This window comes from Caballeronia sp. DA-9 (assembly GCF_051615025.1).
Classification (GTDB): Bacteria; Pseudomonadota; Gammaproteobacteria; order Burkholderiales; family Burkholderiaceae; genus Caballeronia; species Caballeronia sordidicola.
In genome coordinates, this window is record NZ_CP195133.1 from 3,600,938 (window position 1) to 3,658,608 (window position 57,671).

Annotated in this window: 48 protein-coding genes (2 of these 48 running past the window's edge); 10 read left to right on the plus strand and 38 right to left on the minus strand. The window is 59.5% G+C overall.

Features of this window, described 5'->3' with window-relative positions:
* The 5 genes from ACRWA7_RS32860 to ACRWA7_RS32880 form a co-directional block, all read left to right on the plus strand.
* Positions 1-463, plus strand: partial view of an oxamate carbamoyltransferase subunit AllG family protein gene (locus ACRWA7_RS32860; RefSeq protein WP_438394851.1) — the 3' end only. The gene continues 941 nt to the left of window position 1, outside the view; the window shows 463 of its 1,404 coding nt (coding positions 942-1,404); the start codon falls outside the window, past its left edge; it ends in the stop codon at positions 461-463.
* Positions 464-481: 18 nt separating this feature from the next.
* Positions 482-1,441: a carbamate kinase gene (gene arcC, locus ACRWA7_RS32865; protein ID WP_438394852.1), complete on the plus strand. Its 960-nt coding sequence runs from the start codon at positions 482-484 to the stop codon at positions 1,439-1,441.
* 67 nt (positions 1,442-1,508) lie between these two features.
* Entirely contained in the window at positions 1,509-1,898 is a 390-nt protein-coding gene (locus tag ACRWA7_RS32870) for an allophanate hydrolase-related protein (protein WP_438394853.1), read from the plus strand.
* Between the two features lie 30 nt (positions 1,899-1,928).
* Positions 1,929-3,089: a cytosine permease gene (locus ACRWA7_RS32875; RefSeq protein WP_438394854.1), complete on the plus strand. Its 1,161-nt coding sequence runs from the start codon at positions 1,929-1,931 to the stop codon at positions 3,087-3,089.
* 10 nt (positions 3,090-3,099) lie between these two features.
* Positions 3,100-4,170: an IS30 family transposase gene (locus ACRWA7_RS32880; RefSeq protein WP_438393106.1), complete on the plus strand. Its 1,071-nt coding sequence runs from the start codon at positions 3,100-3,102 to the stop codon at positions 4,168-4,170.
* A gap of 193 nt (positions 4,171-4,363) precedes the next feature.
* On the opposite strand, the gene flhA is transcribed toward ACRWA7_RS32880, so the two are convergent.
* From flhA to pxpB, 7 genes are all read right to left on the minus strand, one after another.
* On the minus strand, positions 4,364-6,460 hold the full coding sequence (gene flhA, locus ACRWA7_RS32885) for a flagellar biosynthesis protein FlhA (protein ID WP_060817628.1): 2,097 nt from the start codon (positions 6,458-6,460) through the stop codon (positions 4,364-4,366).
* Positions 6,457-7,683: a flagellar biosynthesis protein FlhB gene (flhB, locus tag ACRWA7_RS32890; RefSeq protein ID WP_060817627.1), complete on the minus strand. Its 1,227-nt coding sequence runs from the start codon at positions 7,681-7,683 to the stop codon at positions 6,457-6,459. The genes flhA and flhB overlap by 4 nt, the downstream gene beginning before the upstream one ends.
* Before the next feature lie 241 nt (positions 7,684-7,924).
* A complete protein-coding gene (locus ACRWA7_RS32895; RefSeq protein ID WP_060817626.1) occupies positions 7,925-8,881 on the minus strand; it encodes a DUF979 domain-containing protein in 957 nt (318 codons plus the stop codon).
* Entirely contained in the window at positions 8,878-9,597 is a 720-nt protein-coding gene (locus tag ACRWA7_RS32900; RefSeq protein ID WP_060817625.1) for a DUF969 domain-containing protein, read from the minus strand. The genes ACRWA7_RS32895 and ACRWA7_RS32900 overlap by 4 nt, the downstream gene beginning before the upstream one ends.
* Before the next feature lie 162 nt (positions 9,598-9,759).
* Positions 9,760-10,512: a 5-oxoprolinase subunit PxpA gene (gene pxpA / locus ACRWA7_RS32905; protein WP_060817624.1), complete on the minus strand. Its 753-nt coding sequence runs from the start codon at positions 10,510-10,512 to the stop codon at positions 9,760-9,762.
* 11 nt (positions 10,513-10,523) lie between these two features.
* A complete protein-coding gene (locus tag ACRWA7_RS32910) occupies positions 10,524-11,564 on the minus strand; it encodes a biotin-dependent carboxyltransferase family protein (protein ID WP_438394856.1) in 1,041 nt (346 codons plus the stop codon).
* Positions 11,561-12,214, minus strand: a complete 654-nt coding sequence (pxpB, locus tag ACRWA7_RS32915) for a 5-oxoprolinase subunit PxpB (protein ID WP_438394857.1) — start codon at positions 12,212-12,214, stop codon at positions 11,561-11,563. Before pxpB ends, ACRWA7_RS32910 begins: the two co-directional genes overlap by 4 nt.
* Before the next feature lie 156 nt (positions 12,215-12,370).
* On the opposite strand from pxpB, the gene ACRWA7_RS32920 reads away from it, so the two are divergent.
* The 3 genes from ACRWA7_RS32920 (at position 12,371) to ACRWA7_RS32930 (ending at position 16,437) form a co-directional block, all read left to right on the plus strand.
* Positions 12,371-12,883, plus strand: coding sequence for a winged helix DNA-binding protein (locus ACRWA7_RS32920; protein ID WP_060817621.1), 513 nt, complete (start codon positions 12,371-12,373; stop codon positions 12,881-12,883).
* A 122-nt stretch (positions 12,884-13,005) separates the two neighbouring features.
* Positions 13,006-14,709, plus strand: a complete 1,704-nt coding sequence (locus tag ACRWA7_RS32925) for a thiamine pyrophosphate-binding protein (RefSeq protein WP_438394858.1) — start codon at positions 13,006-13,008, stop codon at positions 14,707-14,709.
* A 33-nt stretch (positions 14,710-14,742) separates the two neighbouring features.
* Positions 14,743-16,437 carry an AMP-binding protein gene (locus ACRWA7_RS32930; protein ID WP_438396851.1) on the plus strand — a complete coding sequence of 565 codons (1,695 nt, stop codon included), beginning with the start codon at positions 14,743-14,745 and terminating at the stop codon, positions 16,435-16,437.
* Between the two features lie 64 nt (positions 16,438-16,501).
* Here ACRWA7_RS32930 and ACRWA7_RS32935 read toward each other — a convergent pair whose 3' ends face one another.
* Together ACRWA7_RS32935 and putA are read right to left on the minus strand one after the other, a co-directional pair.
* Complete coding sequence (locus ACRWA7_RS32935; RefSeq protein ID WP_060817618.1) at positions 16,502-17,650, minus strand: branched-chain amino acid ABC transporter substrate-binding protein; 1,149 nt, start codon at positions 17,648-17,650, stop codon at positions 16,502-16,504.
* A 101-nt stretch (positions 17,651-17,751) separates the two neighbouring features.
* A complete protein-coding gene (gene putA, locus ACRWA7_RS32940; protein WP_438394860.1) occupies positions 17,752-21,684 on the minus strand; it encodes a trifunctional transcriptional regulator/proline dehydrogenase/L-glutamate gamma-semialdehyde dehydrogenase in 3,933 nt (1,310 codons plus the stop codon).
* Positions 21,685-21,994: 310 nt separating this feature from the next.
* Between putA and ACRWA7_RS32945 the strand changes: the two genes are divergently transcribed.
* The gene (locus ACRWA7_RS32945) at positions 21,995-22,165 is read left to right on the plus strand and encodes a hypothetical protein (protein ID WP_157766590.1); all 171 of its coding nucleotides are present in this window, start codon (positions 21,995-21,997) and stop codon (positions 22,163-22,165) included.
* Positions 22,166-22,210: 45 nt separating this feature from the next.
* On the opposite strand, the gene ACRWA7_RS32950 is transcribed toward ACRWA7_RS32945, so the two are convergent.
* Entirely contained in the window at positions 22,211-24,523 is a 2,313-nt protein-coding gene (locus tag ACRWA7_RS32950; RefSeq protein ID WP_438394861.1) for a primosomal protein N', read from the minus strand.
* Between the two features lie 417 nt (positions 24,524-24,940).
* The gene (gene hemE, locus ACRWA7_RS32955) at positions 24,941-26,029 is read right to left on the minus strand and encodes a uroporphyrinogen decarboxylase (protein ID WP_438394862.1); all 1,089 of its coding nucleotides are present in this window, start codon (positions 26,027-26,029) and stop codon (positions 24,941-24,943) included.
* A 161-nt stretch (positions 26,030-26,190) separates the two neighbouring features.
* On the opposite strand from hemE, the gene ACRWA7_RS32960 reads away from it, so the two are divergent.
* A complete protein-coding gene (locus ACRWA7_RS32960; RefSeq protein ID WP_438394864.1) occupies positions 26,191-27,030 on the plus strand; it encodes a transporter substrate-binding domain-containing protein in 840 nt (279 codons plus the stop codon).
* Positions 27,031-27,098: 68 nt separating this feature from the next.
* Here ACRWA7_RS32960 and ACRWA7_RS32965 read toward each other — a convergent pair whose 3' ends face one another.
* The 27 genes from ACRWA7_RS32965 to ACRWA7_RS33095 all read right to left on the minus strand — a co-directional run.
* On the minus strand, positions 27,099-28,046 hold the full coding sequence (locus tag ACRWA7_RS32965) for an alpha/beta hydrolase (RefSeq protein WP_438394865.1): 948 nt from the start codon (positions 28,044-28,046) through the stop codon (positions 27,099-27,101).
* Positions 28,047-28,569: 523 nt separating this feature from the next.
* Positions 28,570-30,300, minus strand: a complete 1,731-nt coding sequence (locus tag ACRWA7_RS32970) for an AMP-binding protein (RefSeq protein ID WP_438394866.1) — start codon at positions 30,298-30,300, stop codon at positions 28,570-28,572.
* A 232-nt stretch (positions 30,301-30,532) separates the two neighbouring features.
* Positions 30,533-30,958 (minus strand): F0F1 ATP synthase subunit epsilon, encoded by a 426-nt coding sequence (locus ACRWA7_RS32975; RefSeq protein ID WP_056356279.1) that lies wholly within the window; start codon positions 30,956-30,958, stop codon positions 30,533-30,535.
* A gap of 51 nt (positions 30,959-31,009) precedes the next feature.
* Entirely contained in the window at positions 31,010-32,404 is a 1,395-nt protein-coding gene (gene atpD, locus ACRWA7_RS32980; protein WP_060817613.1) for a F0F1 ATP synthase subunit beta, read from the minus strand.
* Positions 32,405-32,472: 68 nt separating this feature from the next.
* Positions 32,473-33,375: a F0F1 ATP synthase subunit gamma gene (gene atpG, locus ACRWA7_RS32985; protein WP_060817612.1), complete on the minus strand. Its 903-nt coding sequence runs from the start codon at positions 33,373-33,375 to the stop codon at positions 32,473-32,475.
* Between the two features lie 100 nt (positions 33,376-33,475).
* Positions 33,476-35,017, minus strand: a complete 1,542-nt coding sequence (atpA, locus tag ACRWA7_RS32990; protein WP_060817611.1) for a F0F1 ATP synthase subunit alpha — start codon at positions 35,015-35,017, stop codon at positions 33,476-33,478.
* A gap of 47 nt (positions 35,018-35,064) precedes the next feature.
* The gene (locus ACRWA7_RS32995; protein WP_047895195.1) at positions 35,065-35,604 is read right to left on the minus strand and encodes a F0F1 ATP synthase subunit delta; all 540 of its coding nucleotides are present in this window, start codon (positions 35,602-35,604) and stop codon (positions 35,065-35,067) included.
* Positions 35,605-35,606: 2 nt separating this feature from the next.
* The gene (locus ACRWA7_RS33000) at positions 35,607-36,077 is read right to left on the minus strand and encodes a F0F1 ATP synthase subunit B (RefSeq protein WP_060817610.1); all 471 of its coding nucleotides are present in this window, start codon (positions 36,075-36,077) and stop codon (positions 35,607-35,609) included.
* Positions 36,078-36,241: 164 nt separating this feature from the next.
* Positions 36,242-36,514 (minus strand): F0F1 ATP synthase subunit C, encoded by a 273-nt coding sequence (gene atpE, locus ACRWA7_RS33005; protein ID WP_047895197.1) that lies wholly within the window; start codon positions 36,512-36,514, stop codon positions 36,242-36,244.
* Between the two features lie 129 nt (positions 36,515-36,643).
* Positions 36,644-37,495 carry a F0F1 ATP synthase subunit A gene (gene atpB / locus ACRWA7_RS33010; RefSeq protein ID WP_060817609.1) on the minus strand — a complete coding sequence of 284 codons (852 nt, stop codon included), beginning with the start codon at positions 37,493-37,495 and terminating at the stop codon, positions 36,644-36,646.
* A gap of 183 nt (positions 37,496-37,678) precedes the next feature.
* Positions 37,679-38,290 (minus strand): ATP synthase subunit I, encoded by a 612-nt coding sequence (locus ACRWA7_RS33015; protein ID WP_438394870.1) that lies wholly within the window; start codon positions 38,288-38,290, stop codon positions 37,679-37,681.
* Between the two features lie 291 nt (positions 38,291-38,581).
* Positions 38,582-39,724: an SLC13 family permease gene (locus ACRWA7_RS33020; RefSeq protein ID WP_438394872.1), complete on the minus strand. Its 1,143-nt coding sequence runs from the start codon at positions 39,722-39,724 to the stop codon at positions 38,582-38,584.
* 4 nt (positions 39,725-39,728) lie between these two features.
* A complete protein-coding gene (locus tag ACRWA7_RS33025; RefSeq protein WP_438394874.1) occupies positions 39,729-40,658 on the minus strand; it encodes a ParB/RepB/Spo0J family partition protein in 930 nt (309 codons plus the stop codon).
* 37 nt (positions 40,659-40,695) lie between these two features.
* Entirely contained in the window at positions 40,696-41,466 is a 771-nt protein-coding gene (locus ACRWA7_RS33030) for a ParA family protein (protein ID WP_060817793.1), read from the minus strand.
* A 62-nt stretch (positions 41,467-41,528) separates the two neighbouring features.
* Complete coding sequence (gene rsmG, locus ACRWA7_RS33035) at positions 41,529-42,209, minus strand: 16S rRNA (guanine(527)-N(7))-methyltransferase RsmG (protein WP_438394875.1); 681 nt, start codon at positions 42,207-42,209, stop codon at positions 41,529-41,531.
* Positions 42,209-44,173: a tRNA uridine-5-carboxymethylaminomethyl(34) synthesis enzyme MnmG gene (gene mnmG / locus ACRWA7_RS33040; protein ID WP_438394876.1), complete on the minus strand. Its 1,965-nt coding sequence runs from the start codon at positions 44,171-44,173 to the stop codon at positions 42,209-42,211. The genes rsmG and mnmG overlap by 1 nt, the downstream gene beginning before the upstream one ends.
* Positions 44,174-44,324: 151 nt before the next feature.
* Complete coding sequence (locus tag ACRWA7_RS33045; RefSeq protein WP_438394878.1) at positions 44,325-45,071, minus strand: ABC transporter ATP-binding protein; 747 nt, start codon at positions 45,069-45,071, stop codon at positions 44,325-44,327.
* The gene (locus tag ACRWA7_RS33050; protein ID WP_438394879.1) at positions 45,071-46,855 is read right to left on the minus strand and encodes a branched-chain amino acid ABC transporter ATP-binding protein/permease; all 1,785 of its coding nucleotides are present in this window, start codon (positions 46,853-46,855) and stop codon (positions 45,071-45,073) included. Before ACRWA7_RS33050 ends, ACRWA7_RS33045 begins: the two co-directional genes overlap by 1 nt.
* A 4-nt stretch (positions 46,856-46,859) precedes the next feature.
* A complete protein-coding gene (locus ACRWA7_RS33055; RefSeq protein ID WP_060817601.1) occupies positions 46,860-47,915 on the minus strand; it encodes a branched-chain amino acid ABC transporter permease in 1,056 nt (351 codons plus the stop codon).
* Between the two features lie 150 nt (positions 47,916-48,065).
* Positions 48,066-49,229 (minus strand): ABC transporter substrate-binding protein, encoded by a 1,164-nt coding sequence (locus tag ACRWA7_RS33060; protein ID WP_438394881.1) that lies wholly within the window; start codon positions 49,227-49,229, stop codon positions 48,066-48,068.
* A gap of 211 nt (positions 49,230-49,440) precedes the next feature.
* On the minus strand, positions 49,441-50,607 hold the full coding sequence (locus ACRWA7_RS33065) for an ABC transporter substrate-binding protein (RefSeq protein WP_438394883.1): 1,167 nt from the start codon (positions 50,605-50,607) through the stop codon (positions 49,441-49,443).
* Between the two features lie 533 nt (positions 50,608-51,140).
* Positions 51,141-52,112, minus strand: a complete 972-nt coding sequence (locus tag ACRWA7_RS33070) for a branched-chain amino acid ABC transporter permease (RefSeq protein ID WP_438394884.1) — start codon at positions 52,110-52,112, stop codon at positions 51,141-51,143.
* The gene (locus tag ACRWA7_RS33075) at positions 52,112-52,996 is read right to left on the minus strand and encodes a branched-chain amino acid ABC transporter permease (protein ID WP_060817597.1); all 885 of its coding nucleotides are present in this window, start codon (positions 52,994-52,996) and stop codon (positions 52,112-52,114) included. Before ACRWA7_RS33075 ends, ACRWA7_RS33070 begins: the two co-directional genes overlap by 1 nt.
* A 115-nt stretch (positions 52,997-53,111) precedes the next feature.
* Positions 53,112-54,335, minus strand: coding sequence for an ABC transporter substrate-binding protein (locus tag ACRWA7_RS33080; protein ID WP_438394887.1), 1,224 nt, complete (start codon positions 54,333-54,335; stop codon positions 53,112-53,114).
* A gap of 60 nt (positions 54,336-54,395) precedes the next feature.
* On the minus strand, positions 54,396-55,157 hold the full coding sequence (locus tag ACRWA7_RS33085) for an ABC transporter ATP-binding protein (RefSeq protein ID WP_060817595.1): 762 nt from the start codon (positions 55,155-55,157) through the stop codon (positions 54,396-54,398).
* A complete protein-coding gene (locus tag ACRWA7_RS33090; protein ID WP_060817594.1) occupies positions 55,154-55,933 on the minus strand; it encodes an ABC transporter ATP-binding protein in 780 nt (259 codons plus the stop codon). The genes ACRWA7_RS33085 and ACRWA7_RS33090 overlap by 4 nt, the downstream gene beginning before the upstream one ends.
* Before the next feature lie 360 nt (positions 55,934-56,293).
* A protein-coding gene (locus ACRWA7_RS33095) for a GMC family oxidoreductase (protein WP_438394888.1) crosses the window boundary here: on the minus strand, positions 56,294-57,671 show its 3' portion. Its footprint extends 302 nt past the window's final position; only the last 1,378 of its 1,680 coding nucleotides appear in the window; its start codon lies off the right edge, out of view; its stop codon occupies positions 56,294-56,296.

Genomic DNA, 57,671 nt, shown 5'->3' on the forward strand with positions numbered 1-57,671 from the left:
CTTCGGCATTCAGATGTCAGGCACCGGCGACCGCTGGTTTCAGGCGCCGGCCAATCCCGTTGAAGGCCTGTTCTTCCCCGGATACGGCGTGGAAGACGCGGCGGCCGATCTTGGCGACAGCGCGATCACCGAGACCGCGGGAGTGGGCGGATTCGCCATGGCGTCGTCGCCGGCTATTGTCAAGTTCGTAGGCGGAACGCCGGCGGACGCCACGAACAACAGCCGTCGCATGCAGGCCATCACCATCGGCGGGAATCCCGCGTTCACGCTGCCAGCGCTGAATTTCGCGCCGACCGCAGCGGGTATCGATGCGCGCAAGGTGGTCGATCGCGGCATCCTGCCGATCATCAACACGGGGATTGCGCACAAGCAGGCGGGCGTGGGGCAGATCGGCGCCGGGATAACCACGGCGCCGATGCCTGGGTTTATCGACGCGATCCGCGCGCTGGCCGAGTACGTTTAAATCATACGGGTACGCATCATGACGAAGCCTCTGGCAATAGTTGCGGTCGGCGGAAATGCGCTGATTCGCGACGACGAACACAATAGTATTCCTGATCAATACGAAGCCGTGATCGAGAGCGCGGGACACATTGCAGAGATGATCGAGGCCGGCTGGGACCTGGTGCTCACACACGGCAACGGGCCACAGGTCGGTTTCATCTTGCGGCGTTCCGAGCTTGCCGCAGACGAAGTCCGTCCGGTTCCGCTGGACTACGCTGTGGGCGATACGCAGGGCGCTATCGGCTATATGTTCCAGAAGGCGTTGAGCAACGAGTTGAGCCGCCGAGGAATCGACCGGCGCGTGGTGACTGTCGTTACGCAAACGCGCGTGAGCCGCGACGATCCGGCGTTCCGCGATCCGGCCAAGCCAATAGGCGCGTTCTTCGATGAAGCCACCGCGCGCAAGCGTCAACAGGAACTCGGCTGGACGCTGATGGAAGACGCCGGGCGTGGCTGGCGCCGCACCGTGGCTTCTCCGCAGCCGCTCGAGATCATGGAGCGCGAGGTGATCGCCAGGTTGCTCAAGGAAGGGTGCATTGTGATTGCGTGCGGCGGCGGGGGCATTCCGGTTGTGGTGGACGAGCATCGGCAGATATCGGGTGTGGAAGCGGTTATCGACAAAGACCTGGCTTCCGCGCTACTTGCCGAGCAGCTTGGCGCGGATCTGCTGTTGATTCCCACGGGCGTGGAGCAAGTTGCGGTCAACTTCGGCAAGCCGGACCAACGCTGGCTCGACACACTAAGCCTCGTGGAAGCGCAAACGCTGATCGACCAAAACCATTTCGCCGCGGGCAGCATGCTGCCGAAAATCGAAGCGATCATGCGCTTTGTCGCGCACAGCCGGGCTAATGGCGGAAACGGCAAAGGCCTGATTACGAGCCCTGAAGCGATTCGTCGCGCGCTCGATCAGAAAACCGGCACATGGATCACTCAATAATTTTTTATTCGCGCATTGAATATTTAGCAATCCAGATTTTTAAACAAAACATAGAGGCATGACGATTATGGAAACCACTTTGCTCGCCGTGAACGGCACGCTCATGCGAGGCCTCGATTTGAATCCGAACATGATCGCCGCGCAGGGCGTCTTCGTTCGGGAAGATCAAACCGATGCGCACTATCGGCTGTGGAGTATCGGCGACCGGCATCCGGGGATGATTCGCGTTGCAGAAGGCGGGACATCGGTCGCGCTTGAAATCTGGGCGTTGCCGCCGGTCTCGCTCGCGGGACTTTTGTTGAGCGAGCCGTTGGGGTTATCCATTGGGAAAGTCACGTTGCGCGATGGCACGCAGGTACTCGGCGTACTTGCTGAACCGTGGCTCGTGGAAAACCAGAAAGAAATCACCCCACACGGAAGCTGGCGCGCCTACACGGGCCATTTTTATTCCGCGTAAAAGCACGAGAACACTGTAAGGACTATTTGTATGCGCGAAACTAGCGAACGTTTGAATACCGCGCCCGGGTATCGCATTGCCATGATTCTGCTTGGCATTGCGATTACGCCGGTTCTGCTTTCGTCGTCGAGTCTTGGGAGTCAACTGTCCAGTTCGGCGTTGGTCAAGGTGGTGATCATTGGCAGCATCATTTTGACCATCTTGTCGATCATCACCATTTGTGTGGGAGAGAAAGCGCGATTGCCGACTTACGGGATCGTGAAGTATCCGTTTGGCGAAAAAGGCGCGATCGCGATCAACGTCCTTCTTGCGATCAGCCTGTTTGGATGGATTGCCGTCACTGCCAATATGTTCGGGCATTCGGTGCATGACCTCTTGGCGCAGCACGGGCTGAATGTGCCGGTTCCCATTCTGGTCGCAATAGGTTGCGTGATCTTCGTGTCCGCGACTGCGTTTGGATTCGAGTTGCTGGGCAAGGTCGCGCTGTTCGCAATCCCTGTTATTGCATTGATGCTTGCATATTGCCTTTATGTCGCGCTGCACGGGCAGGTGGAGATACCCGCGCGTCTCGCAGAGATGAATACTGGTGTGGCTGCGTCGACAGTTGTTGGCACGATTATCGTGCTGGTTGCCACGTTGCCGGATTTTGGCAGCTTCGTGCATGACCGCAAGCACGCGGTGATTGGTGCCGCGCTGACGTTTCTGATTGCTTATCCGTTGTTGTATTGGGCGGGCGCTACGCCGAGCGGAATGACGGGACAGAATTCACTGCTTGGTTCCATGGCCGTGTTTGGCGCGGTTTTGCCGGCCGCGTTGCTCCTGATATTTGCAACCGTGACGGGCAATGCCGGCAATATGTTTCAGGGCACGCTGGTGGTATCGACGCTGTTCACGCGTTTTCCGAAATGGCAGATTACCGTTGCGTTAGGAATTCTCGCCATGATTGTAGGAAGCATGGACATCATGGGATGGTTTATCCCCTTTCTGTTGTTTCTGGGGATTGCTACGCCACCCGTTGCCGGGATTTATATTGCGGATTTTTTGCTTTATCGGCGAGGGGGGTATGACGCGAAGGTGCTCGTGGCCGAATCGCAGGTTAAGGTGCTCACATTCGTTGCCTGGATTATTGGATCACTTGTTGGATTTATGACGGGGCGTTTTCAAGGTACAAGTGCAACACCTTTGAAATAGGATATGTTGCATGGGACAAAGCTATGAACAACTCAGTGCTGAGGAGCGTGGCTCAATATTTGCCATGAAACTTGCCAACGAAAGCACGCGCGCGATCGCGCGTGCGCTCCGACGTTCGCCAAGTACGATCAGCCGCGAACTCAAGCGCAATGGCTGGAAGTCCGATGAAGAGCGCGGCGACAGAGGACGGCCTGCGATCGCGGGCGCTTACTGCGCGATCCGTGCTGGTCGACGCGCGGGACGGCTTCGCCGCAAACCGCGTTACGAGCGCAAACTGCACGTTGACGGCGCGTTGTGGCCCGAAGTGCGGCAGTATCTGCAAAAGTGTCACTCACCCGAGCAGATCTCAGCCGCACTCAAACTTGCCCACCCTGATGAGCCTGCTTTGAACGCTTCGCATGAAACCATTTACCGAGCCATTTACGCCGCGCCCCGAGGCGAGTTGCGCCGGGAACTCGTCAGCCTGTTGCGACAGGGACGTGGCGCACGCAGGCCGCGCACGCGAGGACAGGACCGGCGCGGCAAGCTCTCCGACATGCTCAGTATTCACGTACGCCCTCCCGAAGCCAACGACCGGCTCATCCCGGGTCACTGGGAAGGAGATCTGATCAAAGGCCTGGCTAACCGTTCGGCAGTGGGTACGCTGGTGGATCGCAGCACGTTGTTTGTGATGCTGGTCAAGATCGATGGCAGTACGGCGCAGGCAGCGCTGGAAGCCTACAGTGCCGCGTTCGCGCCGCTCGATCAGGGACTGCGTCAAACCCTGACCTACGACCAGGGCAAAGAAATGGCGTTACACAAAAAGCTGGCTGAGGCGACGGGCATCAAGATCTACTTCTGCGATCCACACAGTCCGTGGCAACGCGGCATCTGTGAAAACATCAATGGGCTGCTTCGCCAGTTTCTACCCAAGGCGACCGATCTATCGGTATTCTCGCAGCGACAACTCGATGCGATCGCGCTGAACATGAACACCCGCCCTCGAAAGACGCTCCAGTGGCGCACGCCTGGTGAGGTCTTTATTGAAAACTGCGCCAAGCACGGCATTGTCATTGACCCCGCTGTTGCACTTGGAGTGTGAAAGCGCCCGGTGAAGGATGTGTTTACCTTTACGAGTATTCCTTCGATTGATTCGATCTTGGTCGACTGCGCCTGTTATGCGGTTTTTAGCAGGTTTTTTAAACGGACTGTTATGGCTTGATGGGAACCGGGCGGGGGGCGTGCTTTTTTAGGGCTCCCCACACCTAACCGCTGGTGCCACCAAAAACCTCCCCTCACCCTCCAATCAAATTCACCACCTTAATCCCCCGAGTATCGGGCACTTCCGCATAAGACAAAACCTTTAACTGCGGCAGGCTCCTGCGCAAAAACCTGGCGAGCATCGCCCTTAGCGAATGCTGCACAAGCAACACGGGCGGCAAGCCAATATTCTGCTGCCGCATGATCGCGTTCTGCGTCGAATTTAGCAGCGTCTGCGCCAATCCAGGCTCAAGCCCCGGATTAGCCCCCGTCGATAAAGCCTGCGACAACACCCGCTCAAGCGCCGGGTCCAGTCCCATCACCTGCAACTCGCCACTGCCCGGATACCACTGCTGCGTGATCGCGCGCCCAAGCGCCAGACGCACGGCCGCAGTCAGATCGTGTGCATCGGAAATCTTGGGGGCATGCTCCTGAAGCGCATCCACAATCGTGCGCATATCGCGGATAGGCACGCCTTCTTCCAGCAAGTTCTGCAGCACCTTTTGCAGCGTGGTCAACGCCATGGTCTTCGGCACGAGATCTTCAATCAACGTAGGCGTGTCCTTGCCAACGCGCTCCAGCAACGACTGAACTTCCTGACGCCCCAGCAATTCAGCCGCATGCGTCACGACCAGATGGTTCAAGTGCGTGGCGACAACCGTACTCGCATCGACGACCGTATAGCCGTATACCTGCGCCTGCTCGCGCAAGTTTGTATCGATCCAGACCGCCGGCAAACCGAACGCCGGATCTTGCGTCGGACTGCCCGGCAAGGTTGCCGTGACCTGGCCCGGATTGATTGCAAGCCATTGTCCCGGAAACGCTTCGCCCACGCCCACTTCCACACCCTTCAACGCTATCCGATAACCATTCGGCCGCAACTCCAGGTTGTCGCGAATATGAATCACCGGCGGCAGGAAGCCGATTTCCTGCGCGAATTTCTTGCGAATGCCCTTGATGCGCTTCAGCAATTCGCCATCGGTATTGCGATCCACGAGCGGAATCAGCCGATACCCCACTTCAAGCCCAAGCGGATCGATCATCGCGACGTCGTCCCAGCTTGCCTCGCTGTTCTCGAGCGGCGCGCTTGCTGGCGCCACGATGTCGGTCACGGCCGCCGCTTTCTTCTTCGCCTGCGCGCGCTGGTTCATGGTGCGCGCGGCATAGACCAGACCGCCGCCGAGCAGCAAGAATGCAAAGTGCGGCATGCCCGGGATGAGCCCCATGACACCGATGATCACGCCCGTAATCATCAACACACGCGGGTTGTTGAACAACTGCCCGGTCAACTGCGTGCCAATGTCTTCCTCCGTCGCCACGCGCGACACGATCACGCCGGCGGCCGTCGAAATAATCAGCGATGGAATCTGCGCGACAAGTCCATCGCCAATGGTCAGCAACGTGTAGTTCGTGGCCGCGTGCGCGAAGTCCATGTCGTGCTGCAACATCCCGACAATCAATCCGCCCACGATGTTGATCACCATGATCAGCAAACCCGCGATCGCGTCGCCGCGCACGAACTTGCTCGCGCCGTCCATCGATCCGTAGAACTCGGCTTCCTGCGCCACCTGCACGCGGCGTTTTCTCGCCTGATCTTCGTTGATGAGGCCCGCGTTCAGGTCGGCATCGATAGCCATCTGCTTGCCCGGCATTGCATCGAGCGTGAAGCGCGCGCCGACTTCCGCAATCCGTCCGGCGCCCTTCGTGATCACCATGAAGTTGATGATCATCAGGATCACGAACACCACAATACCGACCGCGAAATTCCCGCCCACGAGGAAGTGGCCGAACGATTCGATCACCTGGCCGGCGGCATCGGGTCCGGTGTGGCCTTCGAGCAGGACAATCCGCGTGGACGCCACGTTCAGCGACAAACGCAGCAACGTGGAAAACAGCAGCACGGCGGGGAATGCCGCGAAATCCAGCGGCTTTTGCGTGTACATGCTGACGAGCAGCACCATCACGGAAAGCGCGATATTGAAGGTGAACAGCAGGTCGAGCAGGAACGCCGGCAACGGCAGGATCATCATGCCGAGGATCATGCAGATCAGCACAGGTCCGGCCAGCGCTCTCAGGTTCTGTGGTCCCAACGCCTCGGGGCGCTTCGAGAAAAATCCGGCGCGCGCGTTCATGCTTTGCTTCCTTTTCCTTTTTCTGTTTCGTTTTTATCGGCGTCTTTAGCCAGGGCTTCAGCGGCTTCCTGATCGGCTTCGGATTCGGGGACGCTGCCTTTATCGAGTTCCGGTGGGACGTCGAGGTTGTCCGGTTCCTCCGGCCACGCCCCGCCGTCTTCCTTGAATTTGCGCAACTGATAGACCCACGCCAGCACCTGCGCGACCGCGCCGTAAAGCGCGCCCGGAATCTCGCGATTGATCTCGACGTTGTGATACAGCGCACGCGCGAGCGGTGGCGCTTCGAGCAGCGGCACGTTGTGTTCGCGCCCGAGTTCGCGGATGCGTGCAGCCACGAGGTTCACGCCCTTCGCGACCACTTTGGGCGCGCGCATTTCACCATCGGCATATTTGAGTGCGACGGCAAAATGCGTCGGGTTCGTGACGATCACGTCCGCTGTCGGAATTGCGGTCATCATCCGGCGGCGTGCGGCCGCACGCTGTTGAGCGCGGATGCGGCCCTTCACGTGCGGATCGCCGTCGCTTTCACGATGTTCGCGCTTCACTTCCTCCTTGCTCATGCGCAGCTTTTTCGCGTGCGTCCAGAGCTGGTAGGGCACATCGAGCGCGGCGACCAGAAACAAGCCCGCGATCGCCATGCCGCAGCACACCACGATCAGATGCATGGCGTCGGCGAGGGCAAGATTCAGCGGCTTTGTCACGAGGCTGAGCACTTCCTCCTTCCTGTGCCAGATCGCCCAGCCGGCCAATCCGCCGACGACCAACGTCTTCAGGATCGACATGCCAAGCGCGATTGGACCTTGCGCGGAAAAGATCTTGGCGAGGCCGCTGACGGGATTGAGCCGCCCAAAATTCGGTGCGAGCGGTTTGGTGGTGAGCAGCCACCCGCCGAGCGCCATGGGCGCGGTGACGGCGGCGAGCGCGGTCAGCGCGAGCACGGGGAACAAGGCGAAGAAACCTTCCTTGCCGGCGGCTGCTGCGCCGATCAGCATCTGGTTTGTATCGAGTACGGTGTTGTGGTTGAACGTGAATGCGCCGCGCAGGATGGATTGCAGGTGTTGGCTGATGGGTCCGGACATGCCCCAGATGCCAAAAAATCCCGCCGATAGCAACGCGAACGACGCCAATTCCCGCGAGCGCGCGACCTGACCCTCCTCCCGCGCCTTTTCCAGGCGCTTGGGAGTGGCGGATTCAGTCTTTTCGAGGTCGCTTTCTTCTGCCACGTCGGTGCGCTCCGGTCCAGCCGGTCTTCGATGAAGACCTGACGTTCTGATCCAGTGCAGCGATTATTGCGAAAAGGCGCCAGTGGGTATTGGGTGATCAGGGAGGGGAAAGGGGGGTTATTCGGGGTTTAACGGGCGCTGGCGCTTGGGCGGGGGAAGGGTTGGGGTTGAAGTCATGCTTTTTAGGGCTTTGCCCTAAAAAGCAGGCCCCCGCCCAAGATTCGCCCGCATCGAAAATTTCTCAAATAAACATCAACCAATTCAACAAAAACACATTAACAACCAACAACGACATTGCCGTTGGCACTTGAACCTTAATTACTGCATTTTTATCTGGCAATTCGAGCAACGCTGCCGGCACCATATTAAAATTCGCGGCCATCGGCGTCATCAGCGTTCCGCAATACCCGCAAAACATCCCAATAGCGACCATCGTCGCGGGATTGCCATGGAACACCCCAACCAGAATCGGCACACCCACCCCGCCGGTCATCACCGGAAAAGCCGCAAAGCCATTCCCCATGACCATCGTAAAAAGCGCCATCCCGACGCAATAAACGGCCACCGCGACCAACCGATAATCCAGATTCACATACGCCGTCGTCACATGCGCGACCGCCTTGCCCACGCCCGCGTCCGAGAACACCAGCCCAAGCATGCCGAGCATCTGCGGCAACACCGCTGCCCACGAAAGCGCATCGACCAGCCGGCGCGTTTCCTTCATCGATTGCCCAACGGTGTCACGCGTCATCACGCAAGCCACAGCCAGCGCGACGATACAGCCAACCCCAAAACCAATCAGCGTGACGTTCTTCGGATCGAGCAGCGGCGTGCCGCCAAACACCAAATGGCTCGCCGCCAGCGTCAGCACCACGGTCACCACTGGAATGGTCAGCGCTGGCACAAACAGCTTGTTGCCAAGACGAATGGCGGTCTTGCGGCGGGTTTCATCGGAGAGCATCTTGGGCTTTGCGGCCGTCACACCGCCGAAACCGGCGATCAGCGCCATGGCTACGACCAGCACGCCCACAACATTCACCGGCAGCCAGTCGCCAATCAGGAAAATCAGTGCGTAGACGAGCCAGAACGTGCCAGCGGTGAGGCGGCGCGGATGGGTTTTATCGACGTAAATCATGCCCGCAACGATCACCAGCACAATGCCGAGCAAATAGAACAGATAGTTGATCGTGAGCGTCATGCCGTTTCTCCGCGAACGTTCTTGGTCAGCGCGCCAAGTTCGCGAGTGAGCCGCCGATCAAGCAGCCACAGCCGGAAACCATGGATCAGGAATGCGCAGATGGCGGTCGGAATACCCCAAACGGCAACGTGCAACGGTTCAACCACAATGCCCGCTTCGCGCAGGAAAGTGGTCATCAGCACGATTGCCCCGAACGCCACGAAAATGTCTTCGCCAAAGAACAAGCCGACGTTGTCCGTTGCCGCGGAATACGCGCGCAGCGTGTAGCGGGTTTCATCGGAGATCTTGCCGTAACGGGCTTCGGCCGCACCTTCGGCCATGGGCGCGAGGAGCGGTCTCACCATCTGCGGATGACCGCCAAGGCCGGTCAGGCCAACGGCCGCCGTCAATTCGCGAATCAGCAGATACACAATCAGAAGACGCCCGACCGTCGCTGCCTTGATGCCCGAAATCCAGATTTGCGCGCGTTCACGCAGGCCGTGCCGTTCGAGCAAACCAATCACGGCAAGCGGCAGCAAAATGATCAGCGGGATATTGCGCGTCTTGAGAAACCCCGCGCCGATGGCAGTAAGAATACGATCGATCGGGAAATGCGCCGCCAGTCCCGTGATAATGGCGGCGGCGGCCACGATCAGCATTGGATTGAAGCGCAGGATAAATCCCACGATGATGACGGCCACTCCAATCAGCGGCCATAGGTTGACAGCGGTTCCCATAAGATCTCCAGTGCTCGGTAAATTACCTTCCGCCGCTGGACAGACCGCTTGCTTTGAGCCGTCCGTTCCATCGGCTTGACGAAAAGCGGTTCTATGGCCGCTTGCTAAAACGCCTCGTGTTGACCCGAGGCGTTCAATCAATCTAGAGGCGCCGCGTTCAGCTCACGCAGCAACCGCATGCGCGGCGCGAACCGCAATTCCCGCCGTTTCCAGCGCGCCGCGAATCCGCTTGGCGAAGGCAAGCGCATGGGCGCCATCGCCGTGAAGACAGACGGTTTGCGCGTTGATAGGCACCCATTCGCCGCTGACCGCCTGCACGCGCCGCTCCGTTGCCATCGCCAGCGTGCGCGCGAGCACGGCGTCTTCGTCGTCCAGCAGCGCGCCCGGATCCTTGCGCGGAACAAGCGACCCGTCCGCCCGGTATCCACGGTCCGCAAAGACTTCTTCGATAGCCGCCATGTTCGCCTTGCGGGTGGCATCGACGAGATCGCTGTTCGCCAGGCCGAACACGAGCAACGATGGATCGAAATCGTGGACTGCAGAGACAATTGCTTCCGCAATTTCCGGATTCTTCGCGGCCTGGTTGTAGAGCGCACCGTGCGGCTTCACGTGCGCGACCTTGCCGCCTTCGGCCTTTGCGATCGCGGCCAGCGCGCCAAGCTGATACAACACGCCCGCATAAATATCCGACGCCGGAATGTCCATTTCCTTGCGCCCGAAATTTTCGGGATCGTTGAAACTTGGATGCGCGCCTATCGCCACGCCTTTCGCGACCGCCCAGCGCACGCAATCGCGCATAGCCACGGCTCCGCCCGCATGCCAGCCACACGCAATATTCGCCGAACTCACCAGATCGAGCAGCGCTTCGTCGGAGCCACAGCCTTCGCCGAGATCGGCGTTCAGATCGATTTCCATGGTCGTTCCTTTCAGGTTGATTTACCGTCGAGCCGCTCAGCGTGCATCGCGATCGCCGCTTCGACCTGTTTCACGTACATGCGCTCTTCGGCCAGCGCGTGGCGCGCGGCTTCCATCGTGGTTTCGATAAAGCGCACACCGCCGTTCAACCGCGCCTGCGCGAGTTTCCACAAATCCGCCCGGATCACCGATCCGATCTTCGGGTACCCGCCGGTCGTCTGGGCGTCTCCCATGAGCACGATGGGCTGGCCGTTCGGCGGGACCTGGATCGTGCCGGGAAGCACCGCGTGCGACAGGAGATCGGCTTTATCGGTACGTTCCAGCACCGTCCCGGCAAGCCGGAAACCCATGCGGTTACTGTTCGGCGTGATGGTCCATTCCTCGTTCCAGAAATCCCGCTGCGCCGTGCTCGTAAAGGTCTCGTATTCGGGGCCACGCAAAACCCGGACCGGCAGCGACCATGCGTTGCCAGGCGTATGTTTGCCGCGCCGCAACGGCTCTTCGACGTACACGAACTTGCACCACGCGGGGGCTTTTACGCCAAATGCGACGCCCGTCGGCGAGAACGCGCCGTTCTTTTGCGATTGCGGCACGCCGGTCGCAAGACGGTCGCCGTCGCGCAATGCCCGGCCGCCAAGGCCACCGAAACACGCGCCGAGATCCGTACTGCGCGACCCCAGCATGGGCAATACGTCGATACCGCCCGCCACGCACACATAACCGCGCATGCCGTGTTTCGCGCCGCGCAGCGTCAGTTCCTGGCCAGCCTGAACCGGCAGGCTCCACCATGAATAGACGGGTTTATCGTCGAGCGTCGCGCCGAAATCCGTGCCAGTGATCGCAATGCGTGTTGCCCGCGTGAAGCGCAGGGTCGCGGCCCCAAGCGTCAATTCGATACCCGCCGCATCCGGCCGGTTACCCACGATCCGGTTGCCGATTTCCAGCGATAAAGCGTCGAGCGCACCGCCCGAACTCACGCCCAGATGCCTGTAGCCGTGGCGCCCGAGGTCCTGCACTGAAGACAGCATGCCCGCGCGAATCACGTCGATCATGCGAGCACCTCCAGCGCGATGAAACGCACGTGATCGCCTGGCTGCATCAGCGTGGGCGGGTTGCGGGCCGGATCGAAGAGCTTGACGTCCGTGCGTCCGAGCAACTGCCAGCCGCCGGGAGATGCCGCCGGATAAATCCCCGTCTGCTCGCCACCGATTCCCACCGATCCCGCCGGCACTTCCAGCCGCGGTTTTGCGTGACGCGGCGCGTGCAGCGTTGGATCCAGACCGCCGAGATAGGCAAAGCCGGGCTGAAAACCCAGGAAGAACACGATGTAGTCGGCTTGCGTGTGCCGTTTCACGAGTTCATCGATACCCAGTTTCAGGTGTTTCGCGAGCGACGCGAGATCCGGTCCGTCCGCCCCGCCATAACGCACGGGAATTTCAATTTCAGTGGTCCCGACATCCGCCTCGTGCGCCTCGTCCCAGGCGTTTTTGAGTTGCTGGGCAAGACCGGTTGGCTCCAGTTGCAGCGGATCGAAGACCAGCGTCAGGTTGTTCATGCCCGGCACCACCTCCACGATGTGCGGCCAGAGCCGCGCCGCGTCGGCGAGCGCCCACATTCGGCGTTGGCATTCAAGCGTGGCGGGCGCGGGCGCTTCGCAGACAAGCGCGCTGTCGCCAAGCGGATGAATTTTGGGTGATGTCATGCTGACCTTGCCGGTAGTCGAGGTCGTGCCTCGATGCGATCATCGGAATGTACATTGTCAATAAATTATCAACAATTTATCAATAAGTGTGTCTGCTAATTATTGAAATTTGGGTTGGTACGCTACACTCGACGCCACATTGTTCCGTTAAGCGCCATGCCTCGCCATCCGACCAAGATTGTTTCGTCTGAGCATCTCGTATCCGAAACCAGCGCGGAATTGTCCGAGTTCGAGTACGGTTTGATCATGGCTGGCAATGCGTTCAACCGATGGATGGTGCGATGCATGTCGGCGGCGGGGGCGAAGGACATGACGGCTGTTGAGGTATCGCTGCTGCATCATGTCAGTCATCGTGACCGCAAGAAGAAGATTGCCGATATCTGCTTTGTTCTCAATATAGAGGACACGCACGTCGCGAGCTATGCCTTGAAGAAGCTGATGGCGCGGGGTTATGTGGCGAGTGAAAAAGTCGGCAAGGAGGTGTTGTTTTCGGCAACGCCGGCGGGGAAGGAGTTGTGCGGGAAGTATCGGGAGGTGAGGGAGAGTTGCTTGATCAGCGCGTTGAAGGAAAGCGGGCTTTCGAACGAGCAGATCGGCGAAGCAGCACAGTTGCTGCGCAATGCTTCCGGGCTTTATGACACAGCGGCGAGGGCTGCCGCCTCACTATAGGTTTCGTTCGCACTCGGGGCGGGCCACTCGCATAACCCCGGCCTAGCGCCAGCGCCCCGCCCAAGCGTAAGCTACAAAAATCCACGCCCCGTCGCGCAAGCCCTTCCGGGAGATTTCATCGAATGGCATCTGCTGGCGTTTCCTCCAATCCCCTCACCACCGGCGCACGCCTCGTCGTCGATGCCCTCCTGACCCACGGCGTCGAACGCGTCTTCTGCGTCCCAGGCGAAAGCTTCCTCGCCATCCTCGATTCCCTCCACGACGAAACCAGCCGCATCCAGACCATCGTCTGCCGTCACGAAGCAGCGGCCGCGAACATGGCCGAAGCCATCGGCAAACTGACCGGCCGCCCAGGCATCGCGCTCGTCACCCGCGGTCCCGGCGCGACTCATGCATCTATCGGCGTGCATACGGCCTTCCAGGATTCCACGCCAATGATCCTGCTAATCGGCCAGTGCGCACGCGAACACATGGATCGTGAAGCATTCCAGGAAATCGACTATCGGCGCATGTTCGGGCAAATGGCGAAGTGGGTCGCTCAAATCGATGACCCCAAACGCATTCCCGAATATCTCAGCCACGCATTTCATACGGCAACATCCGGCCGACCCGGCCCCGTCGTGCTTGCATTGCCCGAAGACGTGCTCAGCGAGCCCTGCGAAGCCGTCCCCGCCGCGCCGCGCTATCAGCGTGTTGCCGCTGCACCCGCGCCCGCGCAGATCGAGCGCGTGCGCGAACTGCTCGCGGTATCGAAGAAACCGTTTGTGATTGCAGGCGGCAGCGGCTGGACGCAGGAAGCGACAGCCAATTTCGCCCGTTTCGTGGAGGCATGGCGGCTGCCCGTAGGCTGCGCATTCCGCTTTCAGGACACGCTCGACAACAACCATCCAAATTACGCAGGCGATGTCGGCCTCGGCATCAACCCCTCACTCGCCGCTCGCATTCGCGACGCTGATCTGCTGCTGATACTCGGCCCGCGCATGGGCGAATCGACGACCGGCGGCTACACGCTGCTCGACATTCCGAAGACAAGGCAGACACTGATCCACATTCACCAAGGCGCGGAAGAACTCGGCCGCGTGTACTCCGCTGATCTGCCGATTGTCTCGGGCATGCCGGAAATGGCGGCGGCCCTGGCTTCCCTGGAATCGCCGGCAAACATCGCGTGGAGCAGCGCAATCGATGAAGCGCACGACGCGTATCTCGCATGGCGCAAACCGCGTCCCATGCCCGGCGATGTCCAACTCGGCGAGATCATGGAGCAACTCAGCGCGCATCTGCCCGCTGATTCCATCGTGACTAACGGCGCGGGAAATTATGCGACCTGGCTGCACAGGCATTACGCGTATCGGCATTACCGGTCGCAACTGGCGCCCACCAGCGGCGCAATGGGCTACGGCGTACCAGCGGCGATCGCGGCGAAGTCGTTGTATCCGGAACGCGTAGTCGTGGCCTTCGCCGGCGACGGCTGCTTCATGATGTCGAGCCAGGAATTGGCCACGGCGATGCAATACCAGCTCGCTGTGATATTCGTGGTGGTGAACAACCAGCAATACGGCACGATCCGCATGCACCAGGAGCGCCATTATCCGAATCGCGTGCATGGAACCGCGCTGACGAATCCCGATTTTGTAGCCTATGCGCGTGCGTTCGGCGCGCACGGCGAGCGTGTTGAAGCGACCGCGCAATTCATGCCGGCATTCGAGCGCGCGATAAAAAGCGGCTTGCCATCGGTGATCGAAATCAGGATTCCGCAAGATGCGAGCACGCCGGCCGCGACACTCGATCAGATCAGGGAACAAGGCGAAAAATTGCGGCAAAAATAGCAAGCAGACAAACAAAACTGACGGAGACGCAAGATCATGGCATCGCAAGCATTTTTGCAAGCAAGAGACTTCCTGCTGCGTCATCGCGACGACTACGAAACCGCGTACAAGGACTTCGCGTGGCCGGAACTGACCGAGTTCAACTGGGCGCTCGACTGGTTCGACGAATACGCGCGCAGCAACCTTGCCCCGGCGCTGTGGATCGTGGAGGACAATGGCGACGAAATCAAGCTGTCGTACGCGGAGTTATCGGCGAGATCGAATCAGCTTGCGAACTGGCTGAGACAGCACGGCGTGCAGCGCGGTGACCGCATCCTGCTGATGCTGCCAAACCAGCCCGCGCTCTGGGAAACCATGCTCGCCGCGATGAAACTCGGCGCCGTCACCATTCCGGCAACCATGTTGCTGACGCCGGCCGACATCGCGGATCGCATGACGCGCGGCGAAGTCAAGCACGTGATCGTGGCATCGAGTGAAACGGCGAAGTTCGACGCCATCGATAAAAACAAGACCCGCATCGCGGTCGCCATTCCTGAAGGCACAGCATTGCCCGAAGGCTGGCTGAATTTCGCCGATGCCTTCAACGCAAGCCCGTCATTCGAGCCCGAAGGGCGCACGCTCGCGACCGATCCGCTGCTGCTTTATTTCACGAGCGGCACGACGAGCCGTCCGAAACTGGTTCTGCATAGTCATCAAAGCTATCCGGTCGGCCATCTCTCGACCATGTACTGGATCGGCCTGAAACCCGGCGATGTCCATCTCAACATCAGTTCACCCGGCTGGGCGAAGCACGCGTGGAGTTGCGTGTTCGCGCCGTGGAACGCGGGCGCGACGGTGTTCATCCACAACACCCCGCGCTTTAGCGCCAGGTCCACGCTCGAGGCGCTGGTCAAGCACCAGGTCACCACGCTCTGCGCGCCGCCGACTGTCTGGCGCATGATGATCCAGGAAGATTTATCGGCGTATCAGGTGCATTTGCGCGAGGTCGTGGGCGCGGGCGAACCGTTGAATCCGGAGATCATCGAGCGCGTGAAGAAAGCCTGGAACCTCACGTTGCGCGACGGGTTTGGCCAGACCGAAACCACGGCGCAAATCGCCAACTCGCCTAACCAGCCGATGAAAGCAGGATCGATGGGAAGGCCGTTGCCGGGTTACAGGATCACGCTGCTCGATCACGACGACAACCCCGCGCAGGAAGGCGAACTCGCGCTGATCCTCGACCCGAAACCCCTGGGCCTGATGGACGGCTACGTGGACGATCCATCGAAAACGCAAGACGCAATGCGCGGTGGCCATTACCGCACGGGCGACGTGGCATCCATCGACGCCGATGGATATTTCACCTACGTAGGCCGCGCCGACGATGTCTTCAAGGCCGCAGACTATCGCATCAGCCCGTTCGAACTGGAAAGCGTGCTGATCGAACATCCGGCGGTTGGTGAAGCGGCGGTGGTGCCGAGTCCTGATCCGCTGCGGTTATCGGTGCCGAAGGCGTTTGTAGCGTTACGCAATGGCTACGAACCGACCAGGGAAACCGCTGGAGAGATATTGAAATTCGCGGCGCAGAAACTCGCGGCCTACAAGCGCATTCGGCGCATCGAATTCTACGAATTGCCGAAAACCATCTCGGGGAAGATCCGTCGCGTGGAACTCAGGAAAACTGAAGAAGCACGAGGCAGCGATGCACGCCGGGAGAACGAGTATTGGGAGGAGGATTTCAACGTTTGACCATGTAAAAAACCCCGCAGCAAAACGCCCGCGGGGTTTCTCACATCACACCACACCAATACCCTTACTTCCCGCCCACGCTTTGCAGCGTCGTCCACTTGCCGCCAACGACCTTGTACAGCGTGATCCCGCCGTTCTTCAAATCGCCCTTCGCGTCATAAGCAAGCTGCTTCGACGTCACGCCAGGCATGTCGGTTTTAGCCAGCATAGGCAGGTACTTGGCCGGATCGGTCGAATTCGCCGTCTTCATGGCGGTGAACATGGCCATTGCGCCGTCATACGCGTAAGGCGAGTACGTCTGCACGTCTTCGTTAAAACGCGTCTTGTACTTCGCGACATATGCAGCGCCGCCCGGCATTTCATCCAGCGGCAAGCCAGCAAGCGACGCCACCGTGCCGTCGGCCGCGTCGCCGGCGATCTTCAGGAACGTGTCGGTCTTGACCATTTCGCCTGCCATCAACGGCGCGCGAAGACCCAATGTCTTCATTTGCTTGACCATCGGGCCCGCTTGCGAATCAGCGCCGCCGTAGTACACGAGGTCCGGATTCGCCGACTTGATCTTGGTCAGGATGGCCTTGAAGTCGACGGCCTTGTCGTTGCCATATTCACGATCAACGATCGTCGCGCCCGCCGCCTTCGCCGCCTTTTCGAACTGATCGGCAAGACCCTGGCCGTAAGCCGTGCGGTCATCGACAATCGCGATCTTCTTCATCTTCAGCGTCTTCACCGCGAACTCGCCCGCCACCGATCCTTGCTGCGTGTCGGAGGTCATCATGCGGAACGTGGTCTTGTAACCCTGCGTGGTGTATTCCGGCGCAGTCGCCATCGCGATTTCGGGAATGCCGGCGTTCGCGTAGATGCGAGAAGCAGGAATCGTAGTGCCCGAGTTGAAGTGACCGAGCATGCCCTTGATGTTGTCATCCACGAGCTTTTGCGCGACGGTCGTGCCGGTGCGCGGGTCGGCCTGGTCATCGGCGGAATCGAGCACGATACGGATGGGCTTGCCGCCGATCACCGGCTTCGTTGCGTTGAAATCCTCAACCGCGAGGACGATGCCGTTCTGGAAATCCTTGCCGTAATGCGCCTGCGCGCCGGTCATCGGGCCAGCGAAACCCACCTTCACGTCCTCAGCCGTTTGCGCCTGAGCCGTTGCAGCAACCGACAACCCCGTCACCAACATCGCTGCTGCCAGCTTCTTCATCGTGTAATCCATAAACTCTCCTGATTCCCATGTAAGTGGCAGCGCGTGCCGGTGTCGCCGTGCCTGCTGCCGTTGTTTGAGCCAATCCGCCGCGCCTGCAAGTTCAGTCAGGCTCAGCCGATCGTCATCAAATTCGCATTGCCGCCCGCGGCCGCCGTGTTCACGCTCACCGAGCGCTCCGTCAGCAACCGTTCGAGCGCGTAGTCCTGCTCGCCGTCGTGGGCTTCGTCGGCAAACGCTCCCGCCGATACACCCTGCACCGAGACAATCGGTCCCGGGCGTTTTGCGACGTCCTTCACCAGCGCCATCAGTTCGTCGCTGTCGCCTTCGAAGAGGACGGCGTCGAAAGGAACATCCTGGTTCTTGCGCACCAACGCATGCGCCTTGAGCGATGCCGGGAGCGCCGCCATGAGTTGCTCGCCAGCCGCGCCCGAGAACAGCGCCTTATTGCCCGTTGCCAGCACGGCTGCGAACTGAGCGCGCGCGCCGCTTGCCGTCGACGCCACGCACAAGACCATGCCGCGCGCGCCGAGCGTGTATGTGTTGCGCTCGCCGGTGGGACCGGGCAGCACGGCGGTCGCGCCGGCCATGACGTGTTGCAGATGGCCGTCGCAACGCGCGGCCGTTTGCGGATCGCGTTCGGCGATGGCCCAGTCGCGCAATGCGGTGAGCGCGGCGGGCGTATCGTTCGAAACCGTCTGGTCCGCGATCAGCACGCTTTCCAGCGACTTCGGCAAACCGGTCGGGCGCTTGGCGAGAAGACGCTGCAAATACAGCGCGCCGCCTGCTTTCGGTCCCGTGCCCGATAACCCCTCGCCGCCGAACGGCTGCACGCCGACCACCGCGCCAATCACGTTCCGGTTCACATAGATATTGCCCACATGCGCGCGGCCGACGACGTGCGCGATGGTTTCGTCGATACGTGTATGGATGCCCAGCGTCAGCCCGTAACCCGTCGCCTTGATTTGGTCGAGCAGTTTATCAAGTTGCGCGCGCCGATACCGAACCACATGCAGGACGGGCCCGAACACTTCGCGCTTGAGTTCATCGATGGAATCCAGTTCTATCAACGTCGGCGGAACGAACGTGCCTTGTGCGCAACTGTCGGGCGTCGGCAACTGCACGACGTTGCGGCCTTTTTCGCGCATCGATGCAACGTGCGAGTCGATGCTTTGCTTGGCTTCGGCATCGATTACAGGCCCCACATCCGTGGACAAACGATCCGGATTGCCCATCGCAAGTTGCTGCATCGCGCCGGTGAGCATTTCGAGCGTGCGCTCGGCGACATCGTCTTGCAGGCAAAGAACCCGCAGCGCGGAACAGCGTTGACCGGCGGAATCGAACGACGACTGCAACACGTCCGCGACCACTTGTTCGGCAAGCGCCGACGAATCGACGATCATCGCGTTTTGCCCGCCCGTTTCGGCGATCAGCGGGATCGGGCGGCCATCAGGGTCGAGCCGTTCGGACAGGGTCTTGTTGATGAGGCGCGCCACATCTGTTGAACCGGTAAACATCACGGCGCGCGTGCGCGGATCGGCGACGAGCGCCGCGCCCACGGTTTCGCCATTGCCCGGCAGAAGTTGCACCGCGCCAGCCGGCACGCCGGCTTCACGCAGGATGCGCACGGCTTGCGCAGCGATCAGCGGCGTTTGTTCGGCAGGCTTGGCGAGCACCGGATTGCCGGCGGCGAGCGCCGCGGCGACCTGTCCCATGAAGATTGCCAGCGGAAAATTCCACGGGCTGATGCAGACAACCGGACCAAGCGGCCGATGGGTATCGTTGGAAAACTCGCCCCGGATTTGCGCCGAGTAATAACGCAGGAAATCGATCGCCTCGCGAATCTCGGACACGGCATTCGCCAGCGACTTGCCGGCTTCCCGCACGACCAGACCCATCAGCGTATGCATCTGCGCTTCGAGCAGATCGGCGGCGCGGGCGAGACAATCGGCGCGTTCATCTACAGGCGTCGATTGCCAGATCGGCGCGGCGGCCACGGCGTTGTTCAGCGCCAGAGCGACGTGTTCCGGCGATGCATCCGTCACCGTTCCCACCAGATCGCGCAAGTCGGCCGGGTTGCGGACATCGTGCGCAACGCCTTCTATCACATCGTTGGTTTCGAGCATTGGCGCCGCTCGCCACGGATGATTCGCGCTCGCGAGCAACGCCGACGACAGGGAAGCCAAACGGTGCTCGTTCGACAGATCGAAGCCCATCGAATTGAGGCGCTCGCCGCCGTACAACTGGCGCGGCAACGGGATCTTCGCGTGCGGCAAACCGAGCGGCGTGAGCTTGGACGCTTCTTCGACGGGATCCTGCACGAGCTCGCTGACGGGAATCGCCTTATCCGCAATGCGATTCACAAACGAGGTGTTCGCGCCGTTCTCGAGCAAGCGCCGCACGAGGTACGCGAGCAGCGTTTCGTGCGTGCCGACCGGCGCATACACGCGGCACGGCCGGTTGAGCTTGTCGCGCCCGGTGACTTCTTCGTACAGCGGTTCGCCCATGCCATGCAGGCATTGGAACTCGTATTGCCCGGGATAATAATTGCCGCCAGCCAGGTGATAGATCGCCGACAACGTGAACGCGTTGTGCGTGGCGAATTGCGGATAAACGGCATCGGGCGCGCCAAGCAACTTCTTCGCGCATGCCACATACGAGATGTCCGTATAGATCTTGCGCGTATAGACCGGATAACCTTCGAGGCCATCGACTTGAGCGCGCTTGATTTCCGAATCCCAGTACGCGCCCTTGACCAGCCGCACCATCAAACGATGCCGGCTGCGACGCGCCAGATCGATCAGATAATCGATAACAAACGGGCAGCGCTTCTGATAAGCCTGCACCACGAAACCAATCCCGTTCCATCCGGCCAGTTCCGGGTCGAAGCACAGCGCTTCGAGCAGATCCAGCGAAATTTCCAGCCGGTCCGCTTCTTCCGCGTCGATGTTCAAGCCAATGTCGTAACGGCGCGCGAGCAACGCCAGCGCCTTCACGCGCGGCAGCAACTCGGTCATCGTGCGTTCTTGCTGCGCGCGTGAGTATCGTGGATGCAGCGCCGACAACTTGATGGAAATTCCCGGGCCTTCATAAATGCCGCGCGAACCCGCCGCCTTGCCAATAGCGTGAATCGCCTGTTCGTACGAAGCGTAATAGCGCAGCGCGTCTTCTTCTGTCGTCGCGGCTTCGCCGAGCATGTCGTAGGAATAGCGAAATCCACGCGCTTCGAACTTGCGGCTGTTGGCGAGCGCCTCCGAGATCGTCTCGCCCGTGACGAACTGCTCGCCCATCAGGCGCATGGCCATATCCACGCCCTTGCGGATCAGCGGTTCACCGCCGCGCCCGATCAGGCGCGTCAACGCCGACGACAACCCGGCTTCGCTGTTCGTGGTCACGAGCTTGCCGGTGATCATCAAGCCCCACGTCGCCGCGTTGACGAACAACGACGGCGCCTGGCCCATATGCGAGCGCCAGTCGCCCTTGCTGATCTTGTCGCGGATCAAGGCGTCGCGCGTTGCGCGATCGGGAATACGCAGCAGGGCTTCGGCAAGACACATCAGCGCGACGCCTTCCTGGCTCGACAACGAGAATTCGTGGATCAGCCCTTCCACGCCGCCGCCCGTCTGCTTTTTACGCAGCGCTTCGACGAGCTTTGTCGCCATCGCGTTCGTTTCGTTGGCGACACCTGCCGGCAACCGCGCCTGCCCGATCAGGAACGGTACGCATTCGGGCTCCGGCCGCCGGTACGCCGCCGTAATCGCCGCGCGCAGCACCGATTGCGGCTGGACGTTCTGGGCAAAATCGAGGAACGGATGAGGCGCGCCGTCTTCGTCGGAGTCGGCGTGAGCAGGAGGTTCGAGCGAATCGGCCGCGCCAAGTGCACCGGACAGTTCCGGCGGCAACTGTCCATGTTCGATGCGCTCCAGGTACGCGAAGATCGCCTGCTTGATGAGCCAGTGCGGCGTACGCTCGAGCCGCGTTGCGGCGTCTCTCAGGCGGGTACGCAAAAGATCATCGACTTTGACGCCCAGGGTGGTGCTCGCCATAACTCGTTCCTTGCCGACCTGAGGAGCCGGCGATAGCTTGAAAAGTGGCCGAATCGTAACTCGCACATAAAAAAGGTGCAACCGACTTTTAGAGACGGGTTGCACCTATGGAAAACCATATAGGATAAGGGATTAGGGGTAATTGAGGATAGCGACGAAGCCAGCGCGTGCCTACGATTCCCGCGACTGGCTATTTTTCAGCATCACCCTAATTAAATCCTGCTTGCTGCCGATAACTCGGGTACGGCCAAAGTAGCGACGAATCCAGAGCGGCCGAATTTAATCAGCCGTGGTTCGGGGAGCAGAGGATATGAGCAACTGGATGGTTTTTATGATCGTATGGGCGATGGTCGCAATGTGCGTGGTGTTGTTCATCCGCGGAGCTCAACCGCATGTGGAGCGTCCGGACGGTGAAAACCGTGGCGACAGCCGCGACATGAAGGGCGGCGCTTTCGCGCCTGGCGTGGACGTAGCGCGTTAAAGCGGGCGCTTGCAGGCCGCACCCCGCAGGCCGCTCCCTCGCGGCCTAGATGTCCAATGGATCGACCTCGACGTTCCATCGGATCAGGCCTTTCACCTTGATTCCGCGCAACGCCGGCTGCCACGCCCGCAGAGCGTTCTGCAACACCGCGCGTGAAGCGCATTCGAGCAGCAACTGCGCGCGATGCACGTTGAAGACCTTCACAATGGTCAGCGGCACCGCGTCATACACCGTCACCCGCTCGGTCCCGGCCAGCGCGGCAAACTCCGCCGCCGCCGCGCCCAAAAAGTCCAGCGCGACTTCAAGCGTCCTTCCCTCGGCCCGCAACATCGCCTGATAGACAAACGGCGGCAAATGCGCGTCGCGCCGTTCGGCCAGCGTCGAATTGGCGAAGCCGACGTAATCATGCCGGGCCAGCGCGTGATAAAGCGCGTGCCGTGCATAACGCGTCTGGATCATCACTTCCCCAGGCAATCCCGCGCGCCCGGCGCGCCCGCTTACCTGCATCAATTGTGCGAAAAGCCGCTCGCTGGCTCGAAAGTCGTGGGAAAAAAGCGCGGTATCGGCGTTGAGCACGCCGACCAGCGTCACGCGCTGAAAATCGTGCCCCTTCGCGATCATCTGCGTGCCGACAAGGATATCGACTTCACCGGCGTGGACATCGGAAAAGAGCGCTTGGGCGCTGCCTTTGCGCCGCGTGCTGTCGGCATCAATACGCAGAACCCGCGCGCCCGGCACCGCCGTCGCCAGCGTTTCTTCGACGCGTTGCGTGCCGCGCCCCATCGGAGCAATGTCAACGTTGCCGCAATCCGGGCAGGACTTCGGAATGCGCGATTCCCAGCCGCAGTGGTGACAGCGCAGCGCGCGCTCCGGCTTGTGGAGAACCACGTAGGCGCTGCATCGCGGGCAGCCTGCAACCCAGCCGCAGGCGTCGCAAGAAAGAATGGGCGCGTAGCCGCGCCGGTTGAGGAACACGAGGCTTTGCTCGCCGCGTTCGAGACGGGTTTTCATCGCAGCGATCAACGGCCCGGACAAGCCTTCCACCGACGCCCGTCCACGCTGCCTTTCCTCTTCCAGGTCGATTAGCCGCACGCTTGGCAGAACGGCTGTCGCCACGGCGCGGCGCGTGAGCGTGAGCCTGGTGTATCTGCCCTGCTCGGCCTGCCACCAGCTTTCCAGCGACGGCGTAGCGGACCCGAGTACAACGGGAATCTCGATTTCCTTCGCCCGATACACCGCCAGATCCCGCGCCGAATAGCGCAAGCCTTCCTGCTGCTTGTACGCGGGATCGTGTTCTTCATCCACGACGATCAACGCCAGCTTCGGCATCGATGCGAGTATGGCTAGCCGCGTGCCCAGCACGAGCCGCGCGCGGCCGATGTGCGCCGCGAGCCAGTTGCGCGCGCGCTCGCCTTCGGCCAGGCCGCTATGCATGGTGACGATGGCGCCTTCCGGCAACGCGGCGAACCGGGTGCGGAACGCGGCTTCGAATTGCGGCGTGAGATTGATTTCCGGGACAAGCACGAGCGCCTGGGCGTCGGGTCGTGCGGCAAGCAGATCAGCCAGCGCGTGGAGATAAACCTCCGTCTTGCCACTGCCCGTCACGCCATGCAGCAGGAACGCAGCAAAACCTTTCGCGTGCCGGATGGCATCGACGGCTTCGGTTTGTTCGGCCGTGAGTTGCGGCAAAAGCGCGCCGCCGGTATGAAGTAGTGCGGCCTTTTCGAGTTGCGATTCGAGCGCAATGTCCTCGGCCGGGACATCGCCTGTTTCCAGCCTTACCCAGCCGTGCGACTGCCATTCGTCCAGCGTCGCGCGGGCTTTCGGATGCAACGCGCGGGCATCGGCGGCCGGAAGGGTAGGATTTGCAGCCAATGCCCCGGCGAGACGGCGCAGCGCCGTTGCGCGCGCCGGCAACCCGTCAGGAAGATTGGCGCGCCCCTCGGCCGTCAACCTGTAGCGCTCTTCCGGCGCGAGCAACTTCGCCCAACGCGAGGCGTCGCGCAAGACTTGCGGCAGTGCGGGCAATGCCACTTCGCCCAAGCCGCGCTGATAATAATCCGCGGCAAAAAGCGTCAGCGCGCGCCACTCTTTTGCAAGCGGCGCCAGTGCGCTGCAAATGGCGGCGACGTCGCGTAGCTTATCCGCCGGCACGTCGCTGTGGTCCGTGACCTCGCAGATCATGCCGACTGCGTCGCGACGTCCGAACGGAATCCGCACCAGCATGCCGGGCAGCGGCGCGGATTCCAGGGTGTATCGATAATCGAAAAGCGTCGCCAGCGGATGATCCAGCGCGACGCGGACAAAGACGCTCAATTGCGGCACCACCCGCGCGTCATAGCGCCGCAATGTTTCCACGTGAACGTCAGCCTGAGCGCCGCGAAGTTAAAGTGAAACATCACAATCGCCGCTAAGCCATGGATTATTTTTGAGATTTCGCAGCTTTCCACAGCCCTGTGGATAACTTTGTTGAGAACTTTGATTGACACCCGCAAAAAACCTTGTTCTCGCTAGTTGTGTTCGGTACCCCACATAACGCACCAAATCAAGATATCTCTTATTAATCATGCACTTGATGTCACAATTCACAGCTTCGACCGGTAAGTTTGGTCTGAATTGAGGTTTGCGCGCCGCAACGTACAAAATGTGCATAAGTCAACCTTGACATTGGCCGAACAGCCGATCCACGGACGTTTCAAGGCACTATTGCCACCCGGCGAACCGTCTTGCGTAAGCTTTTCATGCCGCAAGGCAGCAATCTTTTTTGACCAGGCTTCAGTTCTTTAAACGAATCGCCCGGCTGTGCCGATGCACTTCATCAACCAGTTCAGCGACGTTTTCCGGATGCGTAAATTGGGAAATCCCGTGGCCCAGATTGAATACATGGCCTGGATGGTTGCCGAAGCTGTCGAGGACAGCGCGCGCCTCCGTTCGGATCACCGCAGGCGATGCAAACAACACAGTTGGATCGATATTTCCCTGCAACGCCACCTTGCCGCCCACCTTTTCCCGGGCCTGGCCAAGGTTCACGGTCCAGTCGAGGCCAACGGCATCCACGCCTATGGATGCAATCTGTTCAAGCCACAAGCCGCCGCCCTTGGTGAAGGTAATGACAGGCACCTTCACGCCGTCGTGTTCGCGCTTGAGGCCCGCGACGACCTTCGCAATGTACTCAAGGGAGAAGCGCTGATACGCGCCGTCGGCCAGTGCGCCGCCCCAGGTGTCGAAGATCATCACGGCTTGCGCACCCGCCTCGACCTGCGCGTTCAGGTACGCGGTCACGGCCTGCGCGTTGATGTCGAGAATGCGGTGCATCAGGTCGGGCCGCGTATAGGCCATCGCCTTGACCGTGTGATGATCGGGCGACCCGCCGCCTTCCACCATATAGCAGGCGAGCGTCCACGGACTGCCCGAAAAGCCGATCAGCGGCACTTTCTGGCGGCCTTGTGCGTCTGTCAATGCGCAGCGAATCTGCGATACCGCGTCGGTCACGTAACCCAGCGTGGCATCGATAGCCGGCACAGCCAGCTTCGCCACATCTTCCTCCGTGCGCACCGTACGCTCGAACCGGGGACCTTCGCCTTGCACGAAATTGAGTCCGAGCCCCATTGCGTCGGGAATGGTCAGGATGTCGGAGAAAAGAATCGCGGCGTCGAGCGGGAAACGGTCGAGCGGTTGCAACGTGACTTCTGTCGCGTAATCCGGATTGGTCGCGAGGCCGAGGAAACTGCCGGCGCGCGAACGCGTGGCGTTGTACTCGGGCAGGTAGCGGCCCGCCTGACGCATCAGCCAGATCGGCGTGTAGTCGGTCGGCTGGCGCTGCAGCGCGCGAAGGAAGGTATCGTTCAGAAGTGTGGAAGGCACGTGGCTCAAGCTCGGGCTTTGGGCAAAAGGCCATTCTACCGGAGGCGGCCACGGGAATTCGGCCACCTCTGCCGTGGCTCAAGTCCGGGGCATCAGCCAATATCCAATGCGCGGTTGCATCGATATGATCAGCCGCTCAAAACGTCCAACAAGGAGTATCGATGAGAGTCTTCGCCTTTTGCGCCGCCGTATCCGCCCTGGCCTTCGGCGTCGCTACCGGCGCATGCGCGCAGACCGTGCAGGCGGGCAGCATCACCGGCAAGCCCGCGGCGAGCGCGCCGTCCGTCAACACGGCGCCTGCTTCCCGGCTCGATGAAATCCTTGCGCGCGGCAGCTTGCGCATCTGCACGACAGGCGACTACAAGCCGCACTCGTTCCTGCGGCCGGACGGACAATTCGAAGGCATTGACATCGACATGGTGCAGAACCTCGCGCGTTCCCTGAACGTAAAACCGGAGTTCGTGAAGACGTCGTGGTCCAACCTGATGAGCGATTTCGTGGCGAAATGCGACATTGCGGTTGGCGGTGTTTCCGTCACGCTGGATCGCCAGAAGCGCGCGTTCTTCACGCAGCCATATATGGTCGACGGCAAGACGCCAATCGTCCGCTGCGCGGATGCCGATAAATATCAGACCGTTGAGCAGATCGATCAGCCGGGCGTGCGCACTATCGTGAATCCGGGCGGCACGAACGAGAAATACGCGAAGCAATTTCTCACGCACTCGCAATTGATTGAATATCCGGACAACGTGACGATCTTCAAGCAGATCCTCGATGGTCACGCCGACGTCATGGTCACCGACGCGTCCGAAACGCTGCTCCAGCAAAAACTCAACCCCGGCCTTTGCTCGGTGCATCCGGACAAGCCGTTTCAATTCGCCGAAAAAGCGTACTTGCTGCCGCGTGGGGACGTGGTGTTTCAGCAGTATGTGGACCAATGGCTGCATTTGTCGCGATCGACTGGCGAGTACCAGTCAATCTTCGATAAATGGCTCAAATAGTTAGCCCGTGACGCTTACAAATCCGCTCGTAAGCGTCACGTAATCCAATGGCGCTGGACGTCTAAAAGTCAACGCGGCGCGTGTAACAATTCACCGAAGCGTTTTGACGTTTTTTTCATCCATGTTTCCGCGGATTTTGAATGCGCCTGGATTCGTCCGAAGCCGTGCGTCATGTCGTGCGCATCAATTACTTCCACGCGGCCGCCGTTTGCTTCCAGAAAACGTGCAAATTCGTGGGCGTCGTCATAAAGCGGATCGTAGGCCGCGCCCACAATCAGCGCCCGCGCCGGCGTGCGATCGTACGACTCGGCGAGCGGAAACGCGCGGACGTCGTCGTCGGCGGGCGGCTGCGTGGTCAGGAATTGTGACCAGTACCACTTCATCTCTTCCGTGCTGAGGCCGGGCCCTTCGGCATTCGCGGTAAAGCTTCCGCCTTCGAAACGGCACCGCGCGACCGGATAGATCAGCAGTTGGGCGCTCACGAGGCCCGCCACGCGGTCGTTCGCCGCCCGCGCCGCAACTGCCGCGAGATGGGCGCCCGCGCTATCTCCGGCTACGCCAAGGCGCGTGGTGGCGAATCCCATCCGCGAACGATGCTCGGCGAGCCAAAGCAGCGCGTCCAGCGCGTCGTCCACGGGCGTGGGGAACGCGAACTCGGGCGCCAGCCGGTAATCCACGCTGACCACCGCGCAGTGCGAATCCAGCGCAAAGCGCGCGATCATCACGTCATGCGTGTCCAGATCGCCGAGAACCCAGCCGCCGCCGTGAAAATAAACGACGAGCGGCAGCGCCACGCTGGCAGGCTCCGGCCGATACACGCGCGCCCGCAGGTCACGCCCATCAAGGGGCAACACGATCTCATCCACCTTGACGCCGGCGGGACGCGGCGTTGCGAACGCGCGCGCCACGTCCTGGAACTGCTGGCGCATGGCCCGCGCATCGGCGTTGGCGGGAAGTTTGGGAAAAGCTTCAGCGACCTTCGCGTAATACGCGAGCAGGTCTGCGTCGATGGTCATGCGGATTGTCTCCATGCGAGTGTTGCAGTCCGATCAGTTCAGCGGATTTCGATTGTGCTTAAAATCAAGAAAATGCGCTCGAAGCGGTCGTGATTAAAAACACTGATTAATACGTCTATAGACAATTTTTCGACGAAAACAGCTCGAAGCCTTGCGGTTCAAGGGTTACAACCTGAAACACTTTGTTACGGCGATGCCTGAATTATTCGCCCACAATCACTTCAACGGTCTCAACACATATGTGATCGAGTTCAATGTGGGTAAAGAGCAACACGCCTGCTTGCGCTTGTCGGTCGGAAAGGTTCCGAAACCCAATGTCTGGGACATGTTTGTTGGGCTCGTTGGTCGAGAAAAAGCATCTCGACCCTTCCCACCTTTGGTCTCCTCGCGCTAACCCCGTAGCGTGTGGTTTTTAGCGGGCTCCAGGCCCGCTTTTTTTTCGTCTGCACAAACGTTTGCGTGGAAATGAAATGGTCGCCGCGATTGTTCCGGCGGCCATTTTTTATACGCTCGCAAACGGATCTCAGGCGGTTTTTGCCTCCGTGACCTTCAGTTCATCAATCATCTTCGCGCGCATGATGAACTTCTGGACCTTCCCGGTGACGGTCATGGGAAGTTCATCTACGAAACGGATGTGTCGCGGGATCTTGTAGTGCGCGATTTGCCCTTGGCAAAACTCGCGAATGTCTTCCGGCGTAGCGAACTCGCCCTGTCGAAGAACAATCCACGCGCATACTTCCTCGCCGTATTTTTCATCGGGAACGCCGAAAACTTGCGCAGACTGGATCTTTGGATGGCGGAACAGAAATTCTTCAATCTCGCGCGGATAAATGTTCTCGCCGCCGCGGATCAGCATGTCCTTCAACCGTCCGACAATGTTGCAATATCCTTGCGCATCGAGCGTGGCGAGATCGCCGGTGTGCATCCAGCCGTCGATAATCACTTCTTGCGTCTTCGCTTCGTCGGCCCAATAGCCTTTCATCACCGAATAGCCGCGCGTACAAAGTTCGCCCGTCTCGCCAACCGGGACGATTTCGCCAAGCGGATCAACGAGCTTCACTTCCAGATGCGGCTGGATCCGGCCGACGGTTGTCGTGCGTTTATCGAGTGGATCGGTGGTCGAGCTTTGGAACGATACCGGGCTCGTCTCCGTCATCCCATACGCGATGGTGATCTCGCGCAGGTTCATCTTTGCGACCACGCGTTTCATGGTTTCGATAGGACAAGGCGAGCCCGCCATGATGCCGGTGCGCAAGCGGCTCAGGTCGTACTGACCGAAGGTTGGGAGATCCAATTCGGCAATGAACATGGTCGGGACGCCGTGAAGCGCGGTGCAGCGTTCTTCATCTACGGCGGCAAGTGTGGCAGCAGGATCGAACGCTTCGCCGGGAAAGACCATCGCCGCGCCCACCGATACACACGCCAAAACCGCCAGCACCATGCCAAAGCAGTGATAAAGCGGCACGGGAATGCAGAGCGAATCCTGCTCGGTAAGCAACATCGAGTGCGCGATATAGCGGCCGTTGTTCAGCACGTTGTGATGCGTGAGCGTCGCGCCCTTGGGATTGCCGGTCGTGCCGCTCGTGAACTGGATGTTGATGGGATCGAACGCGCTGAGTTTTGATTCCAGTGCATCGAGTTGCGTTCGGTCAAGCCGTTCGCGGCCGCGCGACATGACATCGGGGAAACGCAGCATGCCGGGCGTCGAGCCTTCGCCCATGCGGATCACGGCTTTCAAATCAGGGAATCGGGCGGCGTTGAGAAAACCGGGCTCAGCCGTCGCGAGTTCTGGCGCGAGCGTTTGCAACATCTCCAGATACTTCGATGACTTGAACTGTTCCGCCGCAATCAACGCCTTGCAGCCGACCTTGTTCAGCGCATATTCCAGCTCGGCCAGCCGATACGCCGGATTGATGTTCACCAGGATCGCGCCGATCCTCGCAGTGGCGAATTGCGTCAGCAGCCACTCGGCACGATTCGGCGACCAGATACCAACCCGATCGCCCGCCACAACGCCGAGTTGCAGCAGGCCCGACGCGAGGACATCCACTTCATTGACGAATTCGCGCCATGTCCAGCGAACGTTCTGCTCGCGAAAAACCACGGCCGGACGGTCGGGATATCGGGCGGCGGTATCGAGGAGAAAGCGTGAAACCGTCGCTTCGCTAAGCGGGATATCGGTCGAGCCGCGAACGTAGGACAGGCCGTCGAGTGGTTCGATCTGTGGCCCGGTGTGCGTCGATGGGGTAGCCATGTCGAAGGTCTCCTCCGTTGATGTGGAACGCTGCGCGGCGTGGGGGCGTGAAAGCCATTCGGAAGGCTAATTGTGCATCGCGCGGAAGATGCACGGCATTGAGTGTTACCCGCAATGAGCGGTGAATACGTGCCTGTTGGATATGCAGAAATGCACGGACAGATGCTCGCCGCGGCCATAAAAAAAGCAGCCCGAAGGCTGCTTTTTCCCGAAGCTGAAACTACTGAAAAGCTTAATGCTGACCGCGAATTTTCCGCAGCCGTTGAATCGCCGCGATCTGAGCCGTCGCGTACGCGAGTTCCGCTTGCGCGGTTGCGTACTCGAGGTTCGAACCGGTGTTCTGCAGCGCTTCTTCCGCGCGCTTCTTCGCTTCGACTGCCTTGGCTTCGTCGAGATCCTGACCACGGATCGCGGTATCGGCGAGAACCGTTACCACACCCGGCTGAATCTCAAGAATACCGCCCGCGACGAACACAAACTCTTCCTCGCCGTTCTCCGCTTCAATGCGCACCGCACCCGGACGAATCCGCGTGATCAGCGGCGTGTGGCCCGGCAAGATACCGAGTTCACCTGCTTCGCCCGGCAGCGCAACGAACTTCGCCCGGCCGGAAAAAATCTGCTCTTCCGCGCTGACGACGTCTACTTGAATAGTTGCCATATCGACTCCAATAGGGCGCGGTCTTTTTACAGTTCCCGCGCCCAGCCCGCTTTACTGAATCTTCTTGGCCTTTTCAAAGGCTTCGTCGATGGTGCCGACCATGTAGAACGCCTGCTCCGGCAGATGATCGCACTCGCCTTCAACGATCATCTTGAAGCCGCGGATGGTTTCCTTCAGCGGCACGTACTTGCCGGGCGAGCCCGTGAAGACTTCCGCGACGTGAAACGGCTGCGACAGGAAACGCTGGATCTTGCGAGCGCGCGCAACCGCGAGCTTGTCTTCCGGCGCGAGTTCGTCCATGCCCAGAATCGCGATAATGTCGCGCAATTCCTTGTAGCGCTGCAGCGTTTGCTGCACGCCGCGCGTGATGTTGTAGTGCTCTTCGCCAATCACGTTCGGGTCGATCTGACGCGAGGTCGAATCGAGCGGATCCACAGCCGGATAAATACCCAGCGAAGCAATGTCACGCGACAACACGACCGTTGCGTCCAGGTGACCGAAGGTGGTCGCCGGCGACGGGTCGGTCAAGTCATCGGCGGGAACGTACACGGCTTGCACCGAGGTGATCGAGCCGGTTTTCGTCGATGTAATCCGTTCCTGCAGACGGCCCATTTCTTCAGCCAGCGTAGGCTGATAACCCACAGCCGATGGCATACGTCCCAGGAGAGCCGACACTTCCGTACCAGCCAGCGTGAAACGGTAGATGTTGTCCACGAAGAACAGCACATCCAGACCTTCGTCGCGGAAATGCTCGGCCATTGTCAGGCCCGTCAGCGCCACGCGCAGACGGTTGCCCGGCGGCTCGTTCATCTGGCCGTACACCAGCGCGACCTTGTCCAGAACGTTCGAATCCTTCATTTCGTGATAGAAGTCGTTCCCTTCGCGGGTACGCTCGCCAACACCGGCGAACACGGAATAACCGCCGTGCTCTTTAGCGATGTTGTTGATCAGTTCCATCATGTTCACGGTCTTGCCCACGCCGGCGCCGCCGAAGAGGCCAACCTTGCCGCCCTTTGCAAACGGGCAGATCAGGTCGATCACCTTGATGCCGGTTTCGAGCAGTTCCGTTGAAGGCGACAGTTCGTCGAACTTCGGCGCCTTCTGGTGAATCCCGCGCGTCACGTCCGTGTTGATCGGGCCGGCTTCGTCGATAGGACGACCCAGCACGTCCATGATGCGGCCAAGCGTCGGCTTGCCGACCGGCACGCTGATGGGCTTGCCCGTGTTCTTCACGACCGTGCCACGGCGCAATCCGTCCGATGCACCCAGACAAATGGTCCGGACCACGCCGTCGCCCAGCTGTTGCTGGACTTCAAGCGTCAGTTCCGAGCCTTCCAAAACGAGCGCGTCGTAAATCCTCGGCATGTCGGCACGCGGGAATTCCACGTCGATCACTGCGCCGATGCACTGTACGATCTTGCCTTCTACCAAAGCAGTAGTACTCATCGCATTTCCTTTAGATACTTGATTCTTCACTCGCGCGACAGGCGCAGTTCGATTCGACGCCTGGACGATCAACCGACCGCTGCAGCGCCACCGACGATCTCTGACAATTCCTTCGTAATCGCTGCTTGCCGGCTCTTGTTGTACACGAGCTGCAATTCGCCGATCACGGTCTTCGCGTTATCCGACGCGGCCTTCATGGCGACCATGCGAGCCGATTGCTCCGACGCCATGTTTTCCGCCACGGCCTGATACACGAGTGCTTCCACATAACGCACGAGCAGTTCGTCGACCACGGTCTGCGCATCCGGTTCGTAGATGTAATCCCACGAGGTTTTCGGCGTGACCGGTTCGCTGGTCTTGTCGAGGCCGTCCTTGCGCGCGAAATCGCTTGCCGACAACGGCAGCAACTGTTCGATCACGGCTTCCTGCTTCATCGTGTTGACGAAGCGCGTGAACGCCAGATAAACCGCGCTGATCTTGCCTTCCGAATACAGGTCGAGCTGAACCTTGATCGCGCCGATCAGCTTTTCCAGGTGCGGCGTGTCGCCGAGCGCCGTAACTTGCGACACGGTCTTGGCCTTCAGCCGGTTCAGGAAGCCCAGACCCTTGCTGCCAATCGCGGATGCTTCAACCGTCTGCCCTTTCTGCTCCAGCTCCTTGAACTTCAGGAGCGCGGCGCGAAGGATGTTCGTGTTCATGCCACCGCACAGACCTTTATCGGTCGTGACGAGGATCATGCCGGCCGCTTTCGCGCCCTTGTTCTCAACCATGAACGGATGGCGATACTCAGGCGTCGCAGCGCTCATGTGTGCGGCAACTTCGCGGATCTTGTCGGCATATGGACGAGCTGCGCGCATGCGCTCCTGCGCGCGGCGCATTTTCGACGCAGCCACCATTTCCATAGCCTTGGTGATCTTGCGCGTGTTTTGCACGCTCTTGATCTTGCCGCGGATTTCCTTCATTCCAGCCATTGCTTACTCCTCGATCGAAGTGGCGCGGGATGCTTCATTTGTTCCAGAAGCGGCCCGCGCCGCTTCAAATTTCGACCAAATCCGAAGATCGGTACCGAAATCAATAAGCGCCCGACTTCTTGAAGTCCTTCAGCGCGGTATGCAATGCGCCGTCGTCGTCCTTCGACAAGTCCTTGTTATCTTCAATGCGCTTGATCATGTCCGCGTGCTTCGTCTTCAAATAGTCGCGAAGACCCTTTTCGAACGGCAGTACCTGAGCAACTTCGAGATCGTCCAGATAACCGTTGTTCGCGGCGAACAGCGAGATAGCGAGTTCCCACACTTGCAGCGGCTGATATTGCGGCTGCTTGAGCAATTCCGTCACGCGGCGGCCGCGCTCCAGTTGCTTGCGGGTCGCTTCGTCAAGGTCCGACGCAAACTGCGAGAACGCAGCCAGCTCACGATACTGCGCGAGGTCGGTACGAATACCGCCCGACAGCTTCTTGATGACCTTGGTCTGCGCTGCGCCACCGACTCGCGACACGGACACACCCGCGTTGATCGCAGGACGGATACCGGCGTTGAACAGGTCGGTTTCCAGGAAGATCTGGCCGTCGGTAATCGAGATCACGTTCGTCGGAACGAACGCAGTCACGTCGCCAGCTTGCGTTTCGATGACCGGCAATGCAGTCAGCGAACCGCTCTTGCCCTTCACTTCGCCGTTTGTGAACTTCTCGACGTAGTCTTCCGACACGCGAGCAGCACGTTCCAGCAGACGCGAGTGCAGATAGAACACGTCGCCGGGATACGCTTCACGGCCCGGCGGACGGCGCAGCAACAGCGAAATCTGACGATACGCCCAGGCTTGCTTGGTCAAATCGTCATATACGATCAGCGCGTCCTGACCGCGATCGCGGAAGTATTCGCCCATCGTGCAGCCGGCGTACGGCGCCAGATATTGCATGGCGGCCGATTCCGAAGCCGAAGCCGCGACCACGATCGTGTATTCCAGCGCGCCGGTTTCTTCCAGCTTGCGAACCACGTTCATGATCGACGAAGCCTTCTGGCCAATCGCAACGTAGATACAGAAGAGGTTCTTGCCCTTCTGGTTGATGATCGCGTCAATGGCGACAGCCGTCTTGCCGCACTGGCGGTCGCCAATGATCAGCTCGCGCTGGCCACGGCCAACCGGCACCATTGCGTCGATGGATTTGAGGCCCGTTTGCACCGGCTCCGAAACCGACTTGCGCCATATCACGCCCGGCGCGATCTTTTCGACAGCGTCGGTCATCTTTGCGTTGACCGGACCCTTGCCGTCGATCGGGTTGCCCAAAGCGTCGACCACGCGGCCGAGCAGTTCCGGGCCAACCGGCACTTCGAGAATGCGGCCCGTCGTCTTGACGATGTCGCCTTCCGAAATGTGTTCGTATTCGCCCAAAATCACGGCGCCAACCGAATCGCGCTCGAGGTTCAGCGCGAGGCCGAAGGTGTTGCCCGGGAATTCGAGCATTTCGCCCTGCATCACGTCCGACAAACCGTGAATACGCACGATACCGTCGGTCACGGAAATCACAGTGCCTTGGTTGCGAACATCGGAGCTCGCTTCCAGGCCCTGGATCCGGCTCTTGATCAGCTCGCTGATCTCAGAGGGATTGAGTTGCATTAGTCACTCCAGATAGTCAATTCTTAACCGCTCAGGCGCACAAGGCGTCAGGCGGACAGCGCCGTCTGCATGCTCGCGAGGCGCGCGCGGACCGAGGTATCGAGTACTTCGTCGCCTACCGTCACGCGAACGCCGCCGATCAGCGACTTGTCGACTTCAACAGTAGGTTTCAGCTTGCAATGGAACTTGCGTTCGAGATTCGCGACAAGGTCGGTCAACTGTGCGCCTTCCAGCGGGAACGCGCTGACAATCAGCGCATCGGCCGCACCTTCGCGGGAATTCTTCAGCTCGTCGAACTGCACGGCAATTTCGGGCATCAGCGTCAGCCGATGGTTGTCCACCAGCATCTGCACAAAGTTCTTCGCCTCCGGCTGCTTGGCGAGCGGGGATTTCACCGCCGACAACAACAGCTCGCTGACTTGGTCGCGGCTCACTTTCGGGCTCGTCGCGATGGACAGCACTTCAGGCAGACGCGCAACCTGAGCCAGCTCCTCGACGAAGTCAGACCAGGCGGCGAGCTCACCCGCTTCGGCCACGCGGAACAAAGCTTCAGCGTACGGTCGGGCGATGGTTGCAAGTTCGGCCATGATCAGAGCTCGGTTTTGAGTTGATTCAGCATGTCGGCGTGAACCGATTGATCGACTTCGCGCTTCAGGATCTGCTCGGCGCCCTTCACGGCCAATGCCGCGACTTCGCCGCGCAATGCTTCGCGCGCTTTCACGATTTGCTGGTCTGCGTCGGCTTTCGCTTGTGCAATGATGCGCGCAGCTTCGGCCTGAGCGTTAGCCTTGATTTCGTCGGCGACAGCCACTGCACGCTTTTCGGCGTCCGCAATGCGCTGCTGGCCGTCGTTACGGGCTTGCGCGAGTTCCTGGTCGACGCGCTTATGTGCGGCTTCGAGTTCGGCCTTGCCCTTCTCGGCGGCTGACAAGCCGTCGGCGATCTTCTTCGAGCGCTCATCCAGGGCGTTGATCAACGGCGGCCACACGAACTTCATCGTGAACCACGCGAGGATCAGAAACACGACCATTTGCGCAAACAGGGTTGCGTTGAGATTCACGGTGTTTCCTTAAACGTTGCTAATCCGGAGAGTGAAACGGCAAGGCGCCTGATCGAGGGTTGCATCGCGAGCTTGCATCGCGAGGAGTACATCGACTAAGCGCCGTCGCCCGTTCCGTCCTGCACTTGACGCCCCAAGGCTCAAGCGCACACTTCCGAGGAAACTCAGCCTGCGGCGAGCTTCGACAGCAGCGGGTTTGCGAACGCAAACAGCATTGCCACACCAACGCCGATCAGGAACGCCGCGTCAATCAGACCAGCCAAGAGGAACATCTTGGTTTGCAGCGGGTTCATCAGTTCCGGCTGGCGGGCACATGCTTCAATGTACTTGCCGCCCATCAGGCCGATACCGATACAGGCGCCGATTGCACCCAGGCCGATGATGATGCCGATACCGATGGCGGTCAGACCCTGGATGTTGGCGATGAAAGCGTTCATGACTACTCCTATGTGAAAAGACTTTGGAACTTAGATTTATAAAAAATTGAAACTCGATACGGATTCTGCTGTGGTTTGCCGCCGCGCTGTCTTGCAGCGGCCTACCGGACTACTGTGCATCTTCCCTGCTTAGTGCGCGTCATGTGCCTGGCCGAGATACACCAGCGTCAGCATCATGAAAATAAACGCCTGCAGCAGCACGATCAGAATGTGGAAGATCGCCCAGACCGTTCCCGCAACCACGTGGCCCAGGAAGCCGAGGACAGAAGCGTCCGCGCCGAAGTGCCACATGCTGCCGAGCAGGGCGATCAGCAGGAACAACAGTTCGCCTGCGTACATGTTGCCGAACAGCCGCATGCCGAGGGAAACCGTCTTGGCGACGAACTCGATGATGTTCAGTGCAAGATTCGGGATCCACAGGAGCGGATGCGCGCCGAACGGAGCCGAGAGCAGTTCGTGCACGAAGCCGCCGGCGCCCTTGATCTTGAAGTTGTAGTAAATCATCAATACGAACACGCCGATCGCAATACCCAGCGTGCCGTTCAGGTCGGCCGTCGGGACCACGCGCATATGCGGGAACGTCTCGGTCAGGCCAAGCCAGCCAATCACGCGCGTGGGTAGATCAACGGGGATGAAGTCGAGCGAGTTCATGAGCGCGACCCACACGAACACCGTGAGTGCGAGCGGGGCGATAAAGCGGCGGTTGCCGTGGATCATTGACTTCGACTGGTCTTCGACCATCTCGACCAGCATCTCGATTGCGCACTGGAAGCGTCCCGGCACGCCGGACGTGGCCTTACGCGCGGCCAGACCAAGAATGATGATGGTGACGACGCCGCAAACGATCGACCAGAACAACGTGTCGAGATTCCAGACGTGGATGTCGAAAATCGACGTCTGCGAAGAAGTGGAGAGATTCTGCAAATGGTGCGCGATGTACTCCGACGGATCCATCGCGTGCGTTCCTTCGCTAGCTGCCATAACTTTAAAGCCACCCAAATTGTCGAAAATCGTTCGCTGCCCGTGTGATCCTCAAACCGCCACGTCGGGCGGTCCGCAGGGCACGAACCCGCGTGCAGGAGATGAAGCAGTCCGCACGTATTAATCTGCTCTATTGCCGTCAGCAGGTCACTTACCTGACACGTCAAGTCTGTCAGTTGCGCCTTACTTCCAGGCCATTGCTATCCAGTACGTCTTCAGTGCAATGAGGTACGTCACCAGCAGCGGTATCCAAAGAACGCCCTTGAAACCGTACGCAATGGCGACGAACATCGCAATCGTCGCACCCATCTTCATGGCTTCGCCGATCACCCAGCTCGCTATGGTTTCAGCGCCGCTCTTCGCCTTCAGCCGTGCTGCGAACAACGCGCTCGGCACCCAGCAAATCGCGCCTCCGAGGAACGCGGAAAGCGCTACAGCGCCCGGCACAGCAGTACCCGGCGGGCTGTAAAACAGCCACCAGACCAACGTCGCAACCAGGGACAAAACCATTTGCGCCGCCACAACCTTAAACGGCGTGACACGCGATGAACGACTCACCTCGGGACCAAACAGCGTCTCCGCCTCTGCCCGCGTCAGCGGAACAGTATTGTTATCTTTCGCCTCGGCGTCCCACGAATCGTCGAACGGATGATTCGACGTGTGGCTCGCCTGACCTTGCGAAACCGGTGTGGAATTTGAACTGGTTGGAGCACGGCCAGTCAAATTTGCGGCAGGGCCTGAAACATGCCCTTCGTTTCCGCCTTCCGGCGCTCGATCCTGCTCTCGCACCGCCATCACACATCTCACTAAAGTCAGTCACAACCTGCGCATTTGCCGTTAATTTGCTGCCGGATTCAGCAACAACTTACGCTGCGCTTTCGGGGTCGCTAAGCTGTTAAATCCGGGCGATTGTAAGCGATTGTTGTCACGGATTCAATAGCTTAGGGTCATCAAAAAACAACCGGCGACGACTGAAAAAACCGTCTCAAATCAGAGATTTCGCTTGTATGAACAACGACTGCGGCCGCGACTAAAAGGAGGCCAAAGTTGCGTCTGTTTTCAGTGCGCACCCCTCCCCTGAATCGCTCAGACGAGCCACGCTCCGACTATTGCGGCGACGATCCAGAACGGGATCGAGATGAGATGGAACGGTCCCCACATGCCGCGCTCGCCCGACAAACGCACCGCAATCAAATTGGCGAGCGAGCCAATCGCGATTCCGAATCCGCCGACGCTCACACCAAATGCCAGCGCGCGCCAGTCTTTCGAGAATTCGGCGAGCATGATCGCGGCAGGCACGTTGCTGATTCCCTGCGATAACACCGCGCCAGCCGCATACGCCTTGAGCGGGGTATCGAGGCCAAGGCTCGCAATCGCGTGATGCACCCACGGCAATGCAGCCACGCTGCGCAGCACAATGAACATCAGCACGAAGATCAGCAGCAACAGCCAGTCGATCTTCAGCACGACCTGACGCCGCCACAGCAAAAATCCGATTCCGACAGCGGCGAGACTGAGGCCCGCGTGGTGCGCATCGGCGAGAACGACGAACGCGATAAACGCCACGCCCGCGACCGAGCACAACGGGACATCGACTTTGTGTGATTCCTTGTCGCCGGAAAGATCGAGCGGACGATTGTGGAACATCAACGCGGCGAGCACGTACAACATAGCCACGAGGGCCGCGCACAAAGGCAGGAGCGCCCACACGAACGCGCCGAACGACACGCCGCTGGTTTGCCAGAGGAACAGGTTTTGGGGATTGCCGAGCGGCGTCAGGATCGACCCGGCATTCACGGCTATCGCGATGAAAATCACGAGGCGCTTGATGGGAAGCGGCGCGAGTTTATGCAGCGAAAGCGTGAGCGGCACGACGGCAAAGAGCGCGACATCGTTGGTAAGCAGCGTGGACAGCGCGGCGGCGAGGCCAATCAGGAGGAAAGCGAGGCCACGCTCGCCATGGATCCGATGCACAACGCGATGCGCCATCCACATCAGGAAACCGGACAATTCGACGGCTTTCGTGAGCATCAATAAACCGGCGAGCGTCAGCACGGTCTGCCAGTCGATCAACGTGGGCAAATCGGCCCACGGCTTGGGATGCACAAGCTGGAGCGCAATCAACGCCGCGATCAGGATCGCGAGAACCGGCTCTTTCGCGATCAGCGCCCATGCTTTTGATGCCGCCAGATTCAACCGGGCAGGCTTTGCGTCCGCTGGCGGCTGCATCTGGCTAAGCTTGCGCCGCCGATGCGTTGTCCGTGGCCGGCACCTTGTCGCTGACGACGCCAGTACGCAAGCGCCCCAGAATGCCTTCGAGTGCGTCGAGATCGCCGAAATCGATCTGCAGCTTGCCGCGCCCTCGCCCGCCCATCTTGATCTTCACGTTGGCGGACAACAGGTCCGAGAGTTCTTCTTCGAGCCGGCGCGTGTCGCGGCCGCCGTCGTTGGCGAGGCGTGCTTTGGTGGCGGGCGCTTCCTTGGTCGTCGATGAAACCAGCTTCTCTGTCTCGCGCACCGACATGCGCTTGTTCACCACCTGATTGGCAAGCTGGATCTGCGTGGCGGCGTCGACGGCGAGAAGCGCGCGTGCGTGGCCCATGTCGAGATCGCCAGCAAGCAGCATGGTTTGAACCGGCGTGGCGAGGTTCAGCAAGCGCAACAGATTCGATACAGCGCTTCGCGAGCGCCCAACCGATTCGGCAGCTTGCTCGTGCGTGAAATTGAAATCGTCGAGCAGACGCTGGATGCCTTGCGCTTCTTCCAGCGGATTCAAATCCTCACGCTGGATGTTTTCGATCAGCGCCATGGCCGCGGCGGCCTGATCCGGCACGTTTTTCACGAGCACCGGCACTTCTTCGAGTCCGGCCAGCTTCGCCGCGCGAAAACGCCGTTCGCCCGCGATGATCTCGTAGCGGTCGTCGCCAATGGAACGCACCAGGATCGGCTGCATCACGCCTTGCGAGCGAATGCTCGACGCAAGCTCCTGCAGCGCGCCCTCGTCCATGCGCGTACGCGGCTGGTATTTGCCGGCTTGCATGGAGTCGAGGCGCAGCACGCTGGGCTGGCCCTCGCTTCGAACGGCCTCGGTGATATCCGAACTGCCGCCCAAGAGCGCTTCGAGCCCGCGTCCCAGACCCTTCTTTTTCATCGTCGCGTTCATCTTGCTTCCTCGTTCCGCCATCTTGCCGCCCTGTCCGTTAAAGCGCGCGTACGCGCTCGATCATTTCCGTGCCGAACTGGATATACGCCTGCGCGCCACGCGACGCCCGGTCGAACACCACGCCAGGCAATCCGTAGCTGGGCGCTTCCGCCAGACGGACATTTCGCGGAATGACAACGTCAAAAAGCTTGTCGCCGAAATGCTGTTTCAACTGATCGGATACCTGTTGCTGCAACGTGATCCGCGGATCGAACATCACGCGCAACAATCCGATCACTTTCAGATCGCGATTCAGATTCGCGTGAACCTGCTTGATCGTGTTGACCAGATCCGACAAACCTTCGAGAGCGAAGTATTCGCATTGCATGGGAATGACAACGCCATGCGCTGCGCATAACCCGTTCAACGTCAGCAGCGACAACGCCGGCGGACAGTCGATGAGGATGAAATCGTAGTCGGCCTCGACCTCGGCCAGCGCGCGACGCAGCACGCGCTCACGATTTTCCACGCCTACGAGCTCAACCTCCGCCCCTGCAAGTTCTCGGTTCGCCGGCAAGACGTCGTATTTCACCGCGTCAGTACGGGTACGCGCCTCGCGCACCGTGACGCCGTTCACAAGCACTTCATAGACAGTATTCTCGACGGCGGCTTTGTCGATACCGCTTCCCATCGTGGCATTGCCTTGAGGATCGAGGTCGATCAACAAGACGCGCTGATCCAGCGCCGCGAGGCTTGCCGCTAGATTGACCGCCGTCGTGGTCTTTCCAACGCCGCCCTTTTGGTTCGCGACGCAGAAAATCTTCGCCATCTTGATATGTCCCTTCTTTGCTGACTGGACTTCGGGCTTGCTTGAGATGTCGACAGCAGTGTTCAAGGTTGGGCCGCTCCGATTTCAATTTCGATCAGGTGGCGCTCGGCGTCGAGCATGGGCACGCGCAAGCGCTCGATACTAAGGACTTTCACATCGGCGGGAAGACGCTCGATCTCGCCTTCGGGCCGAACGCCTTTCATCGCCCAGATGCGACCGTTGTCGGCAACCAGATGACGCGCAAGTGTAACGAAGTCGGAGAGCTCTGCGAACGCGCGCGAGACGATTACGTCGAAAAGACCTGAGACTTCTGCACCCGGACGCAGATTCTCGACGCGCCCCGTCACGACGGACAGATTCGTGAGCCCAAGTTGAAGCTTCGCTTGTGATTGAAATGCGGTTTTCTTGTGAACAATATCGTTCAGCGTGATCTGCCAGTCGGGCAGCACGATCGCCATCACGATGCCCGGCAATCCACCGCCCGATCCGACATCCAGTGCTGTTAGGGCGCGGCCCTGTTGCGCGATATGCGGAATGATCGCAAGCGAATCCAGGATGTGCTGGATCAGCATCTGACGGGGATCGCGAATCGCGGTGAGGTTATACACCGCGTTCCACTTGCCGAGCAGCGCAACGTAATCGAGCAGCTTCTGGCGCTGCGTCTGCGTTACGTCAATTGCGAGTTCCTTAATTCCCTCGTCCAGAAGCGTGCTGAGCCCGGTCTTGCCGGTGTTGCGCTGCATCACGACGCGGATCGAGCGTCATCGCGCCCTACCCGGTTGTTTCCCGTGGAATTATCTTTGCGGCCGAATGTGCGTTTCAGATGAACCATCAACAAGGAAATAGTCGCGGGCGTAATGCCAGAAATGCGCGATGCCTGCCCGATTGTCTCCGGACGATGCTGAATCAGCTTTTGACGCGCCTCGAATGAAAGCCCACGTACTTCGGCGTAGTCGAACTCGTCGGGAAGACGCGTGTTTTCGTGCGAACCGTTTCGCTCGATCTCCCCGGCTTGCCGATCAATGTAGCCTTGATACTTCACCGCGATCTCAATTTGCTCCTCGATCTGTCCGAGCAAGACTGGATCTTCCGCGAGCGGCGTTTGCGGTCCGGAAGTGTTGCCGCGCAGCGCGCATACATCTGCGTATTTCACGCCAGGGCGTCGCAGCAATTCCGCAAGACTGTATTCATGATCAATGGCTTTGTCGAGTAATGCGATAGCCTCGTCAACGGGCAACGTCTTCGGCGTGACCCACGTAGTCTTGAGGCGCTGTGTTTCACGTGAAACAGCATCGCGCTTTGCGTTGAAGACGTTCCAACGCGCATCATCGATAGCGCCAAGTTTCCGACCAATCTCCGTCAGGCGCATGTCCGCGTTGTCTTCACGCAGCGAAAGCCGATATTCCGCACGGCTCGTGAACATGCGATAAGGCTCCGAAACGCCCTGCGTGACAAGATCATCTACAAGGACGCCAAGATAAGCTTCATCCCGGCGTGGGCACCAAGCGTCCCGGCCGCTGACTTGGAGCGCGGCGTTTATACCCGCCAACAAGCCTTGAGCGCCCGCTTCTTCGTATCCCGTCGTACCGTTGATTTGTCCTGCGAAGAACAATCCATCGATTACTTTCGTCTCAAGCGACGCCTTCAGGCCCCGCGGATCGAAGTAGTCGTATTCAATGGCGTAGCCTGGACGCAGGATATGCGCGTGTTCCAAACCTTTCATTGATCGGACCAACTCCAGTTGGACGTCAAATGGCAAACTCGTGGAGATCCCGTTCGGATAAACCTCATTCGTCGTCAGTCCTTCAGGCTCCAAGAAGATCTGATGCGAGTCCTTCGACGCAAACCGATGAATCTTGTCTTCAATCGACGGACAGTACCTCGGACCAACACCTTCGATCACGCCGGTGTACATCGGCGAGCGGTCCAATCCAGAACGGATAATGTCGTGCGTGCGCTCATTAGTATGCGTAACCCAGCATGGAACCTGGCGCGGATGCTGTTCAACGCGACCAAGAAACGAGAAAACCGGAATTGGATCAAGATCGCCCGGTTGTTCTTCCAGTTTCGAATAGTCGATCGTACGGCCATCAATGCGCGGCGGCGTGCCCGTTTTCAACCGGCCTTGCGGAAGCTTCAGTTCCTTTAACCGTGCCGACAAAGACACTGCAGCCGGATCTCCCGCCCGTCCGCCGGTGTAGTTATTCAAACCCACGTGAATCTTCCCGTCGAGGAAAGTCCCGGCTGTAAGCACGACAGCCCTCGCCCGGAACTGCACGCCAACCTGAGTTACCGCGCCAACAACCCGGTCGCCGTCGACCATCAAGTCCTCTACGGCTTGTTGGAAGAGCCACAAGTTCGGTTGATTCTCAAGCCGATGGCGGATCGCCTGCTTATACAGAACGCGATCGGCCTGCGCACGCGTTGCGCGCACGGCCGGCCCTTTCGACGAATTCAATATCCTGAACTGGATGCCCGCTTCGTCTGTTGCTGCGGCCATTGCGCCGCCAAGCGCATCGATTTCCTTGACCAGATGCCCTTTGCCGATACCGCCTATCGACGGATTGCAACTCATCTGGCCCAGCGTTTCGATGTTATGTGTCAGCAAAAGCGTGGCCGCGCCCATTCGAGCGGAGGCCAATGCCGCTTCGGTTCCAGCGTGACCGCCGCCAACGACGATCACATCGAATTCAGTTGGATAAAGCATGGATTCCCGCGCGAGGTGGCGGACCTTCGAAAGAGATATCGAAGAATTATACCGGTTAGCTTTTGCCTCGGATTCGGCCCTAAACCGCATGAGCAAAAAAATGGCGTGTTTCACGTGAAACACGCCCGTTCGAATCGGCACGGAATCGTCGCTATGCGACTTTTTTTGCCAAGCCTAGATAGGTTTCGATGACTCTGGGGTCGTGCGCCAATGCGGTCGCAGCCCCTTCCATTGCAAACTCCCCGGTTTCGAGCACATATCCGTAATCGGAAATCTGAAGCGCAGCCCGTGCGTTTTGTTCGATAAGCAAAGTGGCAACGCCCGTCTGACGAAGCGCGCTGATGATGTGGAAAATCTCCTTAACGATCAACGGCGCAAGTCCCAGGCTGGGTTCATCGAGCATGACGAGATCGGGTTTGCCCATCAACGCACGCCCAACGGCGAGCATCTGCCGCTCACCGCCGGATAGAGTGCCAGCAGCCTGCTTGCGTCGCTCTTTCAATCGGGGAAACAAGTCGAACACGTGATCAAGTTGATCGAGATAGTGGCGCTCACCCGCCCGCTTCCGCCGATACGCGCCCAGCACCAGATTGTCCTCGACGGTCATACTCGCGAAGAGTTCGCGTTTTTCCGGGACAAGACACATTCCACGTGAAACACGTTTTTCAATGGGAAGCGCAGAGATATCTTCGCCGCCGTAGCGAATCACGCCCTTAGCGTATCCCGCCGATGGCAACGCACCCATGATCGCGTTAAGTAAAGTGGACTTCCCCGCGCCATTAGGTCCGATTACGGAAACGATCTGCCCTGCGTCGACCACAAGTTTTCCATTATGAAGGGCTTCGACCTTGCCGTATCGAACGGACAAACCGTCTACCTGAAGGACTGCATCGGCCATTAATCCACTCCACCCAAATAAGCTTCCAGCACGGCCGGATCCTTTTGCACGTCCTGCGGCAAACCCTCCGCGATCCGCGTACCAAATTCCATTACTACAAGACGGTCGGTGAGGTTCATCACAAAATCCATGTCGTGCTCCACAAGAAGAATGCTCATGCCTTCGGCTTTTAAGCGTCGCAATAAATCCGCGAGTTGCTGTTTCTCCTGATAGCGCAAACCCGCTGCCGGTTCGTCCAGCAATAACAAACATGGATCACAACATAGTGCGCGGGCGATTTCGAGTATTCGCTGCTGGCCCAGCGCCAGACTTCCGGCTTCATCGTAGAGATGCTTTTCCAAGCCTACGCGCTTGATTTGTTTTGCCGCCTCTGCCATGAGCCGCGTCTCTTCCGCCGCGTTCAATCGAACCACGCTGCGCCAGACGCCCGTCTTGCCGCGCAGGTGCGCGCCAATAGCGACGTTCTCAAGCACCGTCATGCCCGATAGCAATCTCACATGTTGGAACGTTCGTCCGATACCCCGCTTGACGATTTCACGTGACGTCAGCGCATCGATACGCTCGCCCTGAAACGTAATCGCGCCGCTCGTGGCCTGCAATACGCCGGTCACCAGGTTGAACGTGGTGGACTTCCCCGCCCCGTTAGGACCAATCAAGCCGATGATCTCGCCCGCCTTCACCTGAAAACTGACGTCGTTGACGGCGACCAGACCGCCGAACTGCTTGCGGGCTTTATCGACGACCAGCAGCGGCTCGCCTGCAACCGGCTTGACGCGCTGGGGCAACGCGTCAGCGTGACCGGGAACGCGAGCACGCGGGCCGCTGGGAAACAGCCGCGCCACAAATGGCCAGACGCCTTGCCGCGCGTACTGCAACAACAACACCATCAATACGCCAAAGACGATGATTTCGAAATTTCCGTTCGACCCAAGCAATTTAGGCAGCAACGTCTGCAGGTAATCCTGCAGAACGGTGAGGATCGTCGCGCCGAGCACCGCACCCCATACGTGCGATACGCCGCCCACGACCGCCATGAACAGGAACTCGATGCCGTGGTTCAGGCCGAACGGCGTCGGGTTCACCGCGCGCTGCAAATGCGCGTAGAGAAAACCCGAGATAGCCGCGAGCACGGCGGCGTAGACGAAGATCACCACGCGCATCCACGCGGTGTTCACACCCATGGCCTCGGCCATTGTGCCGCCGCCGCGCAACGCGCGGATTGCCCGGCCCGGCCGGCTATTGAGCAGGTTTTGAACCGATACGACCGCCAGCAGCACCACGACCCAGATCAGGTAATAGATCGAGCGTCCCGACTCGAGATGCCATCCGAAAAGATTAAGAATCGGAATGCCGTTGATGCCGTCGTACTTGCCAAGGAATTCGAGGTTTCCGAACAGGAAAAACAATGACAAACCCCACGCAATCGTGCCAAGCGGCAGGAAATGCCCGGAAAGGCGCATGGTCACCATGCCAAGCAGCAACGCGATTACCGCCGTCAACACCACGCCCACGATCAACGCAAGCCACGGCGACACGCCAAACTGCGTGGTGAGATAGGCCGTCGAGTAAGCGCCCACGCCCACGAACGCCGCCTGGCCGAAGCTCGTCATCCCACCAATGCCGGTCAGCAGCACGAGCCCGATAGCGACAATGGAATACAAGCCGATGTAATTGAGCAGCGTGATCCAGTACTCGGGCATGCGCACAGGCTGCGGCAGAACGGGCAGAACAAACACCAGCACCAGGAACACGACGAACAACTTCTTCTGCATCAGGAATTTCATCGCGTCACTCCTCTTCTTCATCCGAATGCGGGCTTGCGAGACTCCGCCACAACAGCACCGGAATGATCAGCGTGAACACGATCACCTCTTTATAAGCGCTCGCCCAGAATGACGAATACGATTCCAGCAATCCGACCAGCAGCGAGCCGGCCGCCGCGAGTGGATAACTCACCAGACCGCCCACGATCGCGCCCACGAATCCCTTCAAGCCAATAAGAAACCCCGAGTCGTAGTAGATAGTCGTGATCGGCGCGACGAGAATGCCGCAGAGCGCGCCCAGACCGGCCGCAAGCGTGAACGCCAGCCTGCCAGCCTGCGTCGTGCCAATGCCCACCAGACGCGCGCCAAGCCGGTTCACGGAGGTCGCGCGTAGCGCCTTCCCGGAGAGGGTTCTATCGAAGTAGAAGTACAGCGCGACGATCAACACAACCGCCGTGCCGACCACCCAGATACTCTGCCCCGAGATGGACACGCTACCAAGATTGAAGCTTGCGTCAGAGAACGCGGTTGTGCGCGAACCTTCCGCGCCGAACATGACGAGGCCCAAGCCGACCATCGCGAAATGCACCGCGACCGCCACGATCAGCAGCAGCAACGTGCTGGCTTCGGCAATCGGTTCATATGCCAGCCGATACACGAACGGTCCCATTGGAATCACGATCAGCAGCGTCAATGCAATCTGCGCGATCATCGGCAGCGGCTGTGCAGCGACACTTCGCGTAAGCGCATACACAGCGATAGGAAACAGCAAATACTTGCCCGCAAGAATGGCGAGCGTCCGGCCGATCTGCCTATGCCGCGATGGATGCCGCGCGATCCCCGCTATTTCGGCGACAAAGCAGCCCACGCCCATTGCGACAAGCAGCCAGCATGTAGCCGGCAGCTTCTGCGTTTGCAGCGCGGCGAGCGTCAAGGCGCCGTACGCCACGAACTCGCCTTGCGGAATGAAAATGACACGCGTCACCGAAAACACCAGGACCAGCGCGAGCGCGAGTAATGCGTAGATCGCGCCCGTGGTGATGCCGTCTTGCGCGAGAATCGCCGCAATCGATAAGTCCATACTTCCTCTTTGAGAACATTCTGAAACGAGGCTGCCGGATCAGCCCATCGAAAGCATGGCCTGTCGCTGTACGCGAAACGCTCAGGCCATTAGCAAAGCTCCGGAACGCTAACGCGCCAAAAATACCCGGCGCGCAAGCTCACGGCGATGTCAGTCGTTCTGCACCTTCCACTTGCTATCGACGATCTGCACCATCACGCGCGCGCGATTGTCGAGGCCGTTGTGATCGGCGGACGTGGTGTTCATCACGCCATGCGCGAGCGGAAGATCCTTGAGGTTTTCAAGCGCGTTGCGCAAGGCCGCGCGAAACGCTTCCGTGCCCGGCTGAGCGGTCTTGAGCGCTTCGGGAATGGCCCGTTGCAGCATCTGGCCGGCGTCCCACGCATGACCGCCGAACGTCGATACAGAACCCACGCCATAAGCCTTCTCATAGGCCGCCTTGTACGCGAGCGCCGACTTCTTCACAGGGTTGCTATCGGGCAACTGATCGGCGACGAGAATGGGACCGGCCGGCAGCAACTCGCCATCGCAATCCTTCCCGCACACACGCAGGAAATCGTTGTTCGCCACGCCGTGCGTCTGATAGACCTTGCCTTTGTAGCCCCGCTCTTTCAGCGCCTTCGCCGGCAGCGCCGACGGCGTGCCTGCGCCCGCGATCAAAACCGCATCGGGATTCGCGCCAAGCGTCTTCAACACCTGGCCCGTGACGGAAGTATCGGTGCGCGCGAAGCGTTCGTTCGCGACGATCTTCAACTTATGCGCCGCCGCGGCCGTGTTGAACACGCTGTACCAGCCGTCGCCATAAGCATCCGCGAAGCCGATAAAGCCCACCGTCTTCACGCCATGCTTCTCCATATAGTCCGCGATGGCGTCGGCCATCAGGCTGTCGTTTTGCGGTGTCTTGAACGCCCACGTGCGCTTGGCGTCCATCGGCGAGATGATCGCGGCCGACGCAGCCATGGAGATCATCGGCGTCTTGCTCTGGCTCGCTGGATCGAGCATGGCAAGCGAGTTCGGCGTGACCGTGGAACCGACGATGGCATCTACATGATCTTCATCGATCAGCTTGCGCGTGTTCTGCACGGCGCGGCTTGTGTCCGATCCATCGTCGAGCACGATGTACTCCACCGACTTCCCGCCGATCTCTTTCGGCCACAGCGCAACGGTATTTTTCTCGGGGATTCCGAGCGACGCCGCCGGCCCTGTCGCCGAGAGCGTCACGCCAATCTTCACCTGCGCGAGCGCCGCGCCCGCGCTCAACGCAAGCGTGCCGCCAAGCACCGCGCACGCGAGTTGCTCTTTGATCTTTTTCATTGCATCGTCTCCAGACGCTATGCCATCGCGCACGCCGTGTACGCTACTGCGAGTTGTTATAAATCTGCGTCGAGCAGTCTTTCTTAACCGCCGCTCGATCTATTTCCGACAAACGTTAGTCATAAGGCCGAGTCAGTAAAGCCAGCTACAAAAAAGGCGCGTTCGAAGCAACGCGCCTTTAATGGATTCGTAGGGTCGTGCCGGCTCGCCGTCAGTCTTTGACGAGCTTCCACTGACCGCCGACGATCTCCACCATCACGCGCGCACGTTGATCGAGTCCTGAGTGATCCGACGCGCTCATGTTGAAGATACCGTGCGAACCGGCAAGGTCTTTGGTGCTTTCAATCGCCGCGCGCAACGCTTCGCGAAATGCCTGCGACCCGGGCTGCCCTGCTTTCAACGCAATCGGAATAGACCGCTGCAACAACAGGCCGGCGTCCCACGCATGACCGCCGAACGTCGATACCGAACCCGCTCCATTCGCGCCTTCATAAGCCTGCTTGTACGCCAGCGCGGACTTCTTCACCGGATTCGAATCAGGCAACTGCGCGGCCACCAGCAGCGGTCCGGCCGGCAAGAACGTCCCTTCGCAATCCTTCCCGCACACACGCAGGAAGTCGTTGTTCGCAACGCCGTGCGTCTGATAGATCTTGCCCTTGTAGCCCCGCTCCTTCAGCGTCTTTTGCGGCAATGCGGCCGGCGTTCCCGCGCCCGCGATCAACACGGCATCCGGGTTCTGCGACGTTGCCTTCAGGACCTGCCCCGTTACCGACGCATCGTTACGTGCAAACCGCTCATTCGCGACCACCTTGATCTTCGCGAGATCGGCGGCCTTCGTGAATTCCTTGAACCAGCTTTCGCCGTATGCGTCGCTAAAACCAATGAACGCCACCGACTTGATGCCATGGTTCGACATGTGCGATGCAATGGCCGTCGCCATCAGAATGTCGTTCTGCGGCGTCTTGAATACCCAGGCGCGCTTGGCATCCATGGGTTCCACGATCGTCGCGGCCGCCGCCATGGAGATCATGGGCGTCGCCGTTTCCGAAGCGACGTCGATCATGGCCAGCGAATTGGGAACGACGGTAGAACCAATCAGTGCGTCGACGTGATCTTCGCTTGTCAGCTTGCGTGCGTTCTTCACGGCCTGCGTGGAATCCGTCGCATCGTCCAGCACGATGTACTGCATCTTCTGTCCGGCAATTTCTTTCGGCAGCAACGCGATGGTGTTCTTTTCCGGAATGCCCAGCGACGCAGCTGGACCTGTTGCGGACAGCGTCACCCCGATTTTTACGTCCGCAAAAGCTTGCGTGCTGATCACTGCAGATGCGCTCGCGGCAAACAGCGCCGCCGAGATCCAGCGTAAAGCCAACTTCATTGATATACCCCGTAAAAGTGTTTGTTCATTGCCCGCGATTTTACGGTTTTTATATCCCGACCACGCGGTCGGTGAATACGAGTGTAGCGGACTGAGGCCGCATGGGGCAAGGGTTTTGAAGGGAATGGAATGGGCAGACGTGTGCTGCAGCGCGCATTGGAAAATACGCGGGAAAACCCGCACGAATAATCGGTAAATAAATGGAGCACAACGGCAAAGCCGCGAATGAACTTCAAGCTGTAATTGAATGCGGAAATGCGAAGTACAAATAAAAAGCGCTGTTGGAATCATCCAACAGCGCTTTAGGTCGGGCACTTGATGCCTCGTTGTCTCCTCGTTCTCCACCTCAAAAATCGGGTGCTGCAGAACTGAAACGGATATTAGATTGGACAACGATTACCGACAACCTAGCATTTACCCTAGTGGTGCACAAAAGCACCTTAATTGGGCGTCTGCTCAACCGTGCCCGGCTTAAGAGGCAGAAAAGTGTTCCAAACCAAGCGTTAATTCGGATTACAAACGAATAGTCGAAGCTACCCGCGCAACGGCCGAAACCGCGCGATGATCTCACCCACGATTCCGCGCCTGAAGAGCAGCACGCACGCTATGAAGATCAGCCCCGTCACGATCGTCACGGACTCGCCAAGCGAATTGAACCAGTCGATACCGGTGAGCCGCGTCAATCCGCTGCCGATATCGCCGAGACGATTTTCCAGCGCAACAATAATAAAAGCGCCGAGCAAAGGGCCGAACATCGTGCTCATTCCACCGACCAGCGTCATCAATACAACGAGACCCGACATGGTCCAATAAGCATCCCCCAGGGTTTCAAAACCGAGCACCAGCGTCTGAAGCGCGCCAGCCAATCCCGCGAGACCCGCCGACAAGACAAACGCCAGCAGCTTGAAACGCGACGTGTCGTATCCCAGCGAGATTGCGCGCGGCTCGTTTTCCTTGATCGCGATCAGCACCTGTCCAAACGGAGAATGCACGATCCGCACGATGAATCCGAACGCCAGCACCATCACGAGCAGCACGATGTAATAGAGCGTGAGGTCCGAGCCGAGGCTGATCGCGCCAAACAGCTTGCCGCGCGGCACGCCTTGAAGTCCGTCCTCGCCGTGCGTGAACGGCGCTTGCAGGAACACGAAATAGACCATCTGCGCGAGCGCGAGCGTGACCATCGCGAAGTAGATGCCTTGTCGCCGGATTGCAAACAAGCCAACGATCAACCCAAGCAACGTCGCCACCGCAGTCCCCGCAATCACACCGAGCTCCGGCGTGAAACCGAGGGTTTGTATTGCGTATCCGGCCGTGTAGCCGGCGCTTGCGAGAAACATTGCGTGGCCGAACGAGAGCAAGCCCGTATAGCCGATCAACAAATTGAACGCCGCCGCGAACAGCGCGAAGCACAGCACCTTCATCATGAAGACGGGATAGACGCCCAGGAACGGCGCCGCGATCAGGCCCGCCAGCAACACGCCGTAGAGTACTTTTCTCAACATCATTTTTCCTTGCCGAAAAGTCCCGCCGGGCGCACGAGCAGAACCAGCGCCATGATGACGAAGACGACCGTCGCGGACGCTTCCGGATAGAACACGCGCGTGAGGCCCTCGATCACGCCGAGTCCGAGGCCGGTGAGTATCGAGCCCATGATGGAACCCATTCCGCCAATAACGACCACCGCGAACACGGTGATGATCATCGACTGCCCCATCAGTGGCGAAACCTGAATCACGGGCGCGGCGAGCACGCCCGCGAACGCGGCAAGCGCGACGCCAAAGCCGTAGGTGAGCGTGACCATCAGCGGTACGTTGATACCGAATGCCTCGACCATCTTCGGGTTCTCGGTGCCCGCACGAAGATAGGCGCCTAGACGCGTTTTCTCGATGACGAACCACGTCGCGAAGCATACGGCGAGCGAAGCCACCACAACCCACGCGCGATAGTTCGGCAAATACATGAACCCGAGATTCGTCGCGCCGGCGAGCAAGCCGGGAACATCGTAGGGCTGCCCGGACGATCCGTACACCGAACGAAATACGCCTTCAATGACCAGCGTGAGGCCGAACGTGAGCAAGAGTCCATAGAGATGGTCGAGCTTGTAGAGCCAGCGCAGCATCGTCCGTTCAATGACGATACCAAACACACCGACTATGAGCGGCGCGAGCAGAAGCATCGGCCAGTACGGTACGTTGAAGTAGGAAAAACCCATCCACGTGAGCATCGCGCCCAGCATGAACAACGCACCGTGCGCAAAGTTGATCACGTTGAGCAGGCCGAAGATCACCGCGAGGCCAAGGCTCAGGATGGCGTAGAAAGAACCGTTTACCAGGCCGAGCAGCAACTGGCTCATCATCGCCGCAAGCGGAATGCCGAAAATTTCCATTGAACCTGCCATCAAAGGTGTTTCGACGCATACCGCCCGATCATGCAGGCATGCGTCGATCGATCATGCGGATTCACGTAGCACGCGAATCCGCAAAGCGGTCATTCCCGGCCGCTCATTTCCACAGCGTGCAGCGCGATTCAGCCTTGGTCGCGAACGCCTGATCACCCGGAATGGTCGCGGTAATCTTGTAGTAGTCCCACGGCTCTTTAGACTCCGACGGCTTCTTCACTTCCATCAGATACATGTCGTGAATCATGCTGCCATCTGCACGGATATAGCCGTTCTTCGCGTAGAAGTCGTTGATCTTCGCCTTGTGCAACTGCTCCATGACCTTGTCGCTGTCAGTCGACCCTGCCGCCTGAACCGCCTTCAGGTAAGTTGTGACAGCTGAGTAGTCGGCTGCATGAAGACTCGTGGGCATCTTCTTCATTTTCGCGAAGTAGCGCTGCGCCCAGGCGCGCGTGGTCGCGTCCTTGTTCCAGTACCAGCTATCGGTTGCAACCAGACCTTGGGTGGTTTCGAGGCCCAGGCTGTGGATGTCGGTCAGGAAGATCAGCAACGCGGCGATCTTCATCTGCTTGGTGATGCCGAATTCCTTCGCGGCCTTGATCGAGTTGATGGTGTCGCCACCCGCGTTGGCCAGACCCAGCACCTGCGCCTTCGATCCCTGTGCCTGCAGCAAGAACGAAGAAAAGTCCGACGCCGACAACGGATGACGTACCGCTCCCAGCACTTGCCCGCCATTCGCCTTCACTACGTCAGACGTATTTTTTTCCAGCGCCTTGCCGAATGCGTAATCCGCCGTGAGGAAATACCACGTCTTGCCACCCTGCTTCGTCACGGCCGAGCCGGTGCCCTTGGCGAGCGCCATGGTGTCGTATGCGTAGTGAACCGTGTACGGCGTGCATTGCTCGTTGGTGAGGTTATCGGCGCCCGCACCAATGTTGATGTACGGGATCTTCTTTTCGCCGGCGACCTGGTTGGTCGACAATGCCGTCGCCGAATTCGTCCCGCCAATGATCACATTCACGCCATCGCGATCAATCCATTCGCGTGCGCGCGACGCCGCGATATCCGCCTTGTTCTGGTGATCGGCGTAGACAAGCTCGATTGGCTTGCCGTTCACCTTGCCGCCGAAATCGGCGATCGCCATGCGGATGGATTCAAGGCCGCCCTGGCCGTCGATGTCCGCATAAAGACCCGAAAGGTCCGTGATATAGCCGATCTTTACGGTGTCGCCAGGGGCTGCGTGAGCATTGCCCGCCATGAGCGACGCAGTAGCCGTTGCAACGGCCAGGCAAATACTCGAGAGGCGCGCGAGGGTCTTCTTCTTCATTACAGTCTCCGTTGAGTTTGTTGTTCTTGCTGCTGCCCGCATGCTGTTGCACCGAACCCGTCAAACTCCGAGCAGTTCGTGCAGCACCGGCATCTTCGTTTCGAGTTCCCCGGCATTGAAGTGCTCGACAATCTTCCCGTGCTCCATGACGTAGAAGCGATCGGCGAGCGGCGCCGCGAAACGAAAATTCTGTTCGACCATCACAATGGTGTAACCCCGTGACTTGAGCATCAGGATCATTCGCGCAAGCGCCTGCACAATCACAGGCGCAAGCCCTTCCGAAATCTCGTCGAGCAGCAGCAGGTTTGCGCCCGTGCGCAAGATGCGCGCAACGGCCAGCATCTGCTGTTCGCCGCCAGAAAGCCGGGTCCCCTGGCTATTGCGGCGTTCCTTGAGATTGGGAAACATCGAATAGATTTCATCGATGGACATGGCTTCCTTCGGATTCCCTACTACCGGCGGAAGCATCAGGTTTTCCTCGCACGACAAGCTCGAGAAAATCCCGCGTTCTTCCGGGCAATAACCCACACCGTAATGGGCGATCTTGTGTGTCGACATGCCAACCGTCTCATGCCCCCCAATCCGGATCGACCCGGTGCGCCGTCCGGTCAGGCCCATGATCGCGCGCAGCGTGGTCGTGCGACCCGCGCCATTGCGCCCGAGCAAAGTGACGACTTCGCCGCGGTTCACCTTCAGATCCACGCCGTGCAGGATATGCGATTCGCCATACCACGCCTGCGCGCCGGCAAGCTCGAGCGCGGGCTCCCCAGCCGATCCATCGCGCGAGCGCTGCGCGCGGCGTTCTTCCACGATCGTACTCATGCGTGCGCTCCGGCCAGAGCGGCGTCGGCGCTGCCCATATAGGCTTCCATCACAAGCGGATTCTTCGATACCTCCGCGTAGCTGCCCTCGGCCAGCACCTCGCCACGTTGCAGGACCGTGATGGTGTCCGAGATCCCGGCGATCACGTTCATGTTGTGCTCGACCATCAAGATGGTGCGTCCCGCCGATACCTTCTTGATCAGCGCCGTCACGCGGTCCACGTCTTCATGACCCATGCCTTGCGTGGGCTCATCAAGCAGCATGAGTTCGGGTTCCATTGAAAGCGTGGTGGCGATTTCCAGCGCGCGCTTGCGACCGTATGAAAGCTCGACCGTGGTGGTATCGGCGAAATCGGTCAGGCCGACTTGCGTGAGCAGGTCCATGGCGCGGTCATCGAGTTCAGTGAGCACGCGCTCGCTTTTCCAGAACTTGAACGATGTGCCGAGCGAGCGTTGCAAGCCGATACGCACGTTCTGCATGACCGTCAGATGCGGGAATACAGCGGAAATCTGAAACGAGCGGATCACGCCGCGACGCGCGATTTGCGCGGGACGTTCGCGCGTGATGTCGGCGCCGTTGAAAACGATCTGTCCCGCGGTCGGTTCGAGAAACTTGGTGAGCAAGTTGAAGCAAGTCGTCTTGCCCGCACCGTTGGGACCGATCAATGCGTGGATTGAACCCCGGCGCACACGCAGGTTCACGTCGTTCACGGCGGTGAAGCCCTTGAATTCTTTTGTCAGGCCGCGGGTTTCCAGAATCGTATCGCCGAGAATCATGTCCCCTTCCGTGCTTGGTTTGAGCCTGGGCCCGACCTTTGTTTCAGCCTTTGGCAGACGCGCTTTTGGCGCAGGCCTTGGGTTCTGCCGAAGTGGTTCGCTTGCGTTCGTGCGGGTACTTTTACCAGGCAAGTGTTGCAGTGCTGGCATTGTGCTGGCTTGCATCTGCTGCACTTTTTGCGTGCCGCACAACGCTCGTGCAGACATGCGGCGCATCAAAGACGTACGGGGTATTGTCGCGCCAATGATGCAGCGCAATCATCGGGATTTGCACTTAGTTTGGCGCTTTGTTTTATTGGTTTATGTAGCCAGGGCTCTTTAATGAATGCTTTTATGTATCGCAGCAAGACGCTAAACAATTCACGCAATACTCGATACCACCGTTCGCGCGCGCAAACCCAGGAACCGCCGGTCCGCGCGAATCATCTCGCTTGCCCTTTCCGCGATCATCAAGGTCGGTGAATTCGTATTGCCCGAAGTAATGGTCGGCATGACAGACGCGTCGACCACGCGTAATCCGTCGACGCCGATTACGCGCAACCGGCTATCTACAACGGCGGCGGGATCGTTATCCGTCCCCATGCGGCACGTGCCGACCGGATGAAAAATGGTCGTTCCTATTTTTCCCGCAGCGACCGCGAGTTCGGCGTCGGTTTGAAACGATGTGCCGGGCAAGATCTCTTCCGGTGAATATTTCGCGAGCGCGGGCGCGGCCACGATGCGCCGAGTGAGGCGCAAAGCGTTGACGGCAACTTCACGGTCGCGATCCGTCGACAAATAATTGGGCGCAATAAGCGGGGCGACGCTCGCATCCGGCGAAGCAATGTGAACGCTTCCACGCGACGTAGGCCGCAACGGACATACCGAAGCCGTGAACGCGTTGAATGCGTGAAGCGGCTCGCCAAACCGGTCCAGCGATAACGGCTGCACGTGATACTCGACGTCCGGCCGGATAATGCTTGGGTCGTCGGGATTCGACCTGGCGAACGCGCCCAGTTGCGACGGCGCCATAGACATGGGTCCGCTGCGCATGACCGCATACTGCAAGCCGATCCATGCCTTGCCCCACCACTTGGCCGAAAGCGTGTTCAGCGTGCGCACGCCGCGTACTTTATAAGCCATCCTAAGTTGTAGATGATCCTGCAGATTCTCGCCTACACCACGCAGATCCTGAATCACATCGATACCCATTTTCTGCAGCCGCGCACCATTGCCAATGCCGGACAGTTCCAGCAACTGCGGCGAGTTCACAGCGCCCGCGCTGACGATCACTTCGCAACGGGCGCGCGCAAGATAGTCCGTATCGCCGCCTCGATATTCCACGCCAACGCAGCGCTTGCCTTCCATGACCAGCCGCTGCGTATGGGCACCCGTAATGATGGTGAGATTGGTGCGTTTTATCGCGGGCCGCAAGAAGGCCTTCGCTGCATTCCAGCGAATCCCGCTGCGCTGGTTGACGTCGAAATAACCCACGCCTGTGTTGTCGCCGCGATTGAAATCGTCGGTTGCGGGAAGACCCGTCTGTTGCGCAGCTTCCGCAAATGTCTCCAGCACTTTCCATTTGAGCCGCTGCTTTTCGACGCGCCATTCGCCGCCCGTTCCGTGCCATTGGTTCGCGCCACCATGATGGTCTTCGCTGCGCTTGAATACGGGCAGCACCGAATCCCACGACCAGTCGCGGTCGCCGGTGATGGCGGCCCAGTCGTCATAGTCTTCACGCTGGCCGCGCATGTAGATC

Coding starts and splice junctions, on each gene's coding strand:
- ACRWA7_RS33050 (WP_438394879.1), bottom strand. CDS start 46,855: ATGAAATTCCTGATGCAGAAGAAGTTGTTCGTCGTGTTCCTGGTGCTG.
- pxpA (WP_060817624.1), bottom strand. CDS start 10,512: ATGGAAATCGATCTGAACGCCGATCTCGGCGAAGGCTGTGGCTCCGAC.
- ACRWA7_RS33025 (WP_438394874.1), bottom strand. CDS start 40,658: ATGAACGCGACGATGAAAAAGAAGGGTCTGGGACGCGGGCTCGAAGCG.
- ACRWA7_RS33080 (WP_438394887.1), bottom strand. CDS start 54,335: ATGAAGAAGAAGACCCTCGCGCGCCTCTCGAGTATTTGCCTGGCCGTT.
- ACRWA7_RS33085 (WP_060817595.1), bottom strand. CDS start 55,157: ATGAGTACGATCGTGGAAGAACGCCGCGCGCAGCGCTCGCGCGATGGA.
- ACRWA7_RS32870 (WP_438394853.1), top strand. CDS start 1,509: ATGGAAACCACTTTGCTCGCCGTGAACGGCACGCTCATGCGAGGCCTC.
- ACRWA7_RS33055 (WP_060817601.1), bottom strand. CDS start 47,915: ATGGACTTATCGATTGCGGCGATTCTCGCGCAAGACGGCATCACCACG.
- ACRWA7_RS32965 (WP_438394865.1), bottom strand. CDS start 28,046: ATGACCATCGACGCAGACCTGCTCGCGTATTACGCGAAGGTCGCTGAA.
- ACRWA7_RS32875 (WP_438394854.1), top strand. CDS start 1,929: ATGCGCGAAACTAGCGAACGTTTGAATACCGCGCCCGGGTATCGCATT.
- ACRWA7_RS32935 (WP_060817618.1), bottom strand. CDS start 17,650: ATGGATTACACGATGAAGAAGCTGGCAGCAGCGATGTTGGTGACGGGG.
- atpA (WP_060817611.1), bottom strand. CDS start 35,017: ATGCAACTCAATCCCTCTGAGATCAGCGAGCTGATCAAGAGCCGGATC.
- ACRWA7_RS32960 (WP_438394864.1), top strand. CDS start 26,191: ATGAGAGTCTTCGCCTTTTGCGCCGCCGTATCCGCCCTGGCCTTCGGC.
- ACRWA7_RS32975 (WP_056356279.1), bottom strand. CDS start 30,958: ATGGCAACTATTCAAGTAGACGTCGTCAGCGCGGAAGAGCAGATTTTT.
- ACRWA7_RS33045 (WP_438394878.1), bottom strand. CDS start 45,071: ATGGCCGATGCAGTCCTTCAGGTAGACGGTTTGTCCGTTCGATACGGC.
- atpE (WP_047895197.1), bottom strand. CDS start 36,514: ATGAACGCTTTCATCGCCAACATCCAGGGTCTGACCGCCATCGGTATC.
- ACRWA7_RS33060 (WP_438394881.1), bottom strand. CDS start 49,229: ATGAAAAAGATCAAAGAGCAACTCGCGTGCGCGGTGCTTGGCGGCACG.
- ACRWA7_RS32880 (WP_438393106.1), top strand. CDS start 3,100: ATGGGACAAAGCTATGAACAACTCAGTGCTGAGGAGCGTGGCTCAATA.
- ACRWA7_RS32945 (WP_157766590.1), top strand. CDS start 21,995: ATGAGCAACTGGATGGTTTTTATGATCGTATGGGCGATGGTCGCAATG.
- ACRWA7_RS33075 (WP_060817597.1), bottom strand. CDS start 52,996: ATGGAAATTTTCGGCATTCCGCTTGCGGCGATGATGAGCCAGTTGCTG.
- arcC (WP_438394852.1), top strand. CDS start 482: ATGACGAAGCCTCTGGCAATAGTTGCGGTCGGCGGAAATGCGCTGATT.
- atpB (WP_060817609.1), bottom strand. CDS start 37,495: ATGGCAGCTAGCGAAGGAACGCACGCGATGGATCCGTCGGAGTACATC.
- ACRWA7_RS32920 (WP_060817621.1), top strand. CDS start 12,371: ATGCCTCGCCATCCGACCAAGATTGTTTCGTCTGAGCATCTCGTATCC.
- ACRWA7_RS32925 (WP_438394858.1), top strand. CDS start 13,006: ATGGCATCTGCTGGCGTTTCCTCCAATCCCCTCACCACCGGCGCACGC.
- mnmG (WP_438394876.1), bottom strand. CDS start 44,173: ATGCTTTATCCAACTGAATTCGATGTGATCGTCGTTGGCGGCGGTCAC.
- ACRWA7_RS33030 (WP_060817793.1), bottom strand. CDS start 41,466: ATGGCGAAGATTTTCTGCGTCGCGAACCAAAAGGGCGGCGTTGGAAAG.
- ACRWA7_RS33015 (WP_438394870.1), bottom strand. CDS start 38,290: ATGGCGGTGCGAGAGCAGGATCGAGCGCCGGAAGGCGGAAACGAAGGG.
- ACRWA7_RS33020 (WP_438394872.1), bottom strand. CDS start 39,724: ATGCAGCCGCCAGCGGACGCAAAGCCTGCCCGGTTGAATCTGGCGGCA.
- ACRWA7_RS32900 (WP_060817625.1), bottom strand. CDS start 9,597: ATGGGAACCGCTGTCAACCTATGGCCGCTGATTGGAGTGGCCGTCATC.
- atpD (WP_060817613.1), bottom strand. CDS start 32,404: ATGAGTACTACTGCTTTGGTAGAAGGCAAGATCGTACAGTGCATCGGC.
- atpG (WP_060817612.1), bottom strand. CDS start 33,375: ATGGCTGGAATGAAGGAAATCCGCGGCAAGATCAAGAGCGTGCAAAAC.
- ACRWA7_RS33065 (WP_438394883.1), bottom strand. CDS start 50,607: ATGAAGTTGGCTTTACGCTGGATCTCGGCGGCGCTGTTTGCCGCGAGC.
- ACRWA7_RS32995 (WP_047895195.1), bottom strand. CDS start 35,604: ATGGCCGAACTTGCAACCATCGCCCGACCGTACGCTGAAGCTTTGTTC.
- ACRWA7_RS33090 (WP_060817594.1), bottom strand. CDS start 55,933: ATGATTCTCGGCGATACGATTCTGGAAACCCGCGGCCTGACAAAAGAA.
- ACRWA7_RS33070 (WP_438394884.1), bottom strand. CDS start 52,112: ATGTTGAGAAAAGTACTCTACGGCGTGTTGCTGGCGGGCCTGATCGCG.
- ACRWA7_RS32895 (WP_060817626.1), bottom strand. CDS start 8,881: ATGACGCTCACGATCAACTATCTGTTCTATTTGCTCGGCATTGTGCTG.
- flhA (WP_060817628.1), bottom strand. CDS start 6,460: ATGAACGCGCGCGCCGGATTTTTCTCGAAGCGCCCCGAGGCGTTGGGA.
- ACRWA7_RS32910 (WP_438394856.1), bottom strand. CDS start 11,564: ATGATCGACGTGATTCGCGCGGGCATGCTGTCTTCAGTGCAGGACCTC.
- ACRWA7_RS32970 (WP_438394866.1), bottom strand. CDS start 30,300: ATGGCTACCCCATCGACGCACACCGGGCCACAGATCGAACCACTCGAC.
- rsmG (WP_438394875.1), bottom strand. CDS start 42,209: ATGCAGCGCAACACCGGCAAGACCGGGCTCAGCACGCTTCTGGACGAG.
- pxpB (WP_438394857.1), bottom strand. CDS start 12,214: ATGACATCACCCAAAATTCATCCGCTTGGCGACAGCGCGCTTGTCTGC.
- putA (WP_438394860.1), bottom strand. CDS start 21,684: ATGGCGAGCACCACCCTGGGCGTCAAAGTCGATGATCTTTTGCGTACC.